Origin of the sequence: Bradyrhizobium sp. Arg237L, from assembly GCF_029990105.1 — a bacterium.
Taxonomy (GTDB): domain Bacteria; phylum Pseudomonadota; class Alphaproteobacteria; order Rhizobiales; family Xanthobacteraceae; genus Bradyrhizobium.
This window is the reverse complement of record NZ_JAQMIL010000041.1, coordinates 1-55238: the sequence shown is the minus strand read 5'-3', so window position 1 is coordinate 55238 and position 55238 is coordinate 1. Positions and strand designations below refer to the sequence as shown.

At 62.4% G+C, this 55238-nt stretch carries 58 protein-coding genes and 2 pseudogenes (1 of these 60 running past the window's edge); 17 read left to right on the top strand and 43 right to left on the bottom strand.

The genetic code is table 11. The features are described from left to right. From OZ411_RS23970 to OZ411_RS23940, 7 genes are all read right to left on the bottom strand, one after another. On the bottom strand, positions 1 to 230 hold the 5' end (the start) of the coding sequence (locus tag OZ411_RS23970; RefSeq protein ID WP_282529923.1) for an inorganic phosphate transporter. Its footprint begins 775 nt before the window's first position; the window shows 230 of its 1005 coding nt (coding positions 1–230); it begins with the start codon at positions 228 to 230; its stop codon lies beyond the left edge, outside the window. Between the two features lie 10 nt (positions 231 to 240). Continuing rightward, complete coding sequence (locus OZ411_RS23965) at positions 241 to 885, bottom strand: DUF47 domain-containing protein (protein ID WP_282529922.1); 645 nt, start codon at positions 883 to 885, stop codon at positions 241 to 243. A gap of 302 nt (positions 886 to 1187) precedes the next feature. Continuing rightward, positions 1188 to 2156, bottom strand: coding sequence for a branched-chain amino acid ABC transporter permease (locus OZ411_RS23960; RefSeq protein WP_282529921.1), 969 nt, complete (start codon positions 2154 to 2156; stop codon positions 1188 to 1190). Position 2157: 1 nt separating this feature from the next. Next, complete coding sequence (locus OZ411_RS23955) at positions 2158 to 3021, bottom strand: branched-chain amino acid ABC transporter permease (RefSeq protein WP_282529920.1); 864 nt, start codon at positions 3019 to 3021, stop codon at positions 2158 to 2160. 68 nt (positions 3022 to 3089) lie between these two features. Beyond that, positions 3090 to 4310, bottom strand: coding sequence for an ABC transporter substrate-binding protein (locus tag OZ411_RS23950; protein ID WP_130582314.1), 1221 nt, complete (start codon positions 4308 to 4310; stop codon positions 3090 to 3092). Between the two features lie 39 nt (positions 4311 to 4349). Then, complete coding sequence (locus OZ411_RS23945) at positions 4350 to 5096, bottom strand: ABC transporter ATP-binding protein (protein WP_282529919.1); 747 nt, start codon at positions 5094 to 5096, stop codon at positions 4350 to 4352. Further along, positions 5089 to 5844: an ABC transporter ATP-binding protein gene (locus OZ411_RS23940; protein WP_028166030.1), complete on the bottom strand. Its 756-nt coding sequence runs from the start codon at positions 5842 to 5844 to the stop codon at positions 5089 to 5091. Before OZ411_RS23940 ends, OZ411_RS23945 begins: the two co-directional genes overlap by 8 nt. A gap of 336 nt (positions 5845 to 6180) precedes the next feature. On the opposite strand from OZ411_RS23940, the gene OZ411_RS23935 reads away from it, so the two are divergent. Continuing rightward, the gene (locus OZ411_RS23935; RefSeq protein ID WP_130584359.1) at positions 6181 to 6783 is read left to right on the top strand and encodes a PAS domain-containing protein; all 603 of its coding nucleotides are present in this window, start codon (positions 6181 to 6183) and stop codon (positions 6781 to 6783) included. A 122-nt stretch (positions 6784 to 6905) separates the two neighbouring features. Then, positions 6906 to 7424: an AAA family ATPase gene (locus OZ411_RS23930; RefSeq protein ID WP_130584360.1), complete on the top strand. Its 519-nt coding sequence runs from the start codon at positions 6906 to 6908 to the stop codon at positions 7422 to 7424. 206 nt (positions 7425 to 7630) lie between these two features. Here OZ411_RS23930 and OZ411_RS23925 read toward each other — a convergent pair whose 3' ends face one another. Further along, positions 7631 to 8560 carry a class I SAM-dependent methyltransferase gene (locus OZ411_RS23925; RefSeq protein WP_245476827.1) on the bottom strand — a complete coding sequence of 310 codons (930 nt, stop codon included), beginning with the start codon at positions 8558 to 8560 and terminating at the stop codon, positions 7631 to 7633. A 417-nt stretch (positions 8561 to 8977) separates the two neighbouring features. Here OZ411_RS23925 and OZ411_RS23920 point away from each other — a divergent pair, with 417 nt between their 5' ends. Continuing rightward, a complete protein-coding gene (locus tag OZ411_RS23920) occupies positions 8978 to 9859 on the top strand; it encodes an FkbM family methyltransferase (protein ID WP_282529918.1) in 882 nt (293 codons plus the stop codon). A 77-nt stretch (positions 9860 to 9936) separates the two neighbouring features. Here the strand turns inward: OZ411_RS23920 and OZ411_RS23915 are convergent, their stop codons facing one another. The 9 genes from OZ411_RS23915 to OZ411_RS23875 all read right to left on the bottom strand — a co-directional run bounded on the left by OZ411_RS23915 (position 9937) and on the right by OZ411_RS23875 (position 17330). Next, positions 9937 to 10428, bottom strand: a complete 492-nt coding sequence (locus OZ411_RS23915) for a cupin domain-containing protein (RefSeq protein ID WP_282529917.1) — start codon at positions 10426 to 10428, stop codon at positions 9937 to 9939. A 308-nt stretch (positions 10429 to 10736) separates the two neighbouring features. Further along, positions 10737 to 12500, bottom strand: a complete 1764-nt coding sequence (locus tag OZ411_RS23910) for an MOSC and FAD-binding oxidoreductase domain-containing protein (protein ID WP_282529916.1) — start codon at positions 12498 to 12500, stop codon at positions 10737 to 10739. Between the two features lie 35 nt (positions 12501 to 12535). Continuing rightward, positions 12536 to 13453 (bottom strand): DUF427 domain-containing protein, encoded by a 918-nt coding sequence (locus OZ411_RS23905; RefSeq protein ID WP_282529915.1) that lies wholly within the window; start codon positions 13451 to 13453, stop codon positions 12536 to 12538. A gap of 102 nt (positions 13454 to 13555) precedes the next feature. Next, a complete protein-coding gene (locus tag OZ411_RS23900; protein ID WP_165421324.1) occupies positions 13556 to 13888 on the bottom strand; it encodes a cupredoxin family copper-binding protein in 333 nt (110 codons plus the stop codon). Positions 13889 to 13910: 22 nt separating this feature from the next. Beyond that, entirely contained in the window at positions 13911 to 14429 is a 519-nt protein-coding gene (locus OZ411_RS23895) for a DUF4142 domain-containing protein (protein ID WP_130581323.1), read from the bottom strand. A gap of 93 nt (positions 14430 to 14522) precedes the next feature. After that, complete coding sequence (locus OZ411_RS23890; RefSeq protein WP_282529914.1) at positions 14523 to 15212, bottom strand: RNA polymerase sigma factor; 690 nt, start codon at positions 15210 to 15212, stop codon at positions 14523 to 14525. Between the two features lie 79 nt (positions 15213 to 15291). Beyond that, a complete protein-coding gene (locus OZ411_RS23885; RefSeq protein WP_282529913.1) occupies positions 15292 to 15657 on the bottom strand; it encodes an ArsC family reductase in 366 nt (121 codons plus the stop codon). Between the two features lie 96 nt (positions 15658 to 15753). Continuing rightward, the gene (locus OZ411_RS23880; protein WP_282529941.1) at positions 15754 to 16221 is read right to left on the bottom strand and encodes a cytochrome P460 family protein; all 468 of its coding nucleotides are present in this window, start codon (positions 16219 to 16221) and stop codon (positions 15754 to 15756) included. A gap of 62 nt (positions 16222 to 16283) precedes the next feature. Beyond that, the gene (locus tag OZ411_RS23875) at positions 16284 to 17330 is read right to left on the bottom strand and encodes an alpha/beta hydrolase (RefSeq protein ID WP_282529912.1); all 1047 of its coding nucleotides are present in this window, start codon (positions 17328 to 17330) and stop codon (positions 16284 to 16286) included. A gap of 158 nt (positions 17331 to 17488) precedes the next feature. On the opposite strand from OZ411_RS23875, the gene OZ411_RS23870 reads away from it, so the two are divergent. Beyond that, on the top strand, positions 17489 to 19030 hold the full coding sequence (locus tag OZ411_RS23870; protein ID WP_282529911.1) for a winged helix-turn-helix domain-containing tetratricopeptide repeat protein: 1542 nt from the start codon (positions 17489 to 17491) through the stop codon (positions 19028 to 19030). A gap of 18 nt (positions 19031 to 19048) precedes the next feature. Here the strand turns inward: OZ411_RS23870 and OZ411_RS23865 are convergent, their stop codons facing one another. From OZ411_RS23865 to OZ411_RS23850, 4 genes are all read right to left on the bottom strand, one after another. Continuing rightward, positions 19049 to 19459, bottom strand: a complete 411-nt coding sequence (locus OZ411_RS23865) for a DUF1801 domain-containing protein (RefSeq protein WP_282529940.1) — start codon at positions 19457 to 19459, stop codon at positions 19049 to 19051. Between the two features lie 58 nt (positions 19460 to 19517). Beyond that, complete coding sequence (locus OZ411_RS23860) at positions 19518 to 19949, bottom strand: SRPBCC domain-containing protein (protein WP_282529910.1); 432 nt, start codon at positions 19947 to 19949, stop codon at positions 19518 to 19520. Beyond that, the gene (locus OZ411_RS23855; RefSeq protein WP_282529909.1) at positions 19946 to 20269 is read right to left on the bottom strand and encodes a metalloregulator ArsR/SmtB family transcription factor; all 324 of its coding nucleotides are present in this window, start codon (positions 20267 to 20269) and stop codon (positions 19946 to 19948) included. The genes OZ411_RS23860 and OZ411_RS23855 overlap by 4 nt, the downstream gene beginning before the upstream one ends. Positions 20270 to 20468: 199 nt before the next feature. Further along, positions 20469 to 21791 (bottom strand): dicarboxylate/amino acid:cation symporter, encoded by a 1323-nt coding sequence (locus OZ411_RS23850; protein ID WP_282529908.1) that lies wholly within the window; start codon positions 21789 to 21791, stop codon positions 20469 to 20471. 491 nt (positions 21792 to 22282) lie between these two features. Here OZ411_RS23850 and OZ411_RS23845 point away from each other — a divergent pair, with 491 nt between their 5' ends. Continuing rightward, positions 22283 to 23038, top strand: coding sequence for a GntR family transcriptional regulator (locus tag OZ411_RS23845; RefSeq protein ID WP_282529907.1), 756 nt, complete (start codon positions 22283 to 22285; stop codon positions 23036 to 23038). A 60-nt stretch (positions 23039 to 23098) separates the two neighbouring features. Here the strand turns inward: OZ411_RS23845 and OZ411_RS23840 are convergent, their stop codons facing one another. Beyond that, on the bottom strand, positions 23099 to 24208 hold the full coding sequence (locus OZ411_RS23840) for a Zn-dependent alcohol dehydrogenase (protein WP_282529906.1): 1110 nt from the start codon (positions 24206 to 24208) through the stop codon (positions 23099 to 23101). Positions 24209 to 24233: 25 nt separating this feature from the next. Then, a complete protein-coding gene (locus tag OZ411_RS23835) occupies positions 24234 to 24557 on the bottom strand; it encodes a DUF6166 domain-containing protein (RefSeq protein ID WP_130581340.1) in 324 nt (107 codons plus the stop codon). A gap of 116 nt (positions 24558 to 24673) precedes the next feature. Between OZ411_RS23835 and OZ411_RS23830 the strand changes: the two genes are divergently transcribed. The 3 genes from OZ411_RS23830 to OZ411_RS23820 are packed head-to-tail and all read left to right on the top strand — an operon-like array spanning position 24674 to position 26046. Beyond that, the gene (locus OZ411_RS23830) at positions 24674 to 25465 is read left to right on the top strand and encodes a sterol desaturase family protein (RefSeq protein ID WP_282529905.1); all 792 of its coding nucleotides are present in this window, start codon (positions 24674 to 24676) and stop codon (positions 25463 to 25465) included. Between the two features lie 5 nt (positions 25466 to 25470). Beyond that, complete coding sequence (locus OZ411_RS23825; protein ID WP_282529904.1) at positions 25471 to 25863, top strand: hypothetical protein; 393 nt, start codon at positions 25471 to 25473, stop codon at positions 25861 to 25863. Positions 25864 to 25875: 12 nt separating this feature from the next. Next, the gene (locus tag OZ411_RS23820; RefSeq protein WP_282529903.1) at positions 25876 to 26046 is read left to right on the top strand and encodes a hypothetical protein; all 171 of its coding nucleotides are present in this window, start codon (positions 25876 to 25878) and stop codon (positions 26044 to 26046) included. 25 nt (positions 26047 to 26071) lie between these two features. Here the strand turns inward: OZ411_RS23820 and OZ411_RS23815 are convergent, their stop codons facing one another. Beyond that, entirely contained in the window at positions 26072 to 26737 is a 666-nt protein-coding gene (locus tag OZ411_RS23815) for a DUF429 domain-containing protein (RefSeq protein WP_282529902.1), read from the bottom strand. Positions 26738 to 26883: 146 nt separating this feature from the next. Here OZ411_RS23815 and OZ411_RS23810 point away from each other — a divergent pair, with 146 nt between their 5' ends. The 3 genes from OZ411_RS23810 (at position 26884) to OZ411_RS23800 (ending at position 29827) form a co-directional block, all read left to right on the top strand. Then, positions 26884 to 27264, top strand: a complete 381-nt coding sequence (locus tag OZ411_RS23810) for a tautomerase family protein (protein WP_282529901.1) — start codon at positions 26884 to 26886, stop codon at positions 27262 to 27264. A 97-nt stretch (positions 27265 to 27361) separates the two neighbouring features. After that, complete coding sequence (locus OZ411_RS23805) at positions 27362 to 28249, top strand: LysR family transcriptional regulator (RefSeq protein ID WP_282529900.1); 888 nt, start codon at positions 27362 to 27364, stop codon at positions 28247 to 28249. Positions 28250 to 28381: 132 nt separating this feature from the next. Further along, entirely contained in the window at positions 28382 to 29827 is a 1446-nt protein-coding gene (locus OZ411_RS23800) for an FAD-binding protein (protein WP_282529899.1), read from the top strand. 21 nt (positions 29828 to 29848) lie between these two features. Here OZ411_RS23800 and OZ411_RS23795 read toward each other — a convergent pair whose 3' ends face one another. The 8 genes and pseudogenes from OZ411_RS23795 to OZ411_RS23760 form a co-directional block, all read right to left on the bottom strand. Beyond that, a complete protein-coding gene (locus tag OZ411_RS23795) occupies positions 29849 to 32530 on the bottom strand; it encodes a DEAD/DEAH box helicase (protein ID WP_282529898.1) in 2682 nt (893 codons plus the stop codon). Positions 32531 to 32921: 391 nt separating this feature from the next. After that, positions 32922 to 33176: pseudogene (locus OZ411_RS23790) on the bottom strand (hypothetical protein); the annotation flags it as partial. A gap of 253 nt (positions 33177 to 33429) precedes the next feature. Further along, a complete protein-coding gene (locus tag OZ411_RS23785; protein WP_282529897.1) occupies positions 33430 to 34107 on the bottom strand; it encodes a hypothetical protein in 678 nt (225 codons plus the stop codon). A 354-nt stretch (positions 34108 to 34461) separates the two neighbouring features. Then, on the bottom strand, positions 34462 to 35022 hold the full coding sequence (locus tag OZ411_RS23780; protein WP_130581755.1) for an MOSC domain-containing protein: 561 nt from the start codon (positions 35020 to 35022) through the stop codon (positions 34462 to 34464). 135 nt (positions 35023 to 35157) lie between these two features. Beyond that, the gene (locus tag OZ411_RS23775; protein ID WP_130581754.1) at positions 35158 to 35508 is read right to left on the bottom strand and encodes a Lin0512 family protein; all 351 of its coding nucleotides are present in this window, start codon (positions 35506 to 35508) and stop codon (positions 35158 to 35160) included. Positions 35509 to 35667: 159 nt separating this feature from the next. Then, a complete protein-coding gene (locus OZ411_RS23770; RefSeq protein WP_130581753.1) occupies positions 35668 to 38154 on the bottom strand; it encodes a DEAD/DEAH box helicase in 2487 nt (828 codons plus the stop codon). Between the two features lie 331 nt (positions 38155 to 38485). Continuing rightward, complete coding sequence (locus OZ411_RS23765) at positions 38486 to 39154, bottom strand: isoprenylcysteine carboxylmethyltransferase family protein (protein ID WP_130581752.1); 669 nt, start codon at positions 39152 to 39154, stop codon at positions 38486 to 38488. A gap of 28 nt (positions 39155 to 39182) precedes the next feature. Beyond that, positions 39183 to 39623 (bottom strand): hypothetical protein, encoded by a 441-nt coding sequence (locus OZ411_RS23760; protein ID WP_130581751.1) that lies wholly within the window; start codon positions 39621 to 39623, stop codon positions 39183 to 39185. Positions 39624 to 39695: 72 nt separating this feature from the next. Between OZ411_RS23760 and OZ411_RS23755 the strand changes: the two genes are divergently transcribed. Beyond that, positions 39696 to 40157, top strand: a complete 462-nt coding sequence (locus OZ411_RS23755; protein WP_245476615.1) for a hypothetical protein — start codon at positions 39696 to 39698, stop codon at positions 40155 to 40157. Between the two features lie 28 nt (positions 40158 to 40185). Here OZ411_RS23755 and OZ411_RS23750 read toward each other — a convergent pair whose 3' ends face one another. After that, complete coding sequence (locus OZ411_RS23750) at positions 40186 to 41406, bottom strand: MFS transporter (protein ID WP_282529896.1); 1221 nt, start codon at positions 41404 to 41406, stop codon at positions 40186 to 40188. Between the two features lie 96 nt (positions 41407 to 41502). Beyond that, a complete protein-coding gene (locus OZ411_RS23745; RefSeq protein WP_282529895.1) occupies positions 41503 to 42351 on the bottom strand; it encodes a helix-turn-helix transcriptional regulator in 849 nt (282 codons plus the stop codon). A gap of 93 nt (positions 42352 to 42444) precedes the next feature. On the opposite strand from OZ411_RS23745, the gene OZ411_RS23740 reads away from it, so the two are divergent. After that, positions 42445 to 43329: an SDR family oxidoreductase gene (locus OZ411_RS23740; protein WP_282529894.1), complete on the top strand. Its 885-nt coding sequence runs from the start codon at positions 42445 to 42447 to the stop codon at positions 43327 to 43329. 110 nt (positions 43330 to 43439) lie between these two features. Here the strand turns inward: OZ411_RS23740 and OZ411_RS23735 are convergent, their stop codons facing one another. Together OZ411_RS23735 and OZ411_RS23730 are read right to left on the bottom strand one after the other, a co-directional pair. Further along, positions 43440 to 43904, bottom strand: a complete 465-nt coding sequence (locus tag OZ411_RS23735; RefSeq protein ID WP_282529893.1) for an Rrf2 family transcriptional regulator — start codon at positions 43902 to 43904, stop codon at positions 43440 to 43442. Between the two features lie 48 nt (positions 43905 to 43952). After that, complete coding sequence (locus tag OZ411_RS23730) at positions 43953 to 44528, bottom strand: TetR/AcrR family transcriptional regulator (RefSeq protein ID WP_282529892.1); 576 nt, start codon at positions 44526 to 44528, stop codon at positions 43953 to 43955. A 107-nt stretch (positions 44529 to 44635) separates the two neighbouring features. Between OZ411_RS23730 and OZ411_RS23725 the strand changes: the two genes are divergently transcribed. Beyond that, on the top strand, positions 44636 to 45466 hold the full coding sequence (locus OZ411_RS23725) for a DUF3313 domain-containing protein (RefSeq protein WP_282529939.1): 831 nt from the start codon (positions 44636 to 44638) through the stop codon (positions 45464 to 45466). Positions 45467 to 46281: 815 nt separating this feature from the next. Here the strand turns inward: OZ411_RS23725 and OZ411_RS23720 are convergent. The 3 genes from OZ411_RS23720 to OZ411_RS23710 are packed head-to-tail and all read right to left on the bottom strand — an operon-like array spanning position 46282 to position 49002. Then, positions 46282 to 47646: an MFS transporter gene (locus OZ411_RS23720; protein WP_282529891.1), complete on the bottom strand. Its 1365-nt coding sequence runs from the start codon at positions 47644 to 47646 to the stop codon at positions 46282 to 46284. Continuing rightward, positions 47636 to 48160 carry a hypothetical protein gene (locus tag OZ411_RS23715; protein ID WP_130582016.1) on the bottom strand — a complete coding sequence of 175 codons (525 nt, stop codon included), beginning with the start codon at positions 48158 to 48160 and terminating at the stop codon, positions 47636 to 47638. The genes OZ411_RS23720 and OZ411_RS23715 overlap by 11 nt, the downstream gene beginning before the upstream one ends. A gap of 11 nt (positions 48161 to 48171) precedes the next feature. Then, entirely contained in the window at positions 48172 to 49002 is an 831-nt protein-coding gene (locus OZ411_RS23710; RefSeq protein ID WP_282529890.1) for a class I SAM-dependent methyltransferase, read from the bottom strand. A gap of 86 nt (positions 49003 to 49088) precedes the next feature. On the opposite strand from OZ411_RS23710, the gene OZ411_RS23705 reads away from it, so the two are divergent. Continuing rightward, positions 49089 to 50063: a LysR family transcriptional regulator gene (locus OZ411_RS23705; RefSeq protein WP_282529889.1), complete on the top strand. Its 975-nt coding sequence runs from the start codon at positions 49089 to 49091 to the stop codon at positions 50061 to 50063. 339 nt (positions 50064 to 50402) lie between these two features. Here the strand turns inward: OZ411_RS23705 and OZ411_RS23700 are convergent, their stop codons facing one another. Then, on the bottom strand, positions 50403 to 50969 hold the full coding sequence (locus OZ411_RS23700) for a TetR/AcrR family transcriptional regulator (protein ID WP_130582019.1): 567 nt from the start codon (positions 50967 to 50969) through the stop codon (positions 50403 to 50405). A gap of 181 nt (positions 50970 to 51150) precedes the next feature. Here OZ411_RS23700 and OZ411_RS23695 point away from each other — a divergent pair, with 181 nt between their 5' ends. Beyond that, positions 51151 to 51891, top strand: a complete 741-nt coding sequence (locus OZ411_RS23695; protein WP_282529888.1) for an SDR family oxidoreductase — start codon at positions 51151 to 51153, stop codon at positions 51889 to 51891. Positions 51892 to 52375: 484 nt separating this feature from the next. Here OZ411_RS23695 and OZ411_RS23690 read toward each other — a convergent pair whose 3' ends face one another. Both OZ411_RS23690 and OZ411_RS23685 read right to left on the bottom strand, forming a co-directional pair. Continuing rightward, positions 52376 to 53248, bottom strand: coding sequence for an NmrA family NAD(P)-binding protein (locus tag OZ411_RS23690; protein ID WP_282529887.1), 873 nt, complete (start codon positions 53246 to 53248; stop codon positions 52376 to 52378). Positions 53249 to 53288: 40 nt separating this feature from the next. Beyond that, positions 53289 to 53711, bottom strand: a complete 423-nt coding sequence (locus OZ411_RS23685) for a DoxX family protein (RefSeq protein WP_282529886.1) — start codon at positions 53709 to 53711, stop codon at positions 53289 to 53291. Positions 53712 to 53836: 125 nt separating this feature from the next. Between OZ411_RS23685 and OZ411_RS23680 the strand changes: the two genes are divergently transcribed. Further along, positions 53837 to 54742, top strand: coding sequence for a LysR family transcriptional regulator (locus OZ411_RS23680; protein ID WP_282529885.1), 906 nt, complete (start codon positions 53837 to 53839; stop codon positions 54740 to 54742). Between the two features lie 298 nt (positions 54743 to 55040). Here the strand turns inward: OZ411_RS23680 and OZ411_RS23675 are convergent. Further along, positions 55041 to 55238, bottom strand: a pseudogene (locus OZ411_RS23675) (LysR family transcriptional regulator); the annotation flags it as partial.

Below are 55238 nucleotides of genomic sequence, written 5' to 3'. Positions count from 1 at the left end.
GGCTCGATGATCCCGGTGCCGATGGTGTTGGCGACGTGCAGTCCGAATACGGTGAACGCGACGAAGTTGAAGAACGCCGCCCAGAACACCGCGAAATGCGGCCGCAGCACGCGGGTCGAGACGATGGTCGCGATCGAATTCGCGGCGTCATGCAGGCCGTTCAGGAAATCGAACAGCAGGGCGACCGCGATCAGGATCACCAGGACCGGAAGACCAAGCGTGGCGTCCACGTAAACTGCCCTACACTTGCTCAATCACGATCGAGTTGATCTCGTTGGCGACGTCGTCGAAGCGGTCGGCGACTTTTTCGAGGTGATCGTAGATCTCGGCGCCGACGATGAAATCCATCGTGTTGGCGTCGCGGTGCTTGAGGTAAAGCTCCTTCAGCCCGATGTCGTGGAGATCATCGACCCGGCCCTCGAGCTTGGTGAGCTCCTCCGTGATCTGCGTCAGCATCGAGACGTTGCTGCCGATCGACTGCAAGAGCGGCAGCGCGCGCCCGACCAGATTGGCGCATTCCACGATCAGTGTCCCCATCTCGCGCATCGGCGGCTCGAACGCGCGCACCTCGAACAGCACCACCGCCTTGGCGGTCTGCTGCATCTGGTCGACGGCATCGTCCATGGAAGTGATCAGGTTCTTGATGTCGCCGCGGTCGAACGGGGTGATGAAGGTGCGGCGGACGGCGGTCAGAACCTCGCGGGTGATGTTGTCGGCGTCATTCTCGAACTGGTTGACGCGCTGGCAGTGGACGGGCGTCTCGTCCCCACCCTTCAGCACATCCCGCAGCGCCATCGCGCACTGGACGGAGGTCTTGGCATGCCGGGCGAACAGGTCGAAAAACCGCTCCTCCTTGGGCAAAAAGGCTCGAAACCAGCGTAGCATAGGTCATATCCATCGTGCCGGACGGCCACTCCGTAACCTGTCACAAAACTGTCATAGAACATTTTGTGCAGGAACGGCCAGCGCTCCGCCGCCGGAACCCGGTCATCCACCGCTTTGTGAAAGGGTCCCCGACGCCTTCGAGGGCCCAACGCAGCAGGATTGCGTTGGGCTCCAATCGAGCCACGCGATCGGTGCCGTAGCCCGGGTGAAGCGCCAGCGTAACCCGGGGCCGCTGGTAAACGCGGACGCAGATGTCCCGGGTTACGCTGGCGCTTCACCCGGGCTACGATGCGTAGCAAGCCCTACAGCGACCGCCTGAGCAAACGCGCGACCTCGCCGATGATGCCGCGGCGGAAGGTCAGCACGCAGGCGACGAAGATGACGCCCTGGATCACGGTCACCCACTGGCCGTAACCAGCCAGATATTGCTGCATGGCGATGATGATGAAGGCGCCGACCACGGGACCGAAAACGGTGCCGAGGCCGCCGACCAGCGTCATCAGCACGATCTCGCCGGACATCGACCAATGCACGTCGGTCAGCGAGGCGTTCTGGGCCACGAACACCTTGAGCGAGCCGGCAAAGCCCGCCAGCGTGCCAGACAGGATGAAGGCAAGCAGCTTGTACTGGTCGGTCTTGTAGCCGAGCGAGATCGCGCGCGGCTCATTCTCGCGGATCGACTTCAGCACCTCGCCGAAGGGCGAGTTGATGGTGCGGTAGATCAGGAGGAAGCCGCCGAGGAAGCCGCCGAGCACGACGTAATAAAGCACCGTCGGCTTGGCGAGGTTGAAGACGCCGAACAGAAAGCCCTGCGGAATGCCCTGGATGCCGTCTTCGCCATGGGTGAACGGCGCCTGCAGGTAGATGAAGTAGAGGAGCTGGGACAGCGCCAGCGTGATCATCGAGAAGTAGATGCCCTGGCGGCGGATCGAGATGTAGCCGGTGATGACGGCAAGCCCGCAGGCCGCGGCCGTGCCGATGATGATGCCGAGCTCCGGCGGCAGCGCCCACACCTTCAGCGCATGCGCCGAGACGTAGCCGGCGGTGCCTAGGAACATCGCGTGGCCGAACGACAGCAGGCCGCCATAGCCGACCAGCAGGTTGAAGGCGCAGGCGAGCAGCGCGAAGCACAGCGCCTGCATCACGAAGAACGGATAGATGCCGGTGAGCGGCACGATGGCCAGCAGCACGGCCATTATGCCGAAAGCGACCATCTCGTCGCGCATCGCGCGCGGCGGGACCGGCAGGGTATCGTCGGTGAGTGCTGACATATCAGGCCGCCCGTCCGGTCAGTCCCGTCGGCTTCACAAGCAGGACCAGCACCATCAGGACGAACACGACGGTGTTGGAAGCCTCGGGATAAAAATACTTGGTCAGTCCCTCGATCACGCCGAGCGCGAAACCGGTGATGATCGATCCCATGATCGATCCCATGCCGCCGATCACCACCACCGCGAACACGACGATGATGAGGTCGGCGCCCATCAGCGGGCGGACCTGGTTGATCGGCGCCGACAGCACGCCTGCGAGCGCCGCAAGCCCGACGCCGAGGCCGTAGGTGAGCGTGATCATCCTGGGCACGTTAATGCCGAAGGCACGTACCAGCGTCGGATTTTCGGTCGCGGCGCGCAGATAGGCGCCAAGCTGCGTCTTCTCGATCAGGAACCAGGTGGCCAGGCATACCACCAGCGAGAACACGACCACCCAGCCGCGATAGACGGGCAGAAACATGAAGCCGAGATTCATGCCGCCGCGGAGCGCGTCAGGAATCTGGTACGGCAGGCCGGAGGAGCCGAAATAGTTCTGGAAGATGCCCTGGATGATCAGCGCGATGCCGAAGGTCAGCAGCAGGCCATAGACATGGTCGAGGCCCGACAGCCATTGCAGCATGGTCCGCTCCAGGAACATGCCGAAAATGCCGACCACGATGGGCGCGATGATCAGCGCCCACCAATAGCCGAGGCCGGCGATGTTGAGCAGGAAGTAGGCGCAGAAGGCGCCCATCATGTAGACCGCGCCATGGGCGAAATTGATGATGTTGAGCATGCCAAAAATCACGGCAAGCCCGAGGCTGAGCAGCGCGTAAAACGAGCCGTTGATCAGTCCCACCAGTAGCTGTGCGTAGAGAGCCTGCATCGCGTTGGCCTTCGCCCCCCTCCCCCCAAATGGAGCCCGCCGGCTTCACCGCCGGCGGGCGATGATAGTTACTTCTTGAGCAGCGCGCACTTGCTTTCGGAAAGCGGCGTGAACGCCTGGTCGGCCGGAACGGTGGCGACCAGCTTGTAGAAATCCCACGGCCCCTTGGATTCGGAGGGCTTCTTCACCTCGAACAGGTAGGCCGGATGGATGGCGCGGCCGTTCGGCTGGATCTCGCCCTTGCCGAACAGATCATCCTCGGTCGGGATCGACTTCATCTTCTCCACGACCTTGGCGCCGTCATGCGGATTGCCGCCGAGCGCTTCGAGCGCCTTGAAATAGTGACGCAGCCCCGCATAGACGCCGGCCTGGACCATGGACGGCATGGCGTGTCCCTTCGACCGCTCCGAGAACCGCTTGGAGAAAGCCCGGGTCTGGTCATTCATGTCCCAGTAGAAGGTCTCGGTGAAGTTCAGGCCCTGCGCGACATCGAGCCCCATCGCCTTGACGTCGGTGAGGAACAACAGCAGCGCCGCCAGCTTCTGGCCGCCGGAAACGATGCCGAACTCAGCGGCCTGCTTGATCGAGTTGGTGGTGTCGCCGCCCGCATTCGCAAGGCCGATGATCTTGGCCTTCGACGATTGCGCCTGCAGCAGGAAGGACGAGAAGTCCGAGGTGTTGAGCGGATGCTTGACGCTGCCGAGCACCTTGCCGCCATTGGCGGTGATGACGGCGGTCGTGTCGCGCTCCAGCGCGGCGCCGAAGGCGTAGTCGGCGGTGAGGAAGAACCAGGTGTCGCCGCCGGACTTCACCAGCGCCTGTCCGGTGGAATGCGCCAGCATGTAGGTGTCGTAGGTCCAGTGCACCGTGTTCGGCGTGCACTGGGCGTTGGTCAGGTCCGAAGTCGCCGCGCCGGAGTTGATGTAGACGCCGTTCTTCTCCTTGACGACGTTGTTGACGGCGAGCGCCACGCCGGAATTCGGTACGTCGACGATGATGTCGACCTTGTCGACGTCGAACCACTGCCGCGCGATGGTCGAGCCGATGTCGGGCTTGTTCTGGTGATCGCCGGAAATGACGTCGATCTTCCACCCCTTGGCGAGAAGCCCGGAGTCCTCAACCGCCATCTGCGCCGCGAGCGTCGAGCCGGGCCCGCCGAGATCTGAATAAAGCCCGGACTGGTCGGAGAGCGCACCGATCTTCGCGGTCTTGTCCTGGGCAAGCGCGAGGCCAACCGAGGCGAACGTCAGGGCGGTGCCAAGCAGCAACGCCGAAATCCTGTTCTTCATATGATTGTGGTCCCTCTTGCTTTTCTTGATGTCGGCAATTCAGACGCCGAGATAGGTGTGGAGCTTGTCCATGTTGGCGGAGAGCTCCGAATTGGCAAAACCGTCGATCACCTTGCCGTGCTCGACAATGTAATAGCGGTCAGCGACCGTCGATGCGAAACGGAAATTCTGCTCGACCAGCAGAATGGTAAAGCCCTCCGATTTGAGCCGCGCAATGGTATGGCCGATCTGCTGGATGATGACCGGCGCAAGCCCCTCGGTCGGTTCATCCAGCATCAGGAAACGTGCGCCGGTGCGCAGGATGCGCGCAATCGCCAGCATCTGCTGCTCGCCGCCGGACAGCTTGGTGCCCTGGCTGGAGAGACGCTCCTTCAGGTTCGGAAACAGATCGAAGATCTGGTCGAGCGACAGGCCCCCGGGGCGCACGGTCGGCGGCAGCAGCAGGTTTTCGCGCACATCCAGGCTTGCGAAAATGCCGCGCTCCTCCGGGCAGAAAGCGATGCCCTTCCGTGCGATCCTGTCGGAGGACGCGCGGATGATCTCCTGGTTCTCGAAGCGGATCGAACCGGAGCGCTTGCCGATGATTCCCATCACCGATTTCAGCGTGGTCGTCTTGCCGGCGCCGTTGCGCCCGAGCAGCGTCACCACCTCGCCGGCATTCACATGAAAATTGATGCCGTGAAGGATGTGGGATTCGCCATACCAGGCCTGGAGGTCCTGCACGGCCAACACCTTCGCGTCCGCACGTTTTGCGGCCGGAGCTTCAGCCATTTTCAGCTCAGGCATGACCGGCTCCCAGATAGGCTTCCTTCACGCGCTCGTCCTTGGAGAGGTCGGCATAATGGCCCTCCGCGAGCACCTGCCCTCGCGTCAACACGGTGATGATGTCGGAAAGATTCGCCACCACCGAGAGGTTATGTTCGACCATCAGGATGGTGTATTTCGCGGAAATGCGCTTGATCAAGGCGGCGATCTTGTCGATGTCCTCATGGCCCATGCCGGCCATCGGCTCGTCCAGCAACATCATCTCCGGGTCGAGCGCGATCGTCGTTGCAATCTCAAGGGCGCGCTTGCGGCCATAAGGCATCTCGACGGCGGGAATGTTGGCGAACTCGCTCAAGCCGACATCGTCAAGCAGTTCCAGCGCGCGGGCATTATAGCGGTCGAGCACGCTTTTCGAGCGCCAGAAATCGAAGGAATTGCCGTGTTGGCGCTGCAAAGCGACGCGGACATTCTCCAGTGCCGTCAGATGCGGAAAAACCGCCGAGATCTGAAACGAGCGCACCAATCCGAGACGCGCGACATCGGCCGGCGGCATCGCGGTGATGTCCTGCCCTTTATATGCAATCCGGCCGGCGGACGGCTTTAGGAATTTTGTCAGGAGGTTGAAGCATGTCGTCTTGCCGGCCCCGTTGGGCCCGATCAACGCATGGATGCTGCCGCGACGCACTTTCAACGCGACGTCGCGAACGGCGAAGAAACCCGCGAATTCCTTGGTCAATCCGTGGGTCTCGAGAATGAACTCGTCGGCCAAACAATTTCCCCCTCGGCCTCACCGCGATTGCGCGCGCGGCCAAATTTTTTCCTGATCCGGCTGGTTTTCCGCGAACCCGGAAACCCATCCCGGACCGCCGCCCCCGGCGGCGGAATATGCCGATGCAACATGGGTTAGGCAAGGCGGAAAGCTGAGCACCGAGGACGCACCCCTCATCGGTTCCGTCTTCTCCAATAGTCGAATTGCAGCCGCCCCCGGTTTGCCGCTTCGGAAAGCCGCCATTAACGGTATTTTGCCGCGCAGCCAAGCCTTCATAGAATATTTCCGCGTCCAGCCGATGCTCTGGCCATCTGGTCCCGGGACGGATTTTCGACCTTGGAATTCGAGAGCACCAATTCATCGATCGTGAAATCGATCCGGCAGCGCGATCTGCTGAACGCCTGGCTCAGGCTGTATGCCCGTAACCGGTCGACGCCACGCGTCGACGAGTACGAGCCGGAGCGACTAGAGGAAGAGAGGCTCGACCTTGTCCACTACACGGTCGAGGCTGAATGTCAGCCGCCGCGATTGACGATCCGGAGCGAGGGCACGCGGATGGCGCATGCCTACGGCCACACCGGAAAGGGCCGCGCTCTCGACGACTATCTGGGCCCGCGCCTCGCGCCGATCGTATTGCCAGTCTACCACGAGTGCATCGCGCGCGGCCTGCCGGTCTACACGATCGCCCATATCGACGACATCTATGGACGACCAGTCGCCTATGAGCGGCTGCTCCTGCCGTTTGGCGAAGACGGCCGGATCACGCGTATCATCGCCTCGCTCAAGACGATCTGCGAAGACGGCCATTTCGAGATCAAGCATCTGATGCGCGGCGGCGATAAGCTGCCGGTGCCAAAGCTGTGCGCGGTCATCGATCGCGATCTCTTCCATCGCACCCCCGGCCGCCTCACAGCCGCCGACGTGCTCGAATTCGACTAGGGCATGTCCTCATAAACGCCCGGCGTCTGCTTTGAGGCGCAAACCGGAAAACGTTCGCTCGGTCTGAACCTCACCGCTTCTGCCCCATTGCGGACCTCGGAATACTGGCCGATGATCCGGGCATGATAAGCCGTCAACCTATACTCATAGTCTTCGGCGGCCTTCCGGGCACCGGGAAGACGACAGTTTCTCGCGAGCTGACAAGACGTCTCGCGGCTACATATCTTCGTATCGACGCTATCGAGCAGACCTTGCAGGAGGCAGGCCAAACGGTCGGCACGATGGGTTACGTCGTAGCCAACGCACTGGCGGCTGAAAATCTTGAGCTCGGCCGCATCGTTATAGCAGACTGCGTAAATCCAGTCCTCGCAAGCCGCGTCGGATGGCGACAGACCGCCTTGCAAAGATCGGCACCCATCGCTGAGATCGAAGTAGTTTGCAGCGACTTGGTTTTGCACCGGCAACGGGTGGAAGGCCGCACCTCAGACATCAGTGGCCTCAGGTTGCCAACGTGGGACGAAATAGTGAACCGGTACTATGAACCGTGGGATCGAGAGCATCTGGTGCTCGATACCGCCGATGGTTCATTCGATCATTTGCTCGAACGGGCGGAGTCGTATGTTCGCGCCAAGATCGGCTAGTCCGCTTGTGGCACAACGCAGCGATCCCGGATTGTCCGCTTCCGCGCTGCTGTCGGGAGCTAAGCAGATGTGAGCCCCGAGAGGTCTCGTTGCTTTTTGAGTACACGCCCTACTGCCCGCCGGCCAATTGCCTCAGATGCCCGTCTACGCGGCGCAGGAACAGTTTCACCATCAGTACTTGTCATTGCCCCGAGGACTTATCTGGCTCACTTCCGTGAAAGCCGATCTGCCTTGGTCGCCATAGCATTTCCTTGTTGGTCGTAATACTTCGGCATCTCGTTAGGATCGATCGCGTCCTCACTTCTCTGTCCGAGAAAGTAGAATCCGCTCGCCGCGTCGGCGACGGTGCGTCCCCCGCTAACGTTGTCGAGAAATCGAATCCAGAAGAATGGCAGCGAGATCAACCGGGACAACTTATCTCCTGCACCGAGCGCACGGGAGAAGTACCGGATCGACCAGACGAGTGCCACACCCGCACCGCTGGTCGGTCCGGCGCTGATCTCCGAGAACCGCCTGAACAGCCAACGATGTCCGCTCTGCGTAAACCGTGAAAAATCGTAGGCGCGTTCGTGGACTTGCTGCATGAACGGTGTTTCCGCGTAAACCAAGCCGTCAGGCCGCAGCACGCGATGAATTTCAGCAACGACCGTTGCGGGCTCCAGGACGTGCTCGAGCACTGCCTGAATCCAAACGCCGTCGAATACCCCATCATCGAAGGGCAGCTTATGGGCATCAGCAACCAAGCTGGTGTAAGGAGATGCGAAGACATCAGTTCCGAGCAGCTCGATGGAAGTGGCGTTGTAGAGCTCGTCTGCACCCGAGCCGATCGTTCCGCCGCCGACGACCAGGACGTTGGCCCGGTCGCGACGTTGCTTCAGAAGTTCCACGAACTTTGCGCAATTTGACGCGGCGACTGGGTTCTTGCCAAAGCCGAACCGATGAAGCCGCGAGCCAAGCGAGCGGCGGGTCAGGTCGCGAGCGAGCGCAGATCCGTTCTCGGCGCGATACATCTTGCGATCGAAAATACTCGTCGCAAAATCGATTAAGACCGGCTGCCCTCCTGCGACCGGAAAACCTGCCGCGCTATATTCGCAGGCTGCGTTCGAGCACGCTGGGTCAGTGTCCAGATTTCGCAATTTCGACGAGCACCGCGGACAGCGAACGTGGTGTTTCCAGCGCGCAGTGTCTGCAGGCTCCCTGGCACCTTCGGTTATAGTGGAATGCAACGAAACCCTCTCGAGGTTAGCCAAACGTCAGCATGCAGCTCAGTTGCTTCGACCTATCTGCTAACACCTGAGCTCAATTTCGGCAAAACGAGTATTGCTGTTTATCGCGGCCATGTCCGGCACGCGACAAATTCTTCGGCCGGAAAGTGCTGAAGCCTCAAAACATGTTCCATGACGAAGGCCGATCGCGTTCTGGTGCAAGTTGCTCGGACGAGCTACGACCGCAATCTTGCCCAACAACAGGACCTTGTTTAGGCATATTCTTGGCGGAGATTTGCCATCTGGAATAGCGATTTTTAAATGGGGGCATTAAATGGGTCGACGATTATGATTGCTCCGAAGAGTTTTCGCTTCTTCCTGAAATACGCATTAACTGATCCGTTGCGGCTGACCGACATGATCCGGCGTAGGGCGCTCGAGCAGGTCAAAGCAGCGCCAACTGGTATCGCAAGAACGCATTTTAATGGCGTGCAGTATGAAATAGACATGTCGCTGCATCGCTTGATGGCGAAGTATTTTTTTCAGACCCATGAGATGTTTCTTGAACGGATCTTCAGGCACTTCTTGAGTCCTGGAACGACCTTCATTGATATCGGCGCTAACTGCGGTTACTGGTCTGCTTATGCACTGTCGCTAGTGGGTCAGACCGGGGAAGTGCACGCATTTGAGCCGGTACCTCAGTATTTCGCCTTTATCCAACGTCTCGCCGAACTCAATCCGGACTATCAGATTATCGCCAATCAGACCGCTTGCGGCGCTCTCCGCGGAAACTCCATGATGGCCGTCGTTGCGCCGCGCCCGGAGAATTTCGACAACTATGATACGAACATCGGATCGAGTTCACTTGCCGCCGGTTTTCTCGATCACGCGCAGGAGCTCACCGAGAACATCAGCGTCGGTGTCATCGCTCTGGATGATTATGTGCGCGAACGGAAGATTGATCTCGATCGAGTAAGTCTGATCAAGATCGACGTCGAAGGGTTTGAATCGGCGGTATTTGACGGGATGCAGGCGGTACTGGCAAAGGACGGCCGCAAAGTCCCGCTTCTCTGTGAAATTCTCACAGACCTAAACCGTTCCCAGCCGCTCGATGGTCGGCTGATCATCGAGCGGCTCGAAGATTACGGATACCGCTGCCTTGATGCGACGCATTTGCGGCGGATCAACCGTCGCGCCCTCGGCTTTGAAGAGAACATTCTTTGTGTGTAATGCTCACCATGGAGAATGTGCCGCAGCTAGACTGCGCTGTAGAGCCCCCCGCTGTACTACTGCGGTGATTGATCCCGCTACTGCGTCTTCTGACGCGGATCGTCCTTTGGATTGATGTAGTTGATGCTCCACGGACCGGTGCTGTTGAGCTGAATGACTGTGTCTTCGTCGGCGAAGAAAGAGTGCGCCGAACCAGGGGACAGCGCAAAGAAACTGCCCGCGGGAAGAACCTGAGCCTTGTCGTGATCGGCCGCGGTTCCCATCCCCAAGCGCGCTGTCCCTGAGACCACGGTGACGATCTCCGGCTTGGGATGGGTGTGCGGAGCAACATGATAACCCCTCGGCACCTTCAGCCGAAACGCAAACAGGCCTTCCTTGCTCGGGTCGCCGTAAAGCACCGCCGCCTGCGCTCCGGCTGGAACGGAGGGAGGCGCCGGTCCCCACTTGATGTCCTGGGGCGAGACCACATTGTGCTCGCCCGTCTCCTGACCAACGGCGCTGCCAGCCACCAGCGCTCCTAGTCCGATCGCCGTCATCGCTGCAATGTTGAGAAGGATATGCCTGCTCATTGTGACTCCTCCATTAGCTTGATCACCTCCGCGCGCGAATCCGCGCGTTATGGATGGTAGAAATCAGCGGCAAGATGGTTTGCCGAGATGGCGGTGCGCGCTTACGGCAGTGTCCCTGCCCATTCGCCCCACACAGAATTTCGGCGCGGTCCGTCTCCAGCGCAGCCGCTTACAATCTACTCTATCTTGCGACTGTGAGAGAGAGCTTTTGTTGACGCAGGCCAAGCGAACGACAATGTCGGGTTCGGGTCATTTTCGACCGTTTCAGCGAACTCGCGGATTATGGCTGGGCCGCGATCGGTCGGGATTCACAAATCGACAACGACATCACCAAGCGGCCGTGAGCAGCAAACCAGAACGTTGCCGTCGGCAGGCTGATCGAGTGGCTCCGGTCCATAGGCGACCGCGCCCGAAACCAAACCGCTTTCACAGTTATGACAAACACCGGTCCGACACGACCAACGAACCGGCACATCGCACGCCTCGGCCAGCTCCAAAATGCTCTGATAGGCTGACGCTTTCCAGTGTGCGGCGACGCCGCTTCGCGCGAACGATACCAGCGGACCGGTGTTGGCATCGTCTCCCGGCGGATGAGGCGCTCGCGTTGCTGCGCCGACGATACCGGGAGTCATCGACTCGCTGCCGTTGAAAATTTCGACATGAACCCGCTCCCGCGGCACGCCAAATGCCGCGAGCGCGGCTTTCATGTCCGCCATGAAGCGGGTCGGCCCACAGAGATAGACATCCGCCTCTCGCGGGATGCCGACCTCGTCGAAGACCGATTGCGACAGATGACCGGTCGCGTCGAAGTCCTCGCCGATCTTATCGCCCGAGCCCGGCCTGCTATAGCAAACATAGCTGCGGCCGCGGGTGAGCCCGAGCATGAGGCGGCGTACCTCGGCGGCAAATGGATGATGCTGCCGGTCGCGAGCCGTATGCAGCCACAAGACCTGCCGTGTCGAGCAGGCCTCGGCCAGCGCCTGCAGCATCGCCAGGACAGGCGTCGCTCCGATTCCCGCGCTGAGCAGCACCACCGGCCGCTCCCCGAACTGCAGAATGAAGCTTCCACGCGGCGAGCTGACGTCGAGAACATCGCCCACCTGGAGATGCTCCCGCAGGTAGGTTCCGGCCGTCCCATTTGGCTCGATCTTCACGCTGATCCGATAGCGCTCCGTCGAGGGGGGACCCGAGAGGGAGTAGCTGCGAAACAGCGGCGGGCCGCCGCCGGTCGGTCGAAGACGCAAGACTATGTACTGACCTGGCAAAGACGGCCGCAACGGCTGACCATCCGGATCCTGCATCGACAGGGAGAGGACGTCCGCGGACTCCTGATCAATCGCCGCGACCACGAGCGGCTGAAATCCCGGTGCAACCGGGTGCGCGGCTGCTGTCGGCGCGAGCCCCGCGTTGCCACTCCCCGCGGCAGTCATTTGGCTCTGCAGCAACGCCTCAAACGACGAGCGCCATCCAGGCGAAAGCGCCTCGATCCGCAAGGCGCGCTCCAATCGGTCACGCGGATGATTGGGCGAATAGAGAAGCGCGTTGATCTCTGCGACGGTCATTCGCTCATTCGCCTCTCCGACCTTTACGATTTCATCGCCGGCGCCCACCTCGCCTTCCCTTAGGACGCGGAAGTAGAACCCCGGCCGTCCGCTGGATGTCAGCAATGCCGGCATCCGTGGCTCGTTCATCCGAATGCCAACGCGATAACAGGTCACGCGAGGCTGAGTGACCTCGAACAGCGCAGTGCCGATTTGATAATGGTCGCCGATGCACACGGCATCATCGGACAATCCTTCGATCGTGAAATTTTCGCCGAACTGTCCGTGGACGAAGTCGGTCCTGTTTAGCTGATCCTGCCAATGACGATACGATTCGATCTGGTAGACGAAGACGGCTCGCTGCTCACCTCCGTGGCCGCCCAGGTCCCCTTGACCGTCTCCGTCGAGATTCAGCCGCCCTGCCCGACAGCGGCCACGCACCGGACTTTTCCAGATCCCGGTGTGTACAGTGCGCCCCTTCCACTCGATATCGCGCGGAAGCCCGACGTTGACCGACAGTAATCGCGCCATGTCCCGCTCCGCTTTGATGGAGACCGGAAGTTTTCTTAGCCACTCGCAGCCGCTGGGGGACCGCCATCGGATGACCGCTCATGCCCGTTTGCAGGGCGGTCCACCTCGGCGACGTCGAGGTTGCGATCGGGACCATGCGGGACCACCGTCTGACCAGGCTCAAGATGGAGCTGAGTGCCGTCGAGAAGGACCATGACGATATCAGGTTCGAACGACACCAGGTTGGAGATGCGGCGCACCTCGGGATAGGCATCAGGATAGGACCAGGCCGCCTGGCGTGCGTCACCGATACTGTAGTAGCTGCACAGTCCTTTGTACGGGCAGAAGGTCTGGAGTTTCACGGGAGTGAGGGCCGACTCATCGATATCAGCGCGCGGAACGTACCAGCGCGGCGCGAAGCCGGACTCGTAGAGGACCAACGGCCGCTTGGTGTCGGCGATGATCCGATCACCATGGCGGACCACGAGGTTACGAGACGCCTGGCGAATGTCGATGCGGTGGTAGGGGTCAGCGGCATGGCCCAGGATTCGCTCGTCTTCTTCGTAGAAAGCATCCATGGCACGCCAGGCGAACGCGACGCGTGCCTGCAATTCGCTGGCATGGGCGGGCAGACCGGTGTGCTGCCACGCCCCGCGCGGCGCGATGTGTTGCTCGTCCGCCCGGACGCTGTACCAGGACGTGAGTCCGAGATCGGGGTGCTGCGTAGTATGCTCGGTGCGTTCCAGGACGTGTGGAGAAACATCGGTCTCCGGGAAGTAGGCTACCGGATAACGCCCTGGTTCGAAGAGCAGGAGGACATGCTCGCTATCGGCGATCCAGATTTCCCCGAAACGCACGCGCATGCGCCGGCGCAAACGCTCTACGTATAACAATCGCTTGGGCAGCGGTTCGGGCACGAGGAACCGGCCAAATGCTCCCGTTGAGAGCGGGCCTTGTTGCCAGGACAGTCCCACTGCTCTCTCCCTCTAGGTTGATGATCGAGGCCGGCAGACGTCCGGAAGTATATCTACCCTGGAACGGAGACCAGCAGCAAGGTTCCATGAGCCTCCTGCCGATCAAGGCGACGCCTCGCTGTCGATCTTGAGCATCGCCTTCATGTTGGGATGGAAGCGGCAGTAGTAGTCGACGGTGCCCGCTTTCTTCAGGACGTAAGTCACGGTCTTCTTCGGCGGTATCATCACGTCGAAATCGCCGTTCTTGGCGGTCGCGGTGTGCGCGACCACGTCCTTATTCACCCATTCGATGGTATCGCCGGCCTTGGCCGTAGCCTCGGCCGGCGAGACCACCAGATTTTCCATCACGATCGTGATCGTCGCCGCATGTGCCGGGACCGCCATCGCCGCAAGGGAAAGCACGCCGGCAATCAGACGAAGGCGTCCGGGCTGCATGGGGAGCCCCTCTGCTTCAAGGTTACTTCAGCTCTGCGGCGACATGCTCGGCATGCTGCTCGTGGCCTTGAAAGATCTTCAGGCCGGTCTGCAGCAAGCCCTTCAGTTCGGCGTTGCTGGCCGACGGGATCAACTTCGTTTCCAGCGCGCTGTCGACGGTCTTATGATAGGCGACCTCGTTGGCGATGTAGGCCTTGTCGAAGGCGGCGCCCTTGAGCTTGCCGAGCTCGGCGAGCTTGTCGGCCGCCTGCTTCGACAGCGCCTTGCTGGTGTCGTTATCCTCGGGCGTGACATTGAGTTTCTTGACGAGGTCAAGCGCCTGCTTGTTCACGGCCTCATGGTCGCGCACCATGTCTTCCGCGAACGCCTTGACGTCCTTGTTGCTGGCCTTCGTCAGCGCCTGCTTGGCCGCCGCGATATCGATATTGCCGGCGGTGTATGCGATGTGGGCGATCTGTGGATCGGTGAGCTTGCTTTCGGCAAGCGCTGGGCTGCTCAACAACACCACCGCGGCGATCGCCGCTCCCAATTGAGCGAACATGTCTGACCCTCCTGTGGCGCCGCGAGTTCCCGGCGGCGCATTTCGTTTGACAGGAGTTGGATGGCGATCGGCGCCCGAGGTTCCCGGAATTCTTCAGATATAGCCGAGCCGTTGCAGCACGGATTCGGTCAGGCGGTCGCAGCGGCGGCCGGCAAACGGGAACACCTCCATGATGACAGGCCCAATCTTCTTCTCGACATTGTCGCGCAGCATGGCGCGGGCGCGGTGCAGCCGCGTCTTCACCGTCTCGGGCCTCAGGTCAAGAAGTTCGGCGGTCTCCTCGACATTCATGCCCTCGACCACACGCGTGATGAAGACGAGGCGAAACGCCTCCGGCAGTTCGTCGATCGCGGCCTCGACGACTTTGTGAATTTCGCGCTGAGCCATGGATTTTTCGGGATCGTCTGCAGTGGACATCAGGGGGAACTGGATGATCTGGGCTTCCAGCGCGCCTTGCGGCAGTGACGAAATCTCGACGCCGGGCCGCTCGCGGCGCAGCCGTCCCAGCGCCTCATTCATCGTGATCCGCGACAACCATGTTGACAGACTGGACGCGCCGCGGAAATCGGCAAGATGCGTGAAGGCCCGGACATAGGTTTCCTGGACGACGTCCTCAGCCTCGCTGTCGTTGCGCAGGATGCCGCGCGCCAGCCGAAAAAGCCTGCGGTTGTTGGCTTTAATGATGGCGCGAACGGCGGCCTCGTCGCGGGTCAATGCACGCTTGACGAGTTCGACGTCGCCGGCCGCAGCCGGCCCAGACTTGGGTGTGGTGGCCGATTGCATGGCGTTCTCGCCCTTATTTCTAACGGATACGAGAGTAGATGCGGCCGAGGCGCGGAGGTTCCCGGAAATCGTCCACGCCCTACCCCTTGCGGCCGCGCGATTTCACTTCCTTGGCGTAAACGTCTTCCTTGAAACCGACCAGGAGTTTGCCGCCGAGGTCGAGCACCGGCCGCTTGATCATCGACGGCTGCGCCGTCATCAGCGCCAGGGCCTTGCGCTCGTTCAGGCCTTCCTTGTCGGCATCAGGCAATTTCTTGAACGTGGTGCCGGCCCGGTTAAGCAGCGTTTCCCAGCCGACCTCGTCGCTCCATTGCTTCAGCTGGTCCTTGGCGATGCCGGCTGTCTTGTAGTCGTGGAAATCATAGGCGACGCCATGGCCGTCGAGCCAGGCGCGCGCCTTCTTCATGGTGTCACAGTTCTTGATGCCGTAGATGGTGATGCTCAAAGCCATTCCTCGCAAGCGTTGCCGCGAGAAAGTAGCTTCGCAACGGCCATTGCGCCAGATCGGGCGCCACGCCTCCTGTGAATTCCCGCGGAGTTCTCAACGTCCGTAGCGCGTGAAGACGAAATCGTGATCTTTCGCGTGGGCTTCATGGCAGGCGAAGCAGGTCCGGTGCTGAGCCTCGTCCACGGGCTTGCCATCGACGAACCGGCCAAAACCCCAGCCGCCGGTGGAGGCGTATCTGGCGGAATCCTTGACCATGACCTGGACGGTGGTGGGCGAGCCCGTGATGAAGGCGCCGTCGAGGCCTTCGACCGGGACATGCTTCCAGGCGAGCTTGACGAAGACGGTTCCGTCCGGAAACGGCAGCGCGCCGCCCTGACTGGCCTTGACCGCGGTGCCATTGCCGAGGACGCCCCGGAGTTCATCGAGGCCGACCTCCTGCCCGACGGCGATCAGTTTCCAGTCGCGATAGCCGTCGGGAATCCTGACGCCGAAGATCGGCGACGCCCCATCATCGGCAAGGCTCGCGGCGAAGGGCGCCGCCGTCGCAGCGCACGTCACCATCAGGGCCGCCAGGGCCCATTTCAGATTCTGTCGCATATCTCGAGACCCGTGCTGCTTTTCGATCAGGCGTTATCGACATCGATGACGGCCTGCGCAAAGGCCTGCGGGGCCTCCTGCGGTAGATTGTGGCCGATGCCGCCGGTGATGAGGCGGTGCTCGTACTTGCCGGAGAATTTCTTGGCGTAGGCGCTCGGTTCCGGATGCGGCGCGCCGTTGGCGTCGCCTTCCATGGTGATGGTCGGCACCGTGATGACAGGGAATGTCGCGAGCTTCTTCTCCAGATCATCGTATTTCGCTTCGCCCTTGGCGAGGTCGAGCCGCCAGCGGTAGTTATGAATGACGATGCGGACGTGATCGGAGTTGTCGAAGGCGCTCGCGCTGCGCTCGAAGGTGGCGTCGTCGAAATGCCACTTCGGCGACGCGAGCTGCCAGATCAGCCTGGCGAAGTCGTGCCGGTACTTGTCATAGCCCTGCTGCCCGCGCTCGGTGGCGAAATAGAACTGGTACCACCATTGCAGTTCGGCCTTCGGCGGCAGCGGCATCTTGCCGGCCTCCTGGCTGCCGATCAGGTAACCGCTGACGGAGACCATCGCCTTGCATCGCTCCGGCCAGAGCGCGGCGATGATGTTGGCCGTGCGCGCGCCCCAGTCGTAGCCGGCAAGCGTCGCCTTCTCGATCTTGAGCGCATCCATCAGCGCGACGATGTCGACCGCGAGCGCGGCCGGCTGGCCGTTCCGGAACGTCGCATCGGAAAGGAAACGCGTGGGGCCATAGCCGCGCAGGTAAGGGATGATCACGCGATAGCCGGCGGACGCGAGGTGCGGCGCGACGTCGACATAGCTGTAGATGTCGTAGGGCCAGCCGTGCAGCAGGATCACCACCGGACCATCAGCGGGTCCCGCCTCGGCATAGCTGACATTGAGAAGGCCAGCGTCAATCTGCTTCAACGGTCCGAACGAGGTATTCGCCCCCGGCCGCGCCGCGGGCAGCGTGGCCTTCTTGGCGCCCTGCGCATGGCTGGGCCCGATCAGGCCGAACTGGGCGGCGGCGAAGGTTCCGGCGGCTACGCCGAAGAAGCGGCGACGGCTCTGGTTGATATTCTGGGACATGGCGATCTCCATTTCGAACTGGCGACCTTTTGCCCCCTCCCGCCTATCAGCGCTTAGAGACTATCTGGATTTATCCTTCAGATGGCTTTGATTTTTGCGACAGGCGCCTTGTGCTAGGTTCGCTGCGACTCCCGTCACAGCCGGCAGGCCATAGAAATTTGCTCTATCATTTCAATAACTTCGTTCTGGATCCCGACCGCCGCGAGCTACGCCGCGGCGACAGCCTCGTTGCCGTCGAGCCGCAGGTGTTCGATCTCCTGGAATTCCTGATCCGCTCGCGCGACCATGTTGTCAGCCGCGACGACCTGTTGGCCGCCGTCTGGCGCGGGCGCATCGTGTCGGAAGCGACGCTGAGCAGTCGGCTGAATGCCGCACGCGCGGCCATCGGCGACAATGGCGACGAGCAGCGGCTGATCCGCACGCTCCCGCGCAAGGGCATTCGTTTCGTCGGCGAGGTCCGCGAGCAAGCGGCCGATGAGAGCGCAGGGCCGCCCGTTGCCGCCTTCGAAGGCCCATCAATCGCGGTGCTGCCGTTCACCAATATGAGCGGCGATCCCGAGCAGGAGTATTTTGCCGACGGGGTTGCCGAGGACATCATCACGGCGCTGTCGCGCTGCAGCGGACTGTCCGTGATCGCGCGAAACTCCTCCTTCACCTACAAGGGCAAGGCGGTCGATATCCGCCAGGTCGGCCGCGAGCTCGGCGTCAGCTATGTGCTGGAAGGCAGCGTTCGCCGCGGCGGCGATCGGTTGCGGATCACTGGCCAGCTCATCGACGCAAGCTCGGCCGTCCATCTCTGGGCCGACCGCTTCGACGGCGATGCGAGCGAGGTGTTCGACCTGCAGGACAGCATCACCGAAAGCGTGGTGGCCGCGATCGAGCCGACGCTGCACCTTGCCGAAGCCGAGCGCCGCCGGTCCTCTCCGCCGAGCCGGCTCGACGCCTACGACCTGCTGCTGCGCGCCTACAGCCTGCGTTATGAGTTCACCACTGAGAGCATTGCGGGGGCGATCGACTGCCTCGACCAGGCGCTGGTGATCGATCCCGCCTATGCGCCGGCAATGGCGGCTTCCGCCTATTGCCACGCCCTGCGCCATTTCCAAGGCTGGAGCGGGCCGGACGAGGAGTATCGCGGCAAGGCCGTCGCGCAGGCCTGGCGCGCGGTCGAGCTCGCGCCGAACGATGCGCAGGTGTTGTGGATGGCGGCATTCGCGATCTGGAACATGGCCGACGAAATCGAGCCGGCGCGCGAATTGTTCAGCCGCTCGCTCGCGATCAATCCGAATTCCGCGATGGCGTTGACGCTTGGCGGCTGGATCGAGGCGATGCGCGGCAATCAGGGCGCCGGCCGCGCCATGATCGAGCGGGCGCAGCGGCTCAATCCGCGCGACCCGCGCGGCTGGTTCGCCTCCGGCGCGCTCGCGATCTGCGCCGTGCTGGACGAGAATTTCCCGGAAGCGATCGTCTGGGCGGAGAAGGCGCTGGCGCAGAACCGCCGCTTCGCGGTGGCGCTGCGCGTCCTCACCGTGGCGCTGGTGAAAACCGGCGAGCGCGACCGCGCAGTACAGGTTGCGCGAGAATTGCTGAAGGTCGAGCCGGAATTTTCGATCGCAGGCTTCCTGTCGCGAATCCCCTTCCCGGTCGAGCCCATGGCGCGGACCTATGCCGAAGCGCTGCGGGCCGCCGGCGTGCCGGAATGAGTCGTCTTCGCTGACTCCTCAAGCGCTCTTTGGTTTCTTAGAGAGGTTCAGTGCCACGGCCTCGCGAATGAGCGCCTTCAACGCCGCTTCATCGATCTTGCCGCCCTCATGGAAATCGATCGCACGCCTGGTGTTGCCTTCGAGGCTGGAGTTGAAGAGGCCTGAAGGGTCCTCCAAGGAGGCGCCCTTAGCGAAAGTCATCTTCACGACGTTCTTGTACGTCTCACCGGTGCAGATAATTCCGGCGTGCTCCCACACCGGAACGCCCCTCCACTTCCACTCCTCGACCACTTCGGGGTCGGCCTGCTTGATGAGATCGCGGACTCGAGCGAGCGTCTCGCCCCGCCAATCACCGAGTTCCTCGATTCTCGCATCGATCAGTTGAGAGGGCGCGCCTACTTCCTTCGAGCCACTCTTGCTCTTGACCATGATGGTTGTCGCTTTCTTTACGGAAGTTTTGCTCGCCATTGCATTCACCCGCAGATGCTCAATCTGTCCGCCCCAGCACCTGTTCGAGATTCGCAAAGAACTGCTGCCACCCGGCGTGGGCGCCGCCGTAGGCCTGCTTCTGATCCGGCCGGAAGCCCGACTGCTCCATGCGCAAATGGGTTCCCGTGCTCGTTGGCGTGAGCGTAAAGGTCACTACGCTCTTCAGGTTGAAGGCGGCATCGTCGTGCGCAAAATTCCAGGTGTAGGACAGCGCCTTGTTCGGCTCGATCGCGAGGACCTCGCAGTCCAGCACGCCGCCCCATTCGCCGCGAAGGTTGAAACGGTGACCTACGACGGGCTTGAAGTCGCTCTTCATGAGCCATTCCTCGATCAGGTGTGGTTGCGTGAGCGCACGCCAGATCTTTTCCGGCGGATAGGGTATCTCACGTTCGACAATGACGGAGCGCGTTTCGGTCGCAATGGTGGTCATTGGTCCATCCTTTTGAGCAGATCTTCGAGGTGGTCGAACCGGCTTTGCCAGAAGCCGGCCATTTGGCTGGTCCAGTCGATCAGCGGGGCCAAGGCGCCGAGCTGCGCGCTGTAGTGCGTCTGGCGACCTTCGTGGCGGTCGCGCACGAGTCCCGCCTGTTTCAGAACACCAAGGTGCTTCGAGACGGCCGGCTGCGAGACCCCGGCCAGAGCCGTCAGAGCCCCGACCGTCTGCTCTCCTTCGCGACACAATCGCTCGAAGATGGCCCGCCGGGTCGGATCGGCGAGCGCCCTGAAGAGGTCATCGTGTGCGTTCGGCATTTGAGATCGATAACCCGCTGGCTATTGATTGACGTATAACCGGACAGATATATGTCAGTCAAGGGGCACGTGGAGCGGCATAATTGCTGTCAGCTTAGCCGCAAGCCATATGGAGGGCGCCTCGCACCGCTGCCTGAAATATCCCGTTGGTTATGCATCATGAATTGTCGTTATCGACCAGACGTGGCCGCGGCGTCGCCTAGGAGCCCCCGCCCGGCTCGAGCGCCTCGCCGAGTTCGAGCGGGTTTGCCATGGTCTCGTGCAGCTTTGCCTTGTCGAGCTCGCCCTCTGAAAGACTGATGACGACGCAGGCGACGCCGTTGCCGATCAGGTTGGTCAGCGCGCGGCATTCGCTCATGAACTTGTCGATGCCGACGAGGATGGCGAGCGACTGGATCGGGATGTCAGGCACGATGGACAACGTTGCGGCCAGCGTGATGAAGCCGGCCCCAGTAACGCCGGACGCCCCCTTCGAGGTGATCATGGCGATGCCCAGAATGCCAAGCTCCTGCCAGATCGTCAGAGGCGTGTTGGTCGCCTGTGCCAGGAACAGCGTGGCCAGCGTCATGTAGATGTTGGTGCCGTCGAGATTGAAGCTGTAGCCGGTCGGGATGACGAGGCCGACCACCGAGCGCGAGGCGCCGAGATGCTCCATCTTCTGGATCATCTGCGGCAGCACCGTCTCCGACGACGAGGTGCCGAGCACGATCAACAATTCGTCCTTGATGTAGCCGATGAAGCGGATGATCGAGAATCCCGAGAGCCGCGCGATAGAGCCAAGCACGATCAGGACGAACGGCGCGCTGGTCAAATAGAAGGTGCCGATCAGCGCCACGAGATTCCACAGCGAACCCAGCCCGTAAGCGCCGACGGTGAACGCCATCGCACCGAAGGCGCCGAGCGGCGCGACACGCACGATGATGCGGATCACGCCAAAGAACACTTTGGCCGCCTGGTCGATCGCATATGCAATCGGCTCGCCCGCCTTGCCCATGAAGGCGATGGCAAAGCCTGATAGAATCGAGATCAAGAGCACCTGCAGAAGGTCGCCGCGCGCCAGTGCGCCGAAGAAGCTGTCGGGGATGATCGCCATCAAATGGGCGATGATCCCCTCCTCTTTCGCCTTGGTCACGTAGGTCGCGACCGAACTGGGATCGATTGACGTCGGATCGATGTTGAAGCCCCGCCCCGGCTGCAGCGTCCTGCCGACGATCAGGCCGACCGCCAGCGCCACCGTCGACACGACCTCGAAATAGATCAACGCCTTCAGGCCGACGCGGCCGACGCGCTTGAGGTCGCCCATCGAGGAGATGCCATGTACGACAGTGCAGAAGATCACCGGCGCGATCATCATCTTGATCAGCGCGATGAAGCCGTCGCCGAGCGGCTTCATCTCCTTGCCGAGACCGGGATAGAAATGGCCGAGCAGGATGCCAAGCGCGATCGCGATCAGGACCTGGATGTAGAGGACCTTGTACCAGGGGTGGTGATGGGCGGCGGGGCGGATCGCTTCTGCTGTCATGGAGGCTCCGCGGATGGAGGGATCAGGATGGCGCCATCATGGAATGAGGTAGCGCCGCGAACAATGCACGTTCCCGTTCATGGTGCTTTGCGGAATAGTCGACCCTAACGCTGCAACCGTAGCACGTCGTCCGAGCATAATCTTTCGAGAAAACCCGACCCTCATCCTGAGGAGCTTGCATAGCAAGCGTCTCGAAGGAATGTGGCCCCGCCTGTGGCCCCGGCCTTCGAGACGGCCGCGGAGCGGCCTCCTCAGGCCGAGGGGAAAGATCTGAGTGCGCCGCTCCTCCCTGAGGCCGCGACATCGACCGCACAGACATCCGCGCGCCCTTGTCGTGCTCACAATGGGTGAGGAAACCAAAGGTCGAACGCTCGAAAGCATCTCGCATTGATCGAGAGCATTGCGGCTACGCAGGCCGCACCGACGCCCGATTGACCCTCCTCGTCACGCGTGAAATATCGTCGTGACGAGCAAAGGGAGAATCACGGCAGATGGCCGCGGACAGGCGAACCCCACGAGCCCGCACCAGCAAGACTGCCAGGTCCAGGAAAAGCCAGCCGGGCTCGCGCGACGTGCCACGCAGCGTCGACCTCGAACGCGACGAGCGCGATCAGGAGACGTTGACGGACCGCGCCTATCGGCAACTGGAGGAACTGATCGTCACCCTCGCCTTGCCGCCTGAAACCATCCTGTCGGAACAGTCGCTGGCGGCGAAACTGGGCATCGGCCGCACCCCGATCCGCGAGGCGCTGCAGCGTCTGGCCCGCGACGGCCTCGTCGTCATCCTGCCGCGACGGGGCATCCTGGTGTCGCAGATCAACCTCAGGACACAGATGCGCCTGCTCGAAGTGCGCCGCGAGCTCGAGCGGCTGATGGCGCGCGGCGCGGCCGAGCGCGCGACGCCGGAGGAAATCGCTCAATTTACGACCATCGCCCGGGAGATGCGCCGCGCCTCCGATGAATCCGACGACATGACCTTCATGCGGCTCGATCGCGCCTTCAACGAACTGGTCAGCCAGGCCGCGAGAAACGAGTTCGCCTCCCGCGCGATGGGCCTGATGCACGGCCTGTCCCGACGCTTCTGGTACCAGCACTACCGGGAAGTCGGCGACCTGCCGCTGTCGGCGCGCCTGCACGCCGACGTCGCCGAGCGGATCGCCGCGCGCGATCCGGAAGCCGCGGCGAAAGCGTCCGATCGCCTGCTCGACTACATCGAAAGCTTCACCCGCAAGACCATCGAGACGTGATCCAGAGCGTTTTCGAGCGAAGTGGGTACCGGTTCGCGTGAAGAAAACGCGTCAAAGAATCTAGAGCACCACGACGCTGCGGATGGCCGTACCGCGCCTCAATGCCTCGAACCCCTCGTTGACTTGTTCGAGCGAGATACGCGCGGTGATCAACTGATCCAGCTTGAGCCGGCCGTCGAGCGCGGCCCGCGCCAGCATCGGAAAGTCGCGCAGCGGCCGCGCGCCGCCATAGCTGGAGCGTCGGATGCGCTTTTCCTGCATCAGCGAACCCCATCGAAACGCGACGTCCTGCGCGACATCGACCTTGCCGAGCCAGATGACCTCGCCGCCCGGCCGCACCACCTCGCTCGTCATCCGAAACGCACGCGCGCTGCCCGCCGACTCCAGAACGACGTCGACGCCGCGGCCATCGGTCAATTGACGCGAAAGATCGATCACATCCTCCTTGGCGGCGTTGATCGCGTGCGTCGCCCCAAGCTGCTTGGCCAGATCGAGCTTGTTGTCATCGAGATCGACGGCGATGACAACGCCAGCGCCGGCCATGCGCGCGCCCTGCATCGCCGCAAGACCCACCGCGCCGCATCCGATCACCATCACGCTGTCGCCGTAGTGGATGGACGCGACGTTGAGCGCGGCACCCACGCCGGTCATGACGCCGCAACCGATCAGGCAGGCTTGATCGAAGGCAAGCTCCTTCGGCACCACGATCGCCTGCTGCGCCGGCACGATGCAGTATTCGGCGAGCGTGCCGAGATACATCAGATGCTTGAGCTCGCGCCCGTCGCTCAATCGGGCGCGGCTGCGACCGTCGAATTGCACCGCGAGCGGCGCCTGTCCCAGATAGGATTCGCAGAGGATCGGCAGGTCGCGATCGCAATAGAAGCAATGCCCGCAATGCGGATTCCAGGAGAGGACGACGTGGTCGCCGACCGCGATGCCACGGGCGTTCGGCCCGACCTGTTCGACGATGCCGGACGCTTCATGACCGAGCAGGATCGGCATCGGATTGCGCAGGCTGCCTTCGATCACCTCGAGATCGGTATGGCAAAGCCCCACCGCCTTGACGCGGACGAGCACGTCTTCGGCCGCGAGTTCGCCCGCCTCGACCGTCTCGATGATGAGCGGCGATTTCGGCGCGTGCAGCACCGCCGCCTTGTATTTGAGCCCCACTTCCAGATCTCCCGCCCGCCCTGTTTCAGGATGCCGCCCGAACAGCATCCCCATCTTTCCGCAGCGCCGCGAGCGCCGCGTCGATATCGGCAGAGCTCATTTCCCACTCATTGCCGAAATTGGCAACCACCGCCTTCATGAACGGCTCGACCAGAGCCTTTGCCGCGGCGGTATCGCTCAGGTGCTCGGCAAGGATCGCCAGCGACAGTTGTCGCGGCTCTTCCCCCTCATAGCTCCATTCAAAACCGTTCGCGGTGTAGCGGTGCAGATCGAGCCTCTGATCGAGCGGCCGGCCATCCACCGTGACCACGACTCCGTCGATGGTGCGGTCTCCGCAAAACCTTTTCATGCGTGCCTCCTCCCGACAGCTCCAAGCGTTAGCCGCCATCTTGCCGCCTTGATAGATTAGTGATATATCACACGCGAATTCGAATGTCATCCAAGTTCGACGTCGGGAGGTCGGCCATGGAACTCACATCAACCGCCATGTCGGATCGGCAGCGCCGTTACCGCGAAACCTATCGGGAGCGGGTCGCCGGCTGGTACAATGGCTGGCTGCACGTCTTCATCATCTACGTGATCGGCTTCACCGCGCTCTACATCTATCTCGCCAATGTTCGCGACCTGCGCGCATGGGAATTGCTGATCGTCCCCGTGACTTTTCTGGGTGCGAATTTCTTCGAGTGGTGGATCCACCGCTACGTGATGCACCGCCCCTCGCAGATCAAGGCGTTCCGCGCGATCTATAACCGTCACACCTTGATGCATCACCAGTTCTTCACCGATCAGGAGATGCGCTTCGCCGATCATCACGACTGGCGCGTGACTTTCTTCCCGCCTTACGCGCTCGCCACCTTCACCCTGATGTCGATCCCGCTTGCGATCGTGGCCGGCACTATCATCTCGGCCAATGTCGGATGGCTCCTGATCGCGACGACGACGTCGATGTACCTGATCTACGAGTTCATGCATTTCTGCTGCCATGTCGAGGAGAACTGGTTCGTCCGCAACGTGCCGATGGTGAATACGATCCGCCGTCACCACACCGCCCATCACGATCAATCGATCATGATGGAGCGGAACATGAACCTCACCTTCCCAATCATGGACTGGCTGCTCGGCACGTCGGATCTCGACCGCGGCCTGCTCGGTCATCTCTTCAACGGCTACGATACACGCTTCGTCAAGCGCAACATGCGCAAGACCGCGCGCACCCCGCGGATCGATCCGGCTGTAAGCTCCGTGCCGGCGGAGTGACAGCCGTGGCCGGCATCGAGCCGAACGGCCTCGCGCTGGCGCTGTTCGCAGCAGCCTTCGCAGCCTGCTGCCTGAGCTTCTTCACGCTGGTCGGCATGTTTCCGCGAAGCGCAAGGCCGCAATCGATCGCGGGCGCGTCCGGCGGGGTGCTCGTGCTCGCCAATCTCGCGTTACTCATGATTCTGCTCGCGGGTGTGGCCTCGTTTGCGCACCAGACGCTGCGCTGGACCTCCGTCGTGGTGTTCGGCGGCCTGATCTTCCTGTTCATTCCCGCGGTGTTTCAGGTCATTCCGGGCGCGTGGCGCGACAGCCGCAGCGGGCTCGCCGTCCTTGGCCTTGTCCAGCTCGCAGCGCTCGCGCTGATGCTCTCCCCGCTACAGGGATTTACCGCCTCATAGAGGAGTGTGCCGATGCCCTTCCCGATCAAGACAGCTCTATCGATCATCGTGCTGCTCGTCGCTTGTGCGGCCTATTTCTACCAGGGCTCGATCGGGCAGCACGGTCCGAAGATCGCGATCATGGTGCTCGCTCCGTTCATGGTGATCGCGATGTGGATATTCCCGGAGGTTACGCGGAAGTGAGAGGGTGACGCCTCCCGTTGGTCTCTCAGTAGTTGATCTCCATCCGCAAGCCGCGAACGTCGACCTCCTCGCCGCCGAGACGCGCATTGCTGTCCCGCGCGGCCACCGCGCAGGCGCAGGCATCGATCAAATCGTCGCGTCCGATCCCGGTGCCGTAACGTTGCGCCAGCCAGCGTGAAAGTTTGACAAAGCCGCGCTCGGCCAACAGTCTCAAGCGCTGCTCGCGGCCTCGCTCCGACTTCTTGCCTTCCAGGCGGATCTGCTTGCCGAGATTTCGGAAGATCAGTTCCGGATGCGCCTCGCCGATGGTTGCCTGACGCTCCGGCGTGATGAAATCGTCGACCTCCCTGATCTTGTCCCTGATATTCCAGAGTTGGCAGGACACGCCCATACCCGGGCCCTCGTGATGCCAATAGTAGCGGTTCGCCGAAGTCTGGTCTGCGAACTCCCAAAGGTTGCGCCGCGCGCCGAGAAACACCGAAGCGCCGACCCATTCGCGGGCACGCAGATCGCACGTCCGGTGCCCCTTCATCGTCAGGCCGATCGGCATATCGATCATGGCGCGCTTGTGCGCAGCCGCGAGAAGCCGATCCAGGTGCGGCGAATAGTCGAAGCCGTGGTTACCCTGATCGTCGATCCAGGCCACTACCCAGCCGCCGCGAAAGCCGTCGAGACCGAGATAGCAGGACACATCCGCTCCTTGTTTGTTACGGTTACATTCTACGATGCAACTCTTGACCTTCAATACCAGCATATGCAGCTAGTGTAATTGCGAGCATCTGCAGACGATCGCCGCGGCGGGCGCGACGAAGTCGCATCGGACAACAGGAGACGGACATGCCCCTCGTTCGCATCGATCTTCGCAAGGGCAAGGACGCGGCCTTCCGGCAGGAGATTGGCCGCATCGTGTATGATGCACTCATCAGTGTGGGCGTGCCTGAGAAGGACCGGTTCCAGCTCATCAGCGAGCACGAGGCCGATGGCTTCCTGTTCGATGCCGACTATCTCGGCATCCACCGCACCAACGATCTCGTGATCATCCAGATCACCTGGAACGAGGGCCGCACCTCCGCGCAGAAGCAGGCGCTCTACAAGGCGATCGCCGACGGCCTGCGCACCGCGCTCGGGCTACGCCGCGAGGACATCTTCATCAACCTCGTCGAGGTCAAGAAGGAGAACTGGTCGTTCGGCAACGGCATCGCCCAGTACGCGAGCTAACCGGGCACGTTCTCAGGGCGCCCCGGGTGCCCTTGCCATCATCCATCGACTTCAGCACTATCCTCTCGCATTTCGAGAAAATGCGGAGGCGGGTTCGATGGAGGAAATCGAGGCCTTTCTGGCTGTTATCGAAACCGGCAGCCAGACGGCGGCGGCGCGCCGGCTCGGCCGGTCCGTGCAGGCCGTCAATCGCTCGCTGCTGGCGCTGGAGCATAGTGTCGGCGTCGAACTCATCAGGCGCACCACGCGAAAATCCTTCGCCACCGAAGCTGGCCTTGCGTTCTATCGGCGCGTCAAGCCGGCGTTCTCCGAAATCAGCGAGGCGCGTCTGGAAGCGGCGAGCCGGCGCGCCGAACCTTCGGGACTGCTCCGCGTTACCGCGCCGGTCCTGTTCGGCTCGACTTTTGTCGCGCCCGCGCTTGCGGACTTCATCGCGCGCTATCCGCGCATCAAGGCCGACTTGCAAGGGTCGGACCGCCCGATCGATGTCGTCGGCGGCGGTTTCGATCTTGCGATCAGAATTAGAGACCTACCGGACTCCTCGCTGAAGGCACGCCGTCTCGGCGAGCTTCGCACCGTCGTCTACGCCGCGCCCGGCTATCTCGATCGCCATGGCCATCCACGCCATCCCGACGACCTCGTCCGCCACCAATGCATCCTGCACGGCACAGCCGAAGCCGAGACGCAAGCGTGGCGGTTCCAGGTGCGCGGCCGTCTCAGGAATGTGCGTGCGAGCGGTTGCTTCCGCACCGACAATGTCGCTGCGGCGCACGCCGCCGCCTGCCATGGCCTTGGCATCGGATACGGTCCGTTCTGGCAGATCGCCGAACTGTTCGATCGCGGTGCGCTGGAGATATTGCTCGAAGAGTTCGAGGCTCCGCGGATTCCGATCCACGCGGTGTTCCCACCGAGCGGCATGCCACCAGCGAAGACGCGCCTGTTCGCCGACCTGCTCGTGGAACGCCTGAAGCGCGAACGCCTCTAACCTGATTTTCTCGATTTTCGGGAAGGTCAATTCTGCGCAGCGCTGATTGTCTCTCAGGCTCCGCGAACTCTACTTAGGGGCGGCTCAGCGCTGAATTCGCCTTGCCAGGCTTTTCAAATCGAGGAGCACGTCATGTCTCCCGACAGACGCACCCTGCTGCGTGCAGGCCTTGGCCTTACCGCGGCATTCGCTTCCGGTACTCAGATGAACACACCAGCACAAGCCAATTCGAACGACCGATCGCGGCTCAAGGGCGAACTCAGTCACGACGAGGCGGTTCGCGCCGCGGCGGCGGATGACTTCGGCCGGATCATTCGCAAAGAGCCGCGCGCGGTCTTGAAGCCAGCCGAGAGCGAAGACATCGCGACCGTGATGAGTTGGGCAGCCGAGCGTGGATTGAAGGTCGCAGCGCGCGGCCAGGGCCATTCGACCTACGGCCGTTCGCTGACCGACGGCATCGTCGTCGATATGCGCGGGCTCAATTGCATTGGCGAGGTCGAGGCGGATAGCATCGTGGTCGAGGCCGGAGCGACATGGCAGAGCGTGCTCGATGCGACGCTGGCGCGGGGACTGACGCCGCCGGTGCTGACCAATTATCTCGGCCTGTCGGTCGGCGGCACGATCGCGATCGGCGGCATCGGCGGGACGTCGTCGCGATATGGCATGCAGGCTGATCATGTGCTCGAAATGAGTGTCGTCACGGGCGACGGCCGGGAGCTGACCTGTTCGGCGACCGAAAATCCCGATCTGTTCGATGCTGTCAGGGCCGGTCTCGGCCAACGCGGCATCATCACCCGCGCCAGCTTGCGCCTGGCGCGCGCGCCCGACGGGGTCCGCCGCTATCAGCTCTTTTATCGCGATCTGGCGTCCCTGACCGCGGATCAGCGGCGCATGTTAACGGCGGGGCGCTTCGACCAATTGCAGGGCGCGATCCTGCCCGACGGCAGCGGCGGCTGGCGCTACCAGCTCGACGGCGCGATCTTCTACAACCGCGATGCCGCGCCCGATGAAAGCACAGCGCTTGCGGACCTCGCGGACGATCGCGGCAAGGCTGTTATCACCGACCTCACCTATCGCGATGACGCGCTGGCCTTCGCCAAACTTGAAAACCTGCTGCGATCGAAGGGCCAGTGGTCCATTCCGCAGCCGTGGCTGTTCACATTCCTGCGCGGCAGCAATGCCGAACAGGTGGCGCGCGAGATCGTCGGCGGCCTGAGCAACGGGGACGTCGGGCCATTCGGACGGATCACCTATTATCCGATGCTGACCGATGCGTTGCGCGCCCCGCTGGTGCGGTTGCCGGACGAGAGTATCGTCGTTCCATTCAACCTGGTCCGCATCCCTTCCGATACCGACGCGGCCTCGATCGCGCGGACGGTCGCGGCGAACCGCGCGTTCTACGATCGCATTCGCAAAGCTGGCGGCTTCCTCTATCCCGTCAGCGCCTTTCCAATGTCGTCAGACGATTGGCGCGAGCATTTCGGCCCGAAATGGCCGCTGCTGCGCGACGCCAGACAGCGCTACGATCCGCACAATCTGCTGACGCCCGGCTACAATCTGTTCCACAGCCAGGCATGATCGGTTCGCAGCCACGCGTCACTATTCCTCGAACAGCGCGCGCACGTCCTCTTCGGTGAGTGCCGCGCCGACGCGTCCCTCGCGATCGAACAGGCTGTCGGCCAAGGTGCGCTTCCGCGCCTTGAGCTCGTCCATCTTCTCCTCGATCGTACCCGATGCCACCAGCCGATAGATGAAGACCGGCTTGTCCTGGCCGATGCGATGGGCGCGATCGATCGCCTGCTCCTCGACGGCCGGATTCCACCAGGGATCGAAGATGACCACCGTATCGGCCGCCGTCAGGTTGAGCCCGACGCCTCCGGCCTTCAGGCTGATGAGGAAGACATCGCTGTTGCCGTCCTGAAACGCTTCGATCGCGCGCTTGCGATTGGTCGTTTCTCCAGTCAGGACGCTGTAGCGGATAGCCTCCGCATCGAACCTGACCTTGATCAGGTCGATCATCGAGGTGAACTGCGAGAAGACGATGATCTTCCGGCCCTCGCTCAAGAGTTCCACAACCATTTCCATCAGCCGGTCAAGCTTGGCAGATGGGCGCTTGACGCGATCGTCGAGCTTCAGCAGCGCCGGATCGCAGCAGGCCTGGCGCAGCCTGAGCAGCGCTTCGAGAACGACGATGTGGCTCTTGGCCAGGCCGCGCTCCTGGATTGCCTTGCGGACCTTGTCCGACATCGACAGTCGAATGGAATCGTAGAGGTCACGCTGACTGCCCTCCAATGCGATGCGCTCGACGATCTCGCTCTTGGCCGGCAGTTCCTTAACCACCTCCGCCTTGGTCCGGCGCAGCAGAAATGGTTTCACGCGCTGCGCCAGCGCTGCTGCGCGTCGCGTATCCGTGCGCTTCTCGATCGGGGTGCGCCAGCGCCGGCCGAAATCGGTCTTGTCGCCAAGAAATCCCGGATTGGCAAAGCTCATGATGGACCAGAGCTCGCCGAGATGATTTTCCACCGGCGTCCCCGTCAGGCAGAAGCGATGCCGCGCTTTGATGCCGCGCAACCAGCGGGTGGTCGCGGCATTGGGATTCTTGATCGTCTGCGCCTCGTCCAGCACGGCCATGTGCCAATCGCGAGACAGCAGGACTTCGTGATCCCGCGCAATCAGCGGATAGGTGGTCAGGACAAGATCATGTTCCGCGATGGCGGCGAAGCTTTGCTTGCGATCCGAGCCGTGAAGCACGAGGACCTTCAAATCCGGCGCGAATTTTTGCGCTTCGCTGAACCAGTTCGTCATCAGGCTGGTCGGAGCGACGACAAGGGCAGGCTCGCTAAGGTGACCGCGCGCCTTCTCCAGCGACAACAGCGCCAGGATCTGGACGGTCTTGCCGAGCCCCATGTCGTCGGCCAGCACACCGCCAAGGCCGCTCTCCCGCAGCAGATCGAGCCAGTCCACTCCCTGCGCCTGGTACGTCCGCAGTTCGGCGCGAAAATTTGCGGGCAACGCCGGATTTGACAATTCGCGATCCCGAAGCAGATTGGCGAGGCGCCGAAGATTGTCGGCGCCGCTGAAAGCAAAGTCGTCATTCTCGAGCGCCAGCAGCGGCACGACATCCGCGCGCGAAAGCCTGATCTTTCCGGATGCCTCACCGAAAAGCCCGCTCAGGCTGAGGCTATGGAGCGCCAGCACCAATGGCAGGAAGCGATCGGCAGCGAGCGACAGATGGCGGCCGTCGGCAAGCGGAAGATAGAAGTGGTCACCCGCCTCGGCGAGCTGCTTGATCCGATCGGGCGTGAAACTCGGTGTCGCGACCAAGGCAGCCAGAACCGGCGCCAGATCGCGTCGCTCGCCGTCGATTTCGACGCCGAGCGCCAGTTCGAACCAGTCGATGCCGCTGGATTCCAATTCGGCATCGAAGACGCCCTCGGACTGCGCCAGCCGATACGGAAAATCGTCATCGACCAGTACATCGAAGCCTTCCGCGCGCAACTCAGGAAGGCCGAACTCGAGAAAATCGAGCCAGGCATGAGGTTCCCCGAACGTCAGATCGTCCACATGGCCGCCATCGAGGAACCGGTGGATCAACCTCGCTTCGCGGAAATCGAATTCCAACAGCCGCTGGCGCGCGCCTTTCTCCTTCGACCGCCGTCGCGTGATCGTGTAGACTTCGCCGGCCCGAAATGCCTCGAGCGGGTTTCCCTTTTCCTTGGGCTCGATCTCGACGGGGCCGTAGCGGAAACTGAGATGGGCAACCGCGGTCCGATCGGGCCTGTCGTGGAAATACTGGGCACTCAGGCCCTCGCGTCCTCGCTTGAGCCGCAAGATCGGAATCGGATCGTCGTCGATCTTCACCGCCGCTGCCGGCGTTCCCGGCAACAAGCCTCGATGAAGCTGCGGCAACCTTTCGCCGAGGCGGCGCGCCACTTCCGCGACTTGCGCGCGCGGGATGACGGGCGCCGACAAGAGCTGATAGGCAAGCCGAGGCGGCAGGCTCAGTTCGACCGGGCCGATCACGCCTGCGGCCTCGTCCATATAAACCGGCGGCTCGGCGTTAAGGCCCATCGCTCCCGGCACCGTCAGTTGCGGGGCAAGGCCCTGCTTGCTGGCCTGGCGCCAATCGATGCGTCCCTCGCGCGCCTCGCCCCACTGTAGCGGCCGCCCCTTGTGATCGCGCCAGAACGCACGTCCGGTCGCGATGATTTGCTGCAGGAGTTCGCGGGATTGCAACCGAGGTGGGTGATAGTACGCCCCTCGCTCTCTCGTGAGCTGCATCAGAATGTCGATGTCGGTATCGCGAAAATACTTCGGCGCACGTTCGGGCGAAAAGCCGGAGATGCCCGGACGCGTAGGGCTGCCCCCGAACGTCCCGTCCTTGTCGCATCTGGATCGAGAGTAGCGACACCCCCAGCAACGGCATCTGCGCACCCGCTTCAGCGGGCTGCAGGCAGTAGAGCAACCGATGCGTCACATCGACGGGATAATCGTCTCCGCGCATGGCGGCGCCGATACTGTCGAGCCATGCGGTGACATCGTAAGGCAGAATCGGCACGGAGCGGACGGGAGTCTTGCCGATGTCCGTTTTCCGCTCGGACGGCAATGCACCGCTCAGCGCCTGGAGCATCGTCGCCACGACATGCTTGCAATTGACTCCGACTGGACAACTGCAAGTGCCGTCGAGGTCGACTAGACGCCCATGGTCGAATTCGAGCTCGATGTCGACACGATAGGGGCTGGGCTCACCTCCGCGCACCTTGCCGCGGATGCGCACGAGGTCGTCGCTGATTTCCAATCCCGTGACGCGCCCTTGGGCCTGGTAGGCGTAGCCCTTCTCAAATGCGGAACGGCTGAAGAAGCTGTAGATGTCCTTTGTCTTGACGACATCCGAGAGCCTCTGACCGAAATCCTCGACTGCAGACATTTGCTATGATCCGGCAATAACGGGCGGGACCCGTGATCTTTCGCGATCACGCCCGCCCGAACAGCTTGGTCATAGTAATGCGCCGAACTCGTGGTGCAAATTTGCCTGGCGCGGCCGAGCCCCATCGCGCCGGTTCATTGCGAAGGTCCGGTTCTTTTCAACAGAAATTTTGGTGAGTCGAGACTTGTTTGGAAAGGAGTACCACCGCGGCCAGTTCCCGCTCCCGCCGCTGTCGTGGGTAGCCGTGCGTTTCTCACGCCGTTCTCTGAACCGCGCTCCATGTCGCCGTGCTCGAGGCATCGGCTTCCATCGCCGAGATCTTGCCGGTGTTGAAATCGACGACGAACGTCACGATGCTGGATTTCACGGCTGCCGTGGCCTGCACCGCGCTTCCGCTCGCATTCTGCGCCGCGGTGGCCGACACAGCGGCGCTGTTCATGGCGAAGGTGAATATCTGGCGGTTGCCGACCTTCGCGCTCGATACCATCGTGTATTGTTTTCCCGCGCCACCACTGCCAGCTCCAGCGGAGCCGCCGAACAGCGTTGACGATGCGCTGGAACCATCGGGGCCGTAAATCTGGACGTCGCTGTTGTTGGTCAGCGCGTTGCCCGTGGCGGTGACGTGGAAGCCATTGAAGGAGAGCGTCTCCGAGAAGCTACGCTTCGGGAGGATCGTGCCGGGCGGCGGCGCGTCGCCATTCGCGTCAGTCGAGGTCACGTTGCGGTTGCCGGCAATCACCGTCACTTCGGTGGTGCTGGTCAGCGAAATCCCTGCCAGTTCTTCGAAGCTGACCGGTTTGCCGCCTGAAGAGGACGCTTGTGCCTTGTCGGACGAAGAATGCAGCGGCTGGGGCTTGCCCGCCGCTCTCAGCGATTGGACCAGGGCCGACAGCCTGTCGGCCGCGACCTGATCTGTTTTTGCCTGAGCCAAAACCTGCTTCGCCCGATCGGAGAGATCGACAATGTCGGCCGGATCGCCCGGGATTTCGCGTCTGATGACGTGGCGCCGTCCGGCTGAAGATCGTCCGCCACGGACGAGGCAGCATCAGCGAGCAAGGATGCAACGGAGCCATAGGCCGACGAGCTGGTCGCGCTGATCACACTCATCTCTTGCTACCCCTCCTGGGCGCGATGCCGTGTCATGGCGAAAGCATGTCGGCTGCCAAACGGCCATTGCGATCACGCGACAGCTTTACCCGCGCCGATGAAGGAATGGTTAACGAAACATGAGCAGAGCGATAAACGCACCGACATCGTCGCGCAGGCGCGAAGGACGTGGCTACAGTCACACCACTTCGAGCGGCACGAACGGCCCGTCCGGCAACCGCACGACAATGGCATCGTCCGGCCGCACCTCGCCGCCTTCAACGACAATGCCCATCACGCCGCCCTTGCGAACCAGTTTGCCATCGACGCGCGCGATGATCTCGCGCAGCATCCCCGGCTGAAACGTATCGATCTGCACGCAACAACTGCGCAAGCCCATGATCTCCACGACCGCATCGCGCCCGATTTGCAGCCGCGTGCCCACGGGCAACGCCATCAGGTCGATCCCGCGCGTAGAGATGTTCTCGCCGAGGTCGCCGGGCCGTACGACGAAACCCTTGCGGGTCAGATCGTCGATGAGCTCCGCCTGGATGAGATGAACCTGCCGCAGGTTCGGCCGCGCCGGGTCTCGTTCCGCATCGAAGCGGTGCCTGACCAGCGGCCCACAATGCGCGTCGCCGTCGATGCCGAGCCCTTTGCGCAGCATGATGACATCTTGCGGATGTTTGGTGAAGCTGTGCGTGCCGCTGAGGAAAACACCGAGCACGAAAGCCGACTGAGTGTCGGTCAAACCAAGCATGGCACAAACTCCGTTGTGCGGATATGCGTTGGTTGACGTTAACGCCTACGCGGCAAGCTCGACGAGCAAACCGTCTGCTTGTTGTTTTTCACGCCGAAAACAGCTTGGCAAGCCTAACTATCAGGCACCAGATGCCTAGCCCGGCTTGCTGCCGTCGAGGCTGACGATGACGGCGGCGTTGGCGATGATGATGGTATCGCTGCCCTGCTCGGCCGGAATCTCGAGCCCGCCTTTGACCGCGGTGACGGTCACCGTGCCGTAGGGCAGTTCCTTCGCAACAACTGCCGTATCGACCGCATCGGGATTCGGCACGCCAATGGTGACATCGACGAACATGTCGTTGGCGGTCTTGCCGAGCATGCGGAAGAAGCCGAGGCTCGAATGGCGGATGGCGTCCGAGACCGCGCGCCTGGCTGCCTTGGTCGCGTCCTTGCCGTGAACATCGACGCCCATGCCCATCTCGGTGATACAGCGAACGCGTGCCATTGGATTTCCTGCTTGTCGTTGGGCGCAATGAAGCTGACGCAAGCCAAACCAGGCCCACCCCGCTCGATCATTCGCTTAAAGGATAGCGTACAATTCTGCGGCCGCAAATTCGAAAACGCCAACCGTCGGCCGCCTCATCAAAATCCGTCCGCGGCTCTGTCAAGTATTCCTGCTCCGCAAGCTTTCCGCGAGCGCGGAAAGCGCACTGGCAAGTTGTGTTGCAGCTTCCGGCGGAGGCAGCGGCACTTTGAGGTTTTGCACACCGGTGGTCGGATCACGCTCAATCCATGGATGACTCGGAGCGTCCGGATCGTTGGCAGCGGCTAGAGCGCCCATGAGTTGCACGCCAACCTGCACCAGCGCCTGCCACGGATCGGAGCCTCCGCCGTGCGGCGGCGCTCCGGAACCATCAGTCCGCACGATCGCCATCTTGCCGGCACCAACGTCCACAAATGCACCTGCATCTTCCACAGCTTCGGCATCATCGGTCGCAGGGATATTCCTCACTTCCTCGGCTGGCGTCACGGTCTCGCCGTCACCCATGTTTCCAGTGACGTTTTCCACCTCCTTCATGAAGCGAGTGAGACGCGATCCGCCGAGCGAAATCTCGCCGCTGCCGCCGTCGAGAATTCCCGCCGACAGCGAGCGCTTGAAGGCCAGCACCGACAGCATGCCCTCCTCAATGGTGCCCTTTGCCACGAAATTGATAACCCGCACCGGCCGGGCCTGGCCCAGGCGATGGACGCGCGCGATGCGCTGCTCAAGGATCGCCGGATTCCACGGCAAATCCACGTTCACCAGTGTCGAGGCATGCTGCAAATTGAGCCCGGTGCTGCCGGCGTCGGTGGACAGGAAGACGCGGCAGGCAGGATCGTCACGAAACTGCGCGACCAGCGCCGGCCGCTTGTCCGATGGCACGCCGCCGTGGAAACTGACGTAGCCCAGCCCGCGCGCCTCGAGGCGGCGGATGATGATGTCGTGGGTCCGCGTCCACTGCGAGAATACGACCGCCTTGGCGTCGGGCTCGGCGAACAATTGATCGAACAGCGCCGCCAACTCGTCGGCCTTGACTCCGTGGTCGGTCTCCTGGTCCAGCAGATAGGTGCTGTTGCACGACATGCGCATGTTCTGTAGCGCACAGGCCAGCCGCCGCTGATCCTTGTCCGACAGAAACCTGGTCTTGCGCCAGCGCTGGACGATCTTCGCCACCTGATCCGCGTTGTCCCGGTGGTGCAGCATTTGCATCTCGGTCATCGGCACCAGCAAGTTCTGATCGGTCCGGCTCGGCAGTTGCCGCAGCACCTCGGATTTGCGGCGGCGGATCATGACCGGTGCGAGCGTTTGGCCGATCTTCTCCAATCCGGTATAGCCGGTGACACGCCCGGCTTCGTCCCTGACCTGATGCTCGTGCAGCAGCTTCCAGGTCGGTCCAAGCCGGTGTTGATCGACGAACTGAACGATGGAGATCAACTCTTCCAACTTGTTTTCCAGAGGCGTCCCGGTGAGCACGATCGCATAGGAACTATCGATGCGCTTCAAGGCGCGCGCCGCAATGGTGTTCCAGTTCTTCACACGTTGCGCTTCATCGACGATGACCAGTTCGGGCGCCCAGGCGGCGATCAGGTCCAGATCGGGCTTGAGCTTCTCGTAATTCGTGATCTTGCAGAAATCGTCCAGGGCGTACTCCTTCTGCCGCTGCGCCCGGCCACCGCTGATGACGCGCGCCGCATTTTCGCCCTGTCGCCCCGAGAAACGCGTTACCTCGCTTTGCCACTGGTACTTGAGCGAAGTCGGGCAGATCACCAAGACTTTCGAGACGCCAAAATGCCGCGCCAATATCTCCGTCGCCGCGATCGCCTGGATGGTCTTGCCCAGTCCCATCTCGTCGCCGATCAGCGCCCGACCCGCCCGCACCGCGAACAGCGCGCCCTCAGCCTGGTAGGGATAGAGCGGCACCTTCAGAAGCGCCAGAAGCTTGGGATCCGCGGCACCACGGGGGAACAACTGCTCGAGTTTTGACGCCCGCCGATCCGCATCGCGCCTTCCTGCGACGAAATCGAGCGCATCGTCATAGGCGTGGAGTTCATGACCGTGTTTCGATGTCACGGCCATGAACGGTTCAAGTTCGCCGAAGCGCTCCTCTGGCAGGATTCCGTTGCGTGCGACGTCGAACAACTCGCCGGCGGCCTTGCTCACCGCCGGCGGACAATCCGTTCCGGCGCGAAAATACACGCTGCGTTTGCCCTCATTGCGCAAATACAGTTCGGAAAATGCAGGTTGGTAGCCGCGCGCAAACGCCGCCCTGGCGCCGCGCTTTTTCTCAAGCCGGGCAAGCGTGAATTCGATGTGCTTGCATGTTCCCAACTCGCTGGTGGCATAGTCGGGGCATGAACAGAAATTGCCACCGGGTCCCAACCCTCGAATCGCAACGCGATAGCTGGATTCCGATGCGGGATTGCTGACCCGAAACTCGGAGAAGTACGGTTCGCTGCCCAGATTCTCGAGCCCGAAGGCCTGCTCCCGGCCAAACTGGCGTCGCAAGCCGCGCTGCCAGTCCACCGGGGACAAATCTCCAGGTGCTTGCGTGCGCGAGAGCTTGGGTTCTTTGCCCGGCTTGGTTGCCGGTTTCAGGCGCGTGGATCTCATCGAATTACGTCCATCTGGAAGGTTTCGCGTGACACATTGATTTGGCCTCTCAGCATTCCGCTCTTATCACATAAGATCATGATCCGATTGGACGCAATGTGATCATGATCTCATCTCTTTGTTTGAGCATGATCTCCGCGCAAACGCTTCGCGTTTGTCGCGACGGAAAACTGGTTTCACTTTTCCGGACCAAGTTCCAGCGGCACTGATGGCTGCTTCCGTTCCAATTTCTTTCGGCGCGTCATGAGACGACAGCTAGCCGCCGGCTTCACAAAACGGGCGGCCCTGCCCCGGTTTTCGCGGCTGTTTGCGCCATCGTCAATGACCGAGGCTACCAGACCGAGGGGATGAACCGATAGCGCACGCGCGCGGCGTACTCATCGTAACCTTTGAGCTCCGCCCTCAATGCGCCCTCCTCATGCAGGGTTCGCCATGCGATGCCGAGAATGAACACCACCGACATCGCAAGACCGATCCAGGAGCCGAGCAGCAGCGGCAGACCGACGATAAGGAGCAAAGCGCTCGCATACATCGGGTGCCGGACAATGGCGTACGGGCCGGTATCGATCACCCGCTGATCCTCCTGGATCTTCACCACGGGGGCGGCAAAGGTATTTTCCCGAAAGGTCCACCACACGCCGAGCAGATAGAGCACGGTCAGGACGCCGCCAACCACCTGCAGCCAGACCGGCACCGCGGTAAATCCCGTGCGCGCGGCATCCCATGACATGAACATCATCCAGGCGCAGAACAGCACGATGAAGAGCGTCAGCCAGATCCGGTCCCACAGCTTCTGGTCACGCTGCACCGGCGAACTCATGCGCTCGCGCAACAGGCGCGGATTGCGCTTGGCGAGCCACAGGGTGATCGCAAGGCCGCCGATCGCGAATACGGCGAGGAACGCCCAGCCTCCGGGATAAGCCAGGGTGCCGGCCGGCCACAGGATCATGGCGGCCACGATCGCGGTCCAGACCACGATCTGAAGGGTGACTTTCACCATGACATGGCTCCCGATGATTGGCGCCCGTTCATGGGCCGTTGATCGCGACCGATGCGACGGGTTTGGCCATCCAGCCGACGTAAGTGAGATAGAGACCGATCGCGACGAGCGCGCCGAATCCGAACCGCACCAGCGGCAGCAGGTTCACCGACGCAGCCGCGCCGCGCTCGATCAGTTGCGGCGCCGCCATCAGCACGACGCCACGAAGCGCCAGGATCCAGCCGAAAAGCGAAATGATCACCGCCGGCGCGCTCGACCAATATGGGTGAAGGGCGATGATCAGGAGTCCGAGGAATAGCAGCTGTGCGCCAGCAAACCAGGGAAACAACTGGTTCTCGAAGAACGTGGCGGCAAACGTGCCCATCTCCGGTGCGCGCAGGAGGATGATTCCGGGAACGATGACGAACCAGGGGCCCATGACGCGCGCGAAGGCGCGGGTTCGGGCGCAAGACTCAGGCGTGGCGACCATGGCAGCTCTCCGCTCTGTCGCCCCATCTTTGGACAAATCCGCAATATTCAGTATATTCGGGAAATGCCGAATATGTCAAACAAAGGTCCGACCGGCGCCGAACAGCGCTTCATCGAAGACGTGGCGCGGCTGCTGGTGCCTTGGGGCGTTCCGCAGGCGGCCGCCCGCCTCTACGGCTATCTGCTGCTGTTCCCGGAGCCGGTCAGCCTCGACCGCATGGCGGCCGATCTCGAGATGAGCAAGAGCACCGCCAGCGTCGCCGCCCGGCTCCTGGAGAAATACACGCTGGCGCGCCGCCACGGCCAACGCGGCAGCAAACGTGTGCTCTATGAAGTGTCCGACAATTACGAGGGTATGCTGACCGAGCAGAATCGCCTGCTCGATGCGCTCGCCGAACTCTTGAAGCAGGGCGCGGGCATCGCTGCCCGCGGAAAGACGCGCAGTCGCATGGAGGAGATGGCCGAATTCCACATGACGATCCGCCAGTCGATGGAAGCTGCGCTGAAGCGCTGGCGCACAAGGAAGACGCGCTAGATCGCCAACGCATCTATCGAGTTCCTCCTCACGCCGGCACTGGCGCGGGCTCGGCTTTGACCTTGGCAAACGGCCTGAACGTCAACGCGATCAGGAAGGCGCCAAGTCCAACGGCCCAGGAGCCGATGTAAAGCCATGCGTAATTGGCGAAGGTGTCGTAGATCAAACCTCCCGCCACCGGCCCCGTTGCCATGCCCAGGCTGCCTGCCATCGCCGTTCCGCCGATCACGGTGCCCATCATCCGCAACGGAAAATTCTCCCGCGCAAGCACGGCATAGAGCGGCATGGTGCCGGCATAGATGAAGCCGAACACCGCCGCCACGGCGTAGAATGCGGTAAGCTCGCGCACGAAGGCGTAGGCGAGCGCGCCGAATGCCTGGGCGAACAACCCTGAGACCAGCACGCGCTTGGCGCCAAAGCGGTCGCCGAGCAGGCCGAACGCGATACGGCCGCCCATCCCCGCCAGACCTTCCACGCTGTAGATCGTGACGGCGGCGATCATCGGTATCCCGCAGCTTATCGCATAGCTCACGGTATGGATGATCGGCCCCGAATGGGTGGCGCAGCAGAAGAAATTTGTCGCGAGCAGAACGATGAACTGCGGCGAGCGCAGCGCTTGCGCCAGCGACATCGCCGGCTGCGGCTCGCTCTCGCCGGAGGCAGGCGCGTGTTCGCGCTCAAGCGCCGGCGGGCGGCGCACCAGCAACGATATGGGAATCATGATGCAGGCGACGACGACGGCAAGAATCTGAAGCGAGGTTCTCCAGTCATGGATCGAGACGAGCCGGGCGGCGAGCGGCGACATGGTCATGGGCGCCATCCCCATTCCTGCCGAAACCAGTGACACGGCAAGGCTGCGATGGGTGTCGAACCACCCGGTGACGCAGGCCATCATCGGCGCGAAGATCGCGGCGGCCGCGCCGCCCACCATCAGGCCGAAGATGAATTGAAACGCGACCAGCGATGAGGCAAGGCTGGCCAGCGCCAGGCTTGCCGCAAGCACGATCGACCCGGTCAGCACCACCGGCAGCGGTCCGAGCCGATCGGACAGGGTTCCCCAGATCATGCTCGTGAACGCCATCGCCAGGAAGCCGATGGTCATGGCGCTGGACACGCCGGTGACCGACCAGCCGGTGTCCCGCGTGATCGGCAGCAGAAAAACCGGCAGCGAGAACATCCCGCCGATGGCAACGCAGCCCAGAAGCCCGCCGGCTCCGACAATCACCCAGCGATAGTGAGCATCCTTCATTCCCTGTCTCCACAGCAGCTATCCCTGGCTCCAAGACGAACGCGAGGCGCCAAAGTCGACATGCGGAGGCTCGCTCCAGCTCACTTTTTTGCGAACTCATTCCCGGCTATCAGCCGATCTCGATTCGATCAGCGACCTGACGCGTTCGGCGTCCGCCGGCGTCGCCGGATTGTAGACCACCATGCCGAGATCGGGCCGGCCGTCCACGGCGAAGGCCGAATATTCGAAACTGATCGGCCCAAGGATCGGATGCCGCAGGCGTTTGACGCCCTCGCCGTAACCGTGGACGTCGTTGGCGCGCCACAGCGCCTCGAATTCGGGGCTCAGCCGGCAGAGCTCTTCCACGAGCGCACCGACCTTCTCGGTGGCGCCGGCGCGCGCCGCATCGACCCGGAATGCACCAACCACGAACCGCGCGACGCTTTCCCAATCGAACTGCGCGGCACGCACGCGCGGATCGCAGAAGATCATGCGCAGGATGTTGCGTTGCTCCGGCGGCAGCGATCCGTAATCGGTCAGCACCACGGCCGCTGCGCAATTCCAGGCGACGACGTCCCAGGTCGCGGTCTTCACCAGCGCCGGACTGACCTCGAGCGCATCGAGCACGCGTTGCAGCCGCGGCGTCACGCCTTCGGTCGCCTGGTAACGAACTTCGGGCGGACGGCCGAGGCCGAGCAGGAAGAGATGCTCGCGCTCGACCTCCGTCAGCATCAGCGCGCGGGCGATGCGATTGAGCACGTCGGCCGATGGCGCGCCCCCTCGCCCCTGTTCCAGCCATGTGTACCAGGTCGCGCTGATGTTGGCGCGTTGGGCCACCTCCTCCCGCCGGAGCCCGGGAGTGCGCCGCCGTGTCCCGGACAAGCCGAACGCAGCGGGATCGAGCTTGGTGCGGCGGTCTTTCAAGTACGCCCCGAGCAGGTTCTCGTTCGCGGCTGAAATGCTCATCCTGTTAGCCATTATACCCTGATAACATCACTACTTTACCAGGATATCGCTCACGCGGACAGTGCGCTCCGGCTTAACTCTGGAGACTTCCTCATGCGTGTCTTTGTTACCGGCGCCACTGGATTCGTTGGCTCCGCCGTTGTCCACGAACTGATCGCCGCCGGCCACCGGGTGATCGGTCTCACCCGCTCGGATACGGGAGCAGCGGCCCTCACCACTGCCGGCGCGGAAGTGCATCGCGGATCGCTCGAAGATCACGACAGCCTGCGCAGCGGTGCGGCGGCGGCTGATAGCGTGATCCATCTGGCCTTCAACCATGACTTCTCGAAATTCATCGAGAACTGCGAGATGGACCGGCGCGCCATCGAGGCGATCGGCGCCGTGCTCGAGGGCTCCGAACGTCCCCTGCTCGTCACCGGCGGTGTCGCGCTGCTGGCTCCGGGGCGCCTTGCGACCGAGGAAGATCCGCACGCCGCCAACTTCCCGCGCAAGTCGGAAGTTGCGGCCGCCGCTTTGGCTGCGCGCGGCGTGCGCGCCTCGGTCGTCCGTCTTCCGCCATCGACCCACGGCCAGGGCGATCACGGCTTCGTTCCGATCCTGATCCGCATCGCCCGAGAGAAAGGCGTCTCGGCCTATGTCGGTGACGGCCTCAACCGCTGGCCGGCCGCGCATCGGTTCGACGCCGCCCGTGTCTACCGCCTCGCGATGGAGCGCGGTGCAGCCGGAGGTCCGTTTCACGCGATCGCCGAAGAAGGCGTGCCGTTCAAGGAGATCGCCGCGGTGATCGGCCGCCGCCTGAACGTGCCCGTCGTCAGCAAATCCCCCGAAGAGGCGGCCGGGCATTTCGGCTGGTTCGCACAGTTCGCAGGCGCCGACGTCCCCACCTCCAGCGCGCGAACCCGCGCATTGCTTGGCTGGGAGCCGAAGCAGCCGGGGCTGATCGCCGATCTCGACCAACCCTGTTATTTCGAGGGCTGAGCCGGACTCCATTTCATCCCCAATGCCAGTGCTGCGCGCTGCCAGATCGAGCATCTGTTCGGACGGCTTGCGGATCGGAGAAGGCGCTCAGAAAGAACTTCGCGCCGTCTTCAGTGGACATGATCGATCTCCGTTCGGCGCGCGCCTTTGCGGGCCGAAAGTCGCGCATGGAAGTCGGCGCTCAGCATCGCCAGCGAAACTTCGCCGAGACGCGCGAGCAGGAGCGCCTCCGCATCATGAAACGCTTTGTCGAGCGCGGCATTGACGGCCTGTTCGACCAGGCAGTCCGGCGCATCGGTCCGATTGCCCATCGCAAGCAATGACGGGCAGCCCAGCGCGTCATAGACATCGCGCAACGTCACCTCTTCCAGATTGCGCGCCAGCACCCATCCGCCGCCATGCCCCCTTTCGGATCGGACGTAGCCGCAGTCGCGCAGCCCCGCCATGATCCGCCGGATCACGACCGGATTGGTGCACATCGCTTTCGCCAGCACCTCTGATGTCACGGGGCCACCGTGCTCGGCCATGTGCAGCAGCACGTGGAGCACCCCAGATAACCGGCTATCTCGTCTCATGTAACATCAAATAGTACATGGCCACTTATCGATCAAGCACCGCCTCGCCTACCTGACCTGGACCAACGGCAGGAACACGGTGTCGACCCAGGCTTTCCGCAGGGACGGCGGCGGCGCCGAAAAGTTCATGATGACGTGGTACCGAAAGAGGTCGCCGAGCAGAGAAGCCACCGGAGGCGTCAGCTTTGCTGCATCGATCTCACCGCGCTTCACGGCGCGTTCCAGAATCACCGAAAAAGGTCGTGCTCCACCTTCGATGAGGGCGGCGTGCAGATCCTTCGGTGTCGACCAGTTCTCCGAGAAATAATTGCTCGAAAACAGGGTGAAGGCCGCCGCCGTTCCGGCGGCGCGATCAGCCGCCCGCTTCAGAAACTCCAGCAACTCCGTTCGCACATCGCCCCGATCCGGCACCTCCAGTGGGTGCTTCGCCATTTGCCGCCGAATGGCCGCGATGGCGAGCGGCGCCTTTCCGTCCCATCGGCGCGCAAGCACGGGACGGCTCGTCCCTGCCCTTTCCGCGACCGCCTCCATCGTCAGCCCGGCATAACCGCGCTCGGCCAGTTCGAGCCACGCGGCCTCCAGGATTGCCTCTTCCAACTCCCCGCCACGACGTCGCTCGGCCATAATTATACTCACTCCAAATAAGATGCATTAATGCATCTTGACTCCAAGTTGCGGTTACGACTAGATGCATCAATGCATCTTATGCCCGGAGCCGCGCTGTGACAAGAATGCCCCATTCGCGGTTGCGAACTGTATCTCTGCCACTCGCTCTGATGGTGGCCGGATGCGCTTCCATGCCTCAGAAAACGGCGGGCACGCTGGCAACGTACAACAATCTGGGAGAGCAGAAGGGCATGCTCTCGAAGTCGAGGAATTACGTCGACGCCAACGCATTGGCGTCCGTGAAGACTGTGCGCATCGTTCCGACGACTTTTGCCCATAGTGCGTTGGCGCAGGTGAAGACGGCGCAAGATCGCGCGCTGGTCGCAAACGCGCTCGATCGCGAGGTCTGTGTCGCGCTGAGCGACAAGTTTCAAATCGTCTCACCACGTGAACCTGCCGACCTGAACGTTCGAACTGTCGTCACCGACGTGTTGCCGACCGACAAGGCCGCAGCCGGCGTGTCGACCGCGGTGACCTTGGGCACCGGCGCAGCCTTGCCGGTCAGCGTTCCGCGTCTTCCCATCGGCCTGGGTGGCCTTGCCGTCGAGGCAGAAGCCATCGACAGGAGCGGCGTGCAGCGCGCTGCGATGGTATGGGCCCGTGGCGCAAATTCGATCATGGACAACCCTCGCGTTTCCGAAGTCGGCGACGCCTATGGCTTGGCAACCAAGTTCGGCAACGAGTTCTCGCGGATGCTCGCCACCGGCAAGGAGCCGGGCGCCCTGGATATCTCGCTGCCCTCCGGTCAGCGCGTGCAATCGTGGCTGGGCGGCGAACCGAAATATGCCACATGCGACAACTTTGGTCGTGCGCCCGGCCTCATGGGACTTGTCGCCGGCAAGATCGGCGCCCCTCCGGAGTGGACCGACAAGACCCCGCGGGTCGCCCGCGATTGAGATACCTGCACCGTCACGACAGGCCGTAGGATGGGTAGAGCACAGCGAAACCCATCGCGATGGAGCAAGCCGTGCGAATTGATGGGTTTCGCTGCGCTCTACCGATCCTACGACTGTTGTCCCTGCGGCGTCGCCTGATTCAAATTTCAAACAGCTCTCCGCTGTCATCGTCCGGCTTGACCGGACGGTCCAGTATTCCAGAGGCAGTCGTGCTTGAGCCGAGAGGCCGCCGGTTACTGGATGCCCGCCTTCGCGGGCATGACGGTGGAGTGTGGTGAGGGGATGTGAGTCCGCATTCTCGCGGCGCGTTGCGCCCGAGGTTTGCTTCACTTTCCACCCTCCTCGAGATCAGAGGGCGCAGGGAAAGCCGGGTGCTGGTTGCACCCATGGGTCCCGTGCAACAAAAAGCACGGGGGTAGGACCACAGGTTCAACCGAAGCATTCCGGCTTTCCCTGCGCGATGGTTTACGGCTTACTTCGTGCTCTCCCCGGTGACCGGGCTCTTTTGCCACCGTCACCCGCGGCAGCTGTTGCTGCTCGCGAGCTTAGCGCCAGCGTCGGGGCGCCAGGACCACACGACTTCGCCGTCCGCGAGTGCCACGCTCGTCAGTCGCGACACCCTCGTCCACCGCATCCCACCGCAACGTTCGTGACGATCGCGACCCGCCCCTCATCCGCCGTGAGACGCGCGGAGTCATAGCGATGATTTGCCCGACGGGTTAAGCGGTTTATTTTTGCGAGATGGGATAGACAGACTTTTGGTGATTTGCCCGTCGGGTTGATTTGTCGCACGCCGCGCGCCAAATCCACGCTTGTCATTCCGGGGTGATGCCACAGGGTCCGCGCAAAGCGCGGCCCGGTGACAGGCTCCGCATCGAGCCCGGAATCCATTTCTCCGCCTGCGCATGCGTGAGCGGCCGGCCCCGCCTCGACCGCCGTTTTGCCTCGCGCTCGGGATTTGCGAACGCGATGGCGATGACGCCACCCACCAGCATAATGACCCCACACATGAAGAAGCCGGTGTTGAACCCGTCGAGCGGTGTCGTGGCGCTCTCAATAACACTGCCCATGACATAGGGTGCGAGCAGACCGGCTGAACTCGCAACTGCGGTGCCGATCGCGAGCAGTGCGCCCCGTTGCGCTACCGGAGTGATTTCACCAACGACGGCATTGCTGATGATGTAGATCGCCGAAGGCAGCGCCACCCCGAGTGTTGTCAGGGCAATCTTGACGGGGATGCCCGGAACGTACGGCAGCAGCGCCAGCGCAGCGCCGCCAAGGACGACACTCAATCCGCCGAGGATGCCGCGCGCCACTCTGCTCGATACGCCGCGTGACAGCAGGCGTTGCGAATACCAGCCGGTCGCAAGCATCGCGACCGCGCTGCCACCAGCGGGCAGCGCTCCCAGGAAACCGATCGAGCTTTGCGCAAGGCCAAGACCCTTGACCAGATAAGCGCCTTGCCACGAGAGCGCCAGCGACAGGGCCCAGTTGGCCCCGAACGACGCCGCCCAGCACGCCAAGATCGTGGGGCTCAGCAGCAATTGCGCGTAGCCGACCCGTAGGGACGATTGCGCTGCTTCCTTTGGCTTTGCGCTCTCGGTGTCCAACGCCCCTTCGCGGCCGAAGACAAGCCACAACGCGCACCAAACGAGGCCGACCAGGCCGAGCGAGCCGAACGCCCAATGCCAGGTCCAACGCACAATGATCCAGTTCAGCAGCGGCAATGCCACCAGGACGCCGATCGCCCCGCCTTGCAGAATGACAGCAGTCGGAAGGGTGCGCACTTCGTTGGGGAACCATTTGTAGGCGGAATGCAGCGCCACCGGTGCTGTCGGACCTTCACCGATCCCGAGTGCGATGCGACATGCCACCAGGGTTTCCAACCCAACCGAGCCGATCATCGGAAACTGCGTCAGCGCCCAGATGAAGCTCATCGCCAATAGCACCCAGCGCGTCTGTACCCGGTTGACGAGAAAGCCGGTCGCGACTGACGAGACTGCGAACAGCAAGTAGAAGCTGGAACCGACCAACCCGAACTGGCGCGGGCCCAGTTGCAGCTCCTGCATGATTGGCACTGCGGCGATCCCGATCACCGCCTTGTCGGCGAAATTGATCACCATGAACATGAAGAGCAGCACCACCACGATCCAGGCGCGGCTGCGGTCGCTAGCGCGCATTGGACCAGCTCGGGAGAGTGCGAGCCGCCCGGACCTGACCACGCGCCAACAAATAGAATGCAGCGACGTGCGTGATCATCAGCACAGGCACGTAGATGATCGGGATCGCGTAAGTGGCGCCCAACTCCCCCGCCAGCGCGGCTAGGCCGACCGCGTTGCCGTGGTAGTAGTCGACGATGATGTCGGCCGCGCCGACGAGATTGAAGGCGACGACGAACAGCCAAAACAGCGGACGTATGTTGACCGTGACAAGCGCCATGATTGCCAGCACCCCGGTTGCGAGGTCACCGTAGGCGGCGAAGGTGGCGAAGCCAGCCGGCAGATTGGGGCCGACGACGCCGGGAACGAGGAAGACGAGGCCGAAGAAGCGGAAGCTGTGCAGGGTTGCGATGGCGCGTTGCGCCTCGACCTGGTCCATCGCCTTGAGCTTGGGCCACACATACGCGCCGAAGCAAAGCAGCCACGGGACGTAGCCCATCACGAGATGTATCTGGAAAACGGTTGCCGGAGACATTGGACCTCCTATCAGGTGTTGACCGACGCGGCCTCGAACACTGCGCTCAGGATGCCGACCCGGCCCTCCATCAAGTTTCGTCCCAAGTTGGCTGCAAGCTGCGCGAAGTCCGGCCCCATCACCACGCCGAGATTGGGCGAAGGCGGCGGACCCGACGCACGCAACTCAGCGATCCAGGCTTTGGCGGCCTCTGTGTCGTCTCGCCATGCGACGTTGCGGAAACCGGCTGGTTCAATCGCCTCGCGCGTCGCGGCGGCGGTCAGAAGAAAACTTGTAGCCGGCGTTCGTGCCCAGGGAACGGGATAGTGCGGCTCGCCGTCGTTCAGCACGACATCGTAGATTGCAAACCTGCCGCCTGCCTTCAGCACGCGCCGGATCTCGCGGTAGAGCCGCGCCCGATCAGAGATGTTCATTGCCACATGCTGCAACAGCACGACGTCGAAATGGCCGTCGTCGAACGGAAGGTCCAGCGCGCTGGCTGTCTCAAACGACACCCGCTCACCCTGCCCCGTTCGCTCGGTCAGATAGCGCGCCGCATCCACGAATGGGTCGCTGAGATCGACGCCCGTCACCCGGCAGCCATAGGTCGCGGCCAAAAAGCGCGCCGGCCCGCCGACGCCCGAACCGACGTCCAGCACCGACATCTCGGCGGCAATTCCGGCCAACCTGGCAAGCTCGGCGGTCGCTGCGAGCCCGCGGGTGTGAAACTGGTCGAGCGCGGCCAGCTGCTGCGGCATCAGCCGCTGTTTCTCCGGCCCGAACGCCACGAGCGCCGTCTTCAGCCGCTCGGTCAGGCCGGTCGCGCGATAGTGATCGCGCACGCCATTGAGGATATCGGTCATCGCAACACTCTCCTAAAGCGTCAGGTCTCACCGCATAAATACGACCGCTTCCGGCGAGCGACTATCCGCGATAATGTCGATGAGCCATGAAGCACAACTTCACAGTCAGGCACGGCGCGCTCGACGGCGTGGAGGCGTTCCTGAGTGTCGCGCAGCACCGCAACTTCCGCAAAGCGGCCGCGGAACTCGGGGTCACTCCATCGGCGATCAGCCAGGCCGTGCGCGCCTTGGAGGCGCGCGTCGGTGCGGCGCTGTTCGTCCGCACCACGCGCAGCGTCGGTCTGACCGAAGCCGGTGAGCGATTCATCTCGCGCGCGAAGCCCGCCTTCGCCGAGCTCGTCGCCGCAAGCGAGGTCGCACGTGAGCTGGGGCAGCGCCCGGCCGGACTATTGCGCCTCTCGGTGCCGCGCGCGGTGGTGCCGTTTCTGTTGGAGCCGCTGATCGCATCCTTCTGCCGGACCTATCCCGAAGTCGAAGTGGAGATCGCCGCAAGCGCGGAACTGGTCGACCTTGCGGCCGAAGGGTTTGATGCAGGCATCCGGCTGGGCCAGTTCATCGCCGCCGACATGGTCGCGGTGCGGCTGACGCCGCCGTTCCCGTGGGTGGTCGTCGGCAGCCCCGAATATCTGCGGCGACGGCAACAGCCGGAGCGCATCGACGATCTGCGAGACCACGCCTGCCTGCGCATGCGCCGCTCGAACGGGTCGATTGCGCCCTGGCCCTTTGTCGACGGCAACAGGACGGTGGAGGCGATCGTCTCGGGACCGCTGATTGCCCACGACTACCCCACACTCCTCGAAGCGGCGATACAAGGCTTGGGCCTCGCGCAACTGCCCGGTCCGCTTGCCAGAGCGCCAATGGCTGAAGGCCAATTGCAAGCGCTACTGACGCCGTTCGCCGTCACCGTGCCGGGGGTCTTTCTGTACTATCCAGGGAAACGTCAGGTCCTGCCCAAACTGCGTGCATTCATCGAGCACGTGAAAAGCGAGAGCGCTGATGTGCCGCGCGGCGGCACGACCGCGAGGGGATCACGCAAGCTCAACCGTGCGAACAGCAGTTGACCCGGCGACCTGGTGGGTTCTGATGCAATTGTCAAACAGCTCTCCGCTGTCATCGTCCGGCTTGACCGGACGATCCAGTATTCCAGAGGCGTCAGAGCTTGAACCGAGAAGCCGCGGGATACTGGATGCCCCGCCTTCGCGGGGCATGACGGGGAGTATGTGAGGGGGTGCGCGTCCGCATTCTCGCGGCACGACATGCCCGAGCTGTCTAGGATAGTTAGCCGAGTACCGGCGTCCATCGTCTCAACGCGTGAAGAGAGAAGGTGTAACCCACCATGGTTGGTGCGAGGAATGGCTGATTACGCTTTCCGCCTCAGCTCTTCGAGCTGAGGCGGAAAACTAATCCGCCCGACGCTCGCTGGAGACGATACCGTCCCACCCAGCCATGGCAATCTCGGCTACAGCCTGGAGTTCGGCCCTGTCGGCGCCGTCACGGGCTCGGATCGCCATCCCGCTCTGCACAGTTTGCAGAAACCTCGCGAGCTTGGCGACATCGAGAGATTTTGGCAGCTCCCCTTCTGCGACGCCCTTTTCCAAACGAGCCGTGAGCACATCAAACGCGCCACCCCGTGCCGTACGCATCAGGTCGCCCAGTTCGGTGTGGCCATCGCTTCCAACCGTCGCCAGCGTGACCATGCATCCGTGAGGCAGGTCGCAATCCGATCCCGTCATTGCAGCCGCGGAGTCTCGCAGGTACGCCAGCGCCGCGTCGCGCGCCGTGGCGGCCTTGCGAAACCGCCCTAGGACCAAGTCCTCATAGGTCGCGGAGTAGAAGCGAAGCGCTTCGGCATACAGCTCGTCCTTCGAGCCGAAGGCGGCATAGAGACTGGTCGAACCCACGCCCATCGCCTCCGTTAGGTCTGCAACCGAAGTCCCCTCGTAGCCCTTGATCCAGAACAGCTTCATTGCCTGCGCCAGCGCGGCTTCACGGTCAAACGCGCGCGGCCGACCACGTCCACGGCGTGCGCATTCTGATGAGCACTGATCCTTTTTTTGCATCGATCACTACATAAACATATTGACGCCCCTGCGCAACGATTCTAGGAAATATGAAATATGCAACGATCACTGCATAAAAGGACGAATGATGATCAGTTTGGCCGGAAAACGGGCACTTGTGACCGGTGGCTCTCGGGGGATCGGGGCGGCCATCGCGCTCGTGCTCGCTGAGAACGGTGCGGACGTCGCCCTGACCTTTCAGCACGCCACCGAGCGCGCCCAAGCGGTGGTGACGTTGATCGAGCGGCATGGCCGCCGTGGCGTAGCCATCCAGGCCGACAGCGCCGATCCGGTCGCCAATAGACGGTCCGTCGATGAGGCCGTCGGAGCGTTGGGGGGGCTGGACATTCTCGTCAACAACGCCGCCATCGCGCTCTACGATACGATCGCCGACTTCAAGGTGGACGACATCGACGCGCTTCTCGCAGTCAACGTCCGCGGCCCCGTACTCGTCACGCAAGCGGCCATCCCCCACCTTGGCGCGGGCGGCCGTGTGATCACCATCGGTTCCGCCGGCGCAGAGCGCATCGTCGGGGCGACCGGTACGGTCTATTTCATGACCAAGTCCGCGCTGCAGTCCTTCACCCGCGGTCTGGCGCACGAGCTTGGGCCACGCGACATTACGGCTAATCTGGTCCAGCCGGGCTCAACCGACACCGACATGAACCCCGCGGACGGTGAGTTCTCGGACTTCCAGCGCAGCCTCATCCCGTTGGGCCGTTATGGCGCGCCTGCGGATATCGCCGCCGCCGTCGCCTTCCTCGCAAGTCCCGCCGCCCGCCAGATCACTGGGACCATCGTGAACGTCGATGGTGGGCTGTTGGCCTGAAGGCCCGCAAACTGATTGCAACAAAGGAGCAGACTAGAGCGTGATGACTTTTCTTCGAATCGTCATCGCGCTCTAGCTCTTTGTTTGAGCATGATCTCCGCGCAAACGCTTCGCGTTTGTCGCGAGGGAAAACCGGTGTCCACTTTTCCGGATCATGCTCTAATGTCAAATACGGACCTCAAGGAGTTCTATGGTCACTACATTGCGGCGATTAACGCCCGGGACCTCGAAAGCGTCGCAGAGCTGCTGCACGATGCCGTGACACGGCGACCGCCGCGCAGCAGCTGCAAAACCTGAACTAGGCCCGCAAGGCCTGCCTGAGGCCACTGTCAAAGCAAACTCACCTGTTAGGCGCTTCGAGCCCGTCAACTCCCGTCGGCTGAGCACCAACCCAGCTTTTCTGCGCTGATCCTTGGTCCGACTGATCGCTTGACGCCATCAACCCGTAAAAGGGTCGGCTACGCGAGCATGCCGCCGCTGCGGCTTACGCCTTGGCGGCGTTCTGCGCGGCCTCGAATACATCGCGTGCGGACGTCGTACCCGCTACGTGCTCCGTACCCTCGACTCCGAGGTCCATCCATCCTGCATTCACGGCCTCAAACATTTCTTCGGCAGGTCCGGTGTGGCCCTTCGGAATGCCGAATCGCTCGAACGCTTCCGCCCATCCTGCACGCGGGACTGCAAAGGCCTTCACGTCGAGATTCAGGACTTCACCCAATTGCTCCGCGACTTCATCCGCGCTGACCATCGAACCAAGCTCGAGGACGCGCTGCCCTGACCATGCTGGCCCGGTTAAAAGGGTTGCAGCCTCCGCGCCGATGTCGTTCGTCGCGACCATGGTCGATTTCCGGTTTGTCGGATTGTAGTAGACCGGTAGCGTTCCGCCCCGGGCGACCTGCAAGCCGTAGAGAAAATTTTCAAAGAATCCACCTGCGCGCACAAACGCGGTTGGCGATGTCAGGTCGCGAAAACCTTGCTCCAGAAGCGACAAGGCCGTGATCATCCCGAGCCCGCTTGTTCTGTTCGCGCCCATCGACGAAAGCGCAACCACTCGCGGCGGCGCTGCCTTGGTGAGCGCCTCGACATAGTTTGCAATCACGCCCTTTGCTTCTTTGTAATCGGGCGACGGCGCCCAGACAGCCGGCAACATGACGAACGCGCCGTCGACGCCTTTGAGCGCTTGCTCGATGGCTGTCGGATCATTCCAATCGCCGTCTACCATTTCCACGCCCTGGTTCACCCAGTTAGTCGCCTTCTCGCGATTGCGGACCAGCGCGCGTACCTCCTTGCCGTGCGCCAACAGATGTTCTGCCGTTGCGCCGCCAACTTTTCCCGTGATTCCCATTACTAAAAACATGTATTTTCTCCTGATCTTGGGGGCAGAGCCCCCTGTTGGTTCAGCGGATGAGCGGCAAAAGGGCCCGGACACGGGCATCACGCGCGTAGAGGCCGCCCCATGTCAGCGCGCCCAGCAACAGGGAAATGAGTTCCGGTGGCGATCCCAACTCACCGATGCGGACATGGGCACAGATGGCGCCGCCCAGAAAGCCCGTGACCAAGATCGCGCCGAGGACGGCGGTGGCCGGGACGGCGTAAAGGATGGCACAGGCGAGGATGATCGGACCTACGACACGGCTCAGGTCCATCGCAAACCCGGTTTCCTGCAACATGCTCGCGATCTGTGCCGGCGCGAAAAGCTGAATAGTGCCGTCTGCCACCAGAGCGACAACGACAGCTGCGGTCATTATCCGGCCGGCCCACAGGGCGCGATGCAAGTTCATGACTTCCGGCGCCTGATGAAGGTTCATAGTTTCAGACACTTGGCGTTCTCCGCGAGGGTCACCTGTCTTCGAGGCCCCCTACTTACTGTGTCTCCTGCGTGTGATAAATGCCGAGGAAATGAACTCACTGTTCCTCACGCGGTGAACAATGCGAAGGCTCGAAAATGCAGAATCTCGAACCCATCCTCATTTTCATAACGGTCGCGGAAATGGGGAGCTTCACCCACGCGGCCGATAGGCTGGGCATCCAAAAGGGGAGAGCCTCGACCGCGGTCCGGAAGCTGGAAGAAGATGTCGGTGTCAGGCTCCTGCACCGGACGACGCGCAGCGTGCAGTTGACGGAGGACGGACGCGCATTTCATGCCCGCGCCCGCGATCTTCTTGCTGAAGTTGATGATCTGCACTCAATGTTCGCGAGCGATCGAGTGGTACTTCGCGGGCGCTTACGGGTCGATCTTCCGACCGAGGTGGCGCGCACAACGATCGTGCCGGCCTTGCCGGATTTCATGGCGACTCACCCCGAGTTGGAGTTGGAGGTGTCGAGTACGGATCGGCAAGTTGATTTGGTTCAAGAGGGATTTGACTGCGTATTGCGGCTTGGTCCCATCAGGGACGAGACGCTGATTGCCCGCCCGCTGGGCCTGTTGCGTATGGTCAACGCTGCCAGTCCCGCCTATCTGGCGCGCTATGGCGTTCCTCGATCGCTAGAAGATCTCCAGCGTCAGGAACATCGGACAATTCATTTTTCGACGATGCTGGGCGCAAGACCCTATGGATGGGAATATCCGGACGGCGACAGCTACGCGACGCTTCAGTTGCCAGGTGCGCTACACGTCAACAGCGCGCAGACCTACGAAGCCGCTGCCCTCGCCGGCCTTGGCCTGATTCAGGCGCCACTCTTGGGGATTGGCCGATACTTGGAGAGTGGAGCGCTTGTGGAGATCATACCCGATTTTCGTCGCCGGCCGCTCGCCGTGTCCCTCGTCGTAGCACATCGGAGCAATCTGTCGCGCCGAGTGCGTGCATTCATGAAATGGATCGAAGATGTGCTGACGCCGTATCTGGAATAGCGAGCCGAACATCTTCGTCCGGCCCTCGATGTCAACGGCGGAGTAATTTCAGGCCACTGAGCCGAGCCTCCGACGCGCAATAGATATCCGGGAAGACCACTTGCTGCCGTGCCGCTTTCAGCAACTATCAATATCGATCGGTCCACTTTTCTCGAATCCACTGGCAACGCCGCAGCGCCGACATAGCCGAAGACTACCGTCAGCAGCGCGAGGGATTGACCCGCGATTTTCGCTTGGAGCGATCGCAGCTAGGCTTCCGACTGGATTATGGCAAGCGTCGCCGGCGACCCACCGCGCGTCAGTCGCGCGATAGGGACAGCCCGGCGAGAAGCGGAGCGTACGCGGCGAGCCTGCGGGATACGAACTCCGCGAAGAGCCGCACGCGCTTCGTCTTCCGTGTCTCCCCCTGTGTGAGAAGCCAGACCGTTCCGTACATGTGCAGGTCGGTGCCCGGCACCCTCACCAGCAGCGGGTCGGCATCGCCGACGAAGCACGG

What these genes read in the sequence shown, in the direction of transcription:
- OZ411_RS23965 (WP_282529922.1), bottom strand. Translation starts at nt 885, where the DNA reads ATGCTACGCTGGTTTCGAGCCTTTTTGCCCAAGGAGGAGCGGTTTTTC.
- OZ411_RS23960 (WP_282529921.1), bottom strand. Translation starts at nt 2,156, where the DNA reads ATGTCAGCACTCACCGACGATACCCTGCCGGTCCCGCCGCGCGCGATG.
- OZ411_RS23955 (WP_282529920.1), bottom strand. Translation starts at nt 3,021, where the DNA reads ATGCAGGCTCTCTACGCACAGCTACTGGTGGGACTGATCAACGGCTCG.
- OZ411_RS23950 (WP_130582314.1), bottom strand. Translation starts at nt 4,310, where the DNA reads ATGAAGAACAGGATTTCGGCGTTGCTGCTTGGCACCGCCCTGACGTTC.
- OZ411_RS23945 (WP_282529919.1), bottom strand. Translation starts at nt 5,096, where the DNA reads ATGCCTGAGCTGAAAATGGCTGAAGCTCCGGCCGCAAAACGTGCGGAC.
- OZ411_RS23930 (WP_130584360.1), top strand. Translation starts at nt 6,906, where the DNA reads ATGATAAGCCGTCAACCTATACTCATAGTCTTCGGCGGCCTTCCGGGC.
- OZ411_RS23920 (WP_282529918.1), top strand. Translation starts at nt 8,978, where the DNA reads ATGATTGCTCCGAAGAGTTTTCGCTTCTTCCTGAAATACGCATTAACT.
- OZ411_RS23915 (WP_282529917.1), bottom strand. Translation starts at nt 10,428, where the DNA reads ATGAGCAGGCATATCCTTCTCAACATTGCAGCGATGACGGCGATCGGA.
- OZ411_RS23910 (WP_282529916.1), bottom strand. Translation starts at nt 12,500, where the DNA reads ATGGCGCGATTACTGTCGGTCAACGTCGGGCTTCCGCGCGATATCGAG.
- OZ411_RS23900 (WP_165421324.1), bottom strand. Translation starts at nt 13,888, where the DNA reads ATGCAGCCCGGACGCCTTCGTCTGATTGCCGGCGTGCTTTCCCTTGCG.
- OZ411_RS23895 (WP_130581323.1), bottom strand. Translation starts at nt 14,429, where the DNA reads ATGTTCGCTCAATTGGGAGCGGCGATCGCCGCGGTGGTGTTGTTGAGC.
- OZ411_RS23890 (WP_282529914.1), bottom strand. Translation starts at nt 15,212, where the DNA reads ATGCAATCGGCCACCACACCCAAGTCTGGGCCGGCTGCGGCCGGCGAC.
- OZ411_RS23880 (WP_282529941.1), bottom strand. Translation starts at nt 16,221, where the DNA reads ATGGTGACGTGCGCTGCGACGGCGGCGCCCTTCGCCGCGAGCCTTGCC.
- OZ411_RS23875 (WP_282529912.1), bottom strand. Translation starts at nt 17,330, where the DNA reads ATGTCCCAGAATATCAACCAGAGCCGTCGCCGCTTCTTCGGCGTAGCC.
- OZ411_RS23865 (WP_282529940.1), bottom strand. Translation starts at nt 19,459, where the DNA reads ATGGTCAAGAGCAAGAGTGGCTCGAAGGAAGTAGGCGCGCCCTCTCAA.
- OZ411_RS23860 (WP_282529910.1), bottom strand. Translation starts at nt 19,949, where the DNA reads ATGACCACCATTGCGACCGAAACGCGCTCCGTCATTGTCGAACGTGAG.
- OZ411_RS23855 (WP_282529909.1), bottom strand. Translation starts at nt 20,269, where the DNA reads ATGCCGAACGCACACGATGACCTCTTCAGGGCGCTCGCCGATCCGACC.
- OZ411_RS23850 (WP_282529908.1), bottom strand. Translation starts at nt 21,791, where the DNA reads ATGACAGCAGAAGCGATCCGCCCCGCCGCCCATCACCACCCCTGGTAC.
- OZ411_RS23845 (WP_282529907.1), top strand. Translation starts at nt 22,283, where the DNA reads ATGGCCGCGGACAGGCGAACCCCACGAGCCCGCACCAGCAAGACTGCC.
- OZ411_RS23835 (WP_130581340.1), bottom strand. Translation starts at nt 24,557, where the DNA reads ATGAAAAGGTTTTGCGGAGACCGCACCATCGACGGAGTCGTGGTCACG.
- OZ411_RS23830 (WP_282529905.1), top strand. Translation starts at nt 24,674, where the DNA reads ATGGAACTCACATCAACCGCCATGTCGGATCGGCAGCGCCGTTACCGC.
- OZ411_RS23820 (WP_282529903.1), top strand. Translation starts at nt 25,876, where the DNA reads ATGCCCTTCCCGATCAAGACAGCTCTATCGATCATCGTGCTGCTCGTC.
- OZ411_RS23810 (WP_282529901.1), top strand. Translation starts at nt 26,884, where the DNA reads ATGCCCCTCGTTCGCATCGATCTTCGCAAGGGCAAGGACGCGGCCTTC.
- OZ411_RS23805 (WP_282529900.1), top strand. Translation starts at nt 27,362, where the DNA reads ATGGAGGAAATCGAGGCCTTTCTGGCTGTTATCGAAACCGGCAGCCAG.
- OZ411_RS23800 (WP_282529899.1), top strand. Translation starts at nt 28,382, where the DNA reads ATGTCTCCCGACAGACGCACCCTGCTGCGTGCAGGCCTTGGCCTTACC.
- OZ411_RS23795 (WP_282529898.1), bottom strand. Translation starts at nt 32,530, where the DNA reads ATGCAGCTCACGAGAGAGCGAGGGGCGTACTATCACCCACCTCGGTTG.
- OZ411_RS23780 (WP_130581755.1), bottom strand. Translation starts at nt 35,022, where the DNA reads ATGCTTGGTTTGACCGACACTCAGTCGGCTTTCGTGCTCGGTGTTTTC.
- OZ411_RS23775 (WP_130581754.1), bottom strand. Translation starts at nt 35,508, where the DNA reads ATGGCACGCGTTCGCTGTATCACCGAGATGGGCATGGGCGTCGATGTT.
- OZ411_RS23770 (WP_130581753.1), bottom strand. Translation starts at nt 38,154, where the DNA reads ATGAGATCCACGCGCCTGAAACCGGCAACCAAGCCGGGCAAAGAACCC.
- OZ411_RS23765 (WP_130581752.1), bottom strand. Translation starts at nt 39,154, where the DNA reads ATGGTGAAAGTCACCCTTCAGATCGTGGTCTGGACCGCGATCGTGGCC.
- OZ411_RS23760 (WP_130581751.1), bottom strand. Translation starts at nt 39,623, where the DNA reads ATGGTCGCCACGCCTGAGTCTTGCGCCCGAACCCGCGCCTTCGCGCGC.
- OZ411_RS23755 (WP_245476615.1), top strand. Translation starts at nt 39,696, where the DNA reads ATGTCAAACAAAGGTCCGACCGGCGCCGAACAGCGCTTCATCGAAGAC.
- OZ411_RS23750 (WP_282529896.1), bottom strand. Translation starts at nt 41,406, where the DNA reads ATGAAGGATGCTCACTATCGCTGGGTGATTGTCGGAGCCGGCGGGCTT.
- OZ411_RS23745 (WP_282529895.1), bottom strand. Translation starts at nt 42,351, where the DNA reads ATGAGCATTTCAGCCGCGAACGAGAACCTGCTCGGGGCGTACTTGAAA.
- OZ411_RS23740 (WP_282529894.1), top strand. Translation starts at nt 42,445, where the DNA reads ATGCGTGTCTTTGTTACCGGCGCCACTGGATTCGTTGGCTCCGCCGTT.
- OZ411_RS23735 (WP_282529893.1), bottom strand. Translation starts at nt 43,904, where the DNA reads ATGAGACGAGATAGCCGGTTATCTGGGGTGCTCCACGTGCTGCTGCAC.
- OZ411_RS23730 (WP_282529892.1), bottom strand. Translation starts at nt 44,528, where the DNA reads ATGGCCGAGCGACGTCGTGGCGGGGAGTTGGAAGAGGCAATCCTGGAG.
- OZ411_RS23725 (WP_282529939.1), top strand. Translation starts at nt 44,636, where the DNA reads ATGCCCCATTCGCGGTTGCGAACTGTATCTCTGCCACTCGCTCTGATG.
- OZ411_RS23720 (WP_282529891.1), bottom strand. Translation starts at nt 47,646, where the DNA reads ATGCGCGCTAGCGACCGCAGCCGCGCCTGGATCGTGGTGGTGCTGCTC.
- OZ411_RS23715 (WP_130582016.1), bottom strand. Translation starts at nt 48,160, where the DNA reads ATGTCTCCGGCAACCGTTTTCCAGATACATCTCGTGATGGGCTACGTC.
- OZ411_RS23710 (WP_282529890.1), bottom strand. Translation starts at nt 49,002, where the DNA reads ATGACCGATATCCTCAATGGCGTGCGCGATCACTATCGCGCGACCGGC.
- OZ411_RS23705 (WP_282529889.1), top strand. Translation starts at nt 49,089, where the DNA reads ATGAAGCACAACTTCACAGTCAGGCACGGCGCGCTCGACGGCGTGGAG.
- OZ411_RS23700 (WP_130582019.1), bottom strand. Translation starts at nt 50,969, where the DNA reads ATGAAGCTGTTCTGGATCAAGGGCTACGAGGGGACTTCGGTTGCAGAC.
- OZ411_RS23695 (WP_282529888.1), top strand. Translation starts at nt 51,151, where the DNA reads ATGATCAGTTTGGCCGGAAAACGGGCACTTGTGACCGGTGGCTCTCGG.
- OZ411_RS23690 (WP_282529887.1), bottom strand. Translation starts at nt 53,248, where the DNA reads ATGTTTTTAGTAATGGGAATCACGGGAAAAGTTGGCGGCGCAACGGCA.
- OZ411_RS23680 (WP_282529885.1), top strand. Translation starts at nt 53,837, where the DNA reads ATGCAGAATCTCGAACCCATCCTCATTTTCATAACGGTCGCGGAAATG.